This is a genomic window from Palleronia pelagia, assembly GCF_900110115.1.
GTDB lineage: Bacteria > Pseudomonadota > Alphaproteobacteria > Rhodobacterales > Rhodobacteraceae > Palleronia > Palleronia pelagia.
Map to the genome: position 1 here is coordinate 609,813 of NZ_FOCM01000001.1, position 57,671 is coordinate 667,483.

Below are 57,671 nucleotides of genomic sequence, written 5' to 3' on the forward strand. Positions count from 1 at the left end.
GGCAGGGCGCGCACGACCTGCACTCCGCGCGCAGCCAGGTGGACTTCGACCGGCTTGCGTATGCGGTCGCATGCCCTAGGCTGCGCTCAGCCAACACGATGCTGGAAGCCTACGAGATCTGCGGTCAGCCGCTGGCCGATCACGTCGCGCGGACGGCGGAAAGGGAACTGAAGCGGATGATGGAAGACGCTCCCATCGCCATCGACGTGGTCGTGTGCGACCGCGCCGGACGGATTCTGGCGCGGGCCTGACGGCGATGCTTCGACTGCTTTTGCTTGCGGGCACGAACGAGGCGCGTCAATTGGCGGGCGCCCTGGGCGGGCAGGCCACATTGCAGGTGATCGCGTCACTCGCGGGGGCGACCCGGTCGCCGCAGCCGCTGGGCGTGGTGACGCGGATCGGCGGCTTCGGCGGGCGCGAGGGTTTCATCGACTACCTTCAGCGCGAGCGGATCGGCGCGGTGCTGGACGCCACCCACCCGTTCGCCGCGCGCATCAGCCACCGCAGCGCCGAGGTCTGCGCCGAGCTGGACATGCCCTACGCCCAACTCCTGCGTCCCGCCTGGCAACCCAACGACGGCGACGATTGGCATTTCCTGAACGACGAGACCGATGCCGCGCGCCACATCCCCGAAGACGCCATCGTGTTTCTGGCCACGGGGCGGCAGACGCTGCACCTGTTCGACAACCTGAGCGACCGGACGATCTATGCCCGCCAGATCGACAGCGCGCCCGACAGCTTCCCGTTTCCCAGGGGCGGATGGATCGTGGGACGCCCCCCTTTCAGTGTCGAGGACGAGATCATCCTGTTTGCACGGCTTGGCGTCGACTGGTTGGTGGTGAAGAACGCGGGCGGCAGCGCCAGCCGGTCGAAGCTCGACGCCGCGCGGGAGCTGGGCCTGCCGGTCGCGATGATCCGGCGGCCCCTGCAACCCCAATGCGACAAGCTGACATCTGTGGCCGCGGCGCTGAGATGGGCCCGGCGCCTTGCCTGAGCGGGTGATCGAGGGGCCCGCCTGCGTGGCCGAGGGCGCGGCCTGGCTGGCGGAACGCGATCCTGCCTGGGCGCGGGCGCTTGAGCTGTCGGGGCCATGGCCGGACCGGCTGCGCCCCGGGGGCTTTCCGGCGCTGGTGCAGGCCATCGTCAGCCAACAGGTGAGCGTCGCCTCGGCCGCGGCCATCGGCGGCCGGGTCGAGGCGGCCGGCCTGCATGACCCCGATACCGTGCTGGCCGCCGATGACGAGACGCTGAAGGCCTGCGGCCTGTCGCGGCCCAAGCAGCGCTATCTGCGCGCGCTGGCCGAGGCGGGCATCGATTTCGACGCGCTGTCTCGTGCGCCCAGAGACGAGGTCATCGCCACGCTGGTCGCGGTAAAGGGCATCGGTGTCTGGACGGCCGAAATCTATGCGCTGTTCGCGCTTGGCCGGGCCGACGTGTTTCCGGCGGGCGATCTCGCGTTGCAGGAGAGCGCGCGTCTGCTGTTCGAGTTGCCCGAGCGTCCGACCGAACGCGCCCTGCGCGACATGGCCGAGGACTGGTCGCCCTGGCGGGGCGTTGCGGCGCGGGGGCTTTGGGCCTACTACGCGCACGAGAAATCACGCGAGGGCATCCGATGACACGCATCCTGGACAGCAAGCGGCGCGGCTCGAAATCCGGGCAGACCGGGTCGGTCATGGTGTTCCTGCACGGCTACGGGGCGGACGGGGCCGACCTGCTGGGCCTGGCCGAGCCGTTGGCCGAGCACCTGCCCGATACCGTCTTCGTCGCACCCGACGCGCCGGAACGCTCGGCCATGAATCCCATGGGCTACCAGTGGTTCCCGATCCCGTGGCTGGACGGATCCGACCCCGTCGAGGCCGAACAGGCCATGGACGCGGCGGTGGATGACCTGAACGCCTATCTCGACGATCTCATGCGTAACGAGGGGATCGGCGCCGACCAGCTTGTGCTGGTGGGCTTTTCGCAGGGCACGATGATGGCACTGCACGTGGCGCTGCGCCGGGACGCGCCGGTGGCCGCGCTGGTGGGCTTCTCGGGCCGGTTGCTGCGCCCCGAAACGCTCGAGGCCGAGCTGAAATCCAAACCGCCGGTCCTGCTGATCCACGGTGACCAGGACGACGTGGTGCCGCCGCAATCCCTGCCCGAGGCGGCGCAGGCTTTGCAGGACGCGGGGCTCGACGTCTACGCCCACGTGATGGAGGGCACCGCCCACGGCATCGCGCCCGACGGGCTGAGCGTCGCGCTGGCCTTCGTCCGTGACCGGCTGGGGCTCGACAACCCGGCCCGGTGATCGCCGCCCGCCCAAGGCATGGGCAAATGTTGCGGCGATATGACGCCAAGTCGCATTTGCCGGGCTTCGAACTTGAAAGCATGCGCCGACGGGTGCATTCCGTTCGTCGACGCGGTGCGCGTTACCGCAAACAGAATTGTCCCGGACCGCAGCGGTCCTTCAACCAAAGGGGGGTCCCATGCCCACCAAGACCGACCTTCGCGACGACATCCAGCATCACCTGAAATACAGCCTGGGCAAGGATGCCGGGCACGCGCAGATCACCGATTGGCGGCTGGCGCTGAGCTATGCGATCCGCGACCGCATCGTCGATCCGTGGTTCGCCTCGACCCGTGCGACCTATGCCCAGAAGGGCAAGCGCGTCTATTACCTGTCGATGGAATTCCTGATCGGCCGGCTTCTGGAAGACGCGGTGGTCAACCTGGGCCTGATGGACGAGGCCGAGGCCGCCTTCAAGGCCAACGACCTGTCGCTGGACGACGTGCTGGGCGACGAACCCGACGCCGCGCTCGGCAATGGCGGCCTGGGCCGTCTGGCCGCCTGCTTTCTCGAGTCGCTGTCGACCATCGGCTGCCCCGCCTACGGCTATGGCATCCGGTACGAGCACGGCCTGTTCAAGCAGAGCTTCCACGAAGGCCGCCAGATCGAAAGCCCCGAGGATTGGTTGACGCAGCCCCACGCGTGGGAGTTCGAGCGTCCCGAGGCCGCGTTCCGTATCGGCTTCGGCGGTTCGGTCGAGGAGTTGGGCGGCAAGACCGTGTGGACCCCGTCCGAGGCGGTCATCGCCGAGGCGTTCGACACGCCCATCATCGGCTGGGAGGGCCGCTGGGCCAACACGCTGCGGCTGTGGGCGGCGAAGCCCGAGCAGGTCTTCGACCTCGACCGGTTCAACGCGGGTGACTACTACGGCGCGGCCGAGCCGGAGAACCTGGCCCGCACCATCAGCCGCGTGCTCTATCCCGACGACACCACCGACGAGGGCAAGCGCCTGCGCCTGAAGCAGGAGTTTTTCTTCACCGCCGCATCGCTGCGCGACATCCTGCGCCGGTTCGAGTCCGAATGCGACGACCTGGAACTTCTTCCGCAGAAGGTCGCGATCCAGCTGAACGACACGCACCCGGCCATCGCCGGCCCGGAGCTTGTCCGTCTGCTGGCCGACGAGAAGGGGATGCCGGTCGAGAAGGCCATCGAGATCGCGCGCGGCTGCCTCAGCTACACCAACCACACCCTGCTGCCCGAGGCGCTGGAACGCTGGTCCGAGGGGCTGATGCGCGACCTGCTGCCCCGCCACATGCAGCTGATCGAGGAAATCGACGCGGCCCACGCGCGCGAGAATCCGTCGCGCGGTGTGACCATGACCGACGACGGCGACGTGCTGATGGGGCCGCTGGCCTTCGCCATGGCGCACAAGGTCAACGGCGTCTCGGCGCTTCATACCGAGCTGATGAAGGAAACGGTGTTCGAGGAACTGCACCGCCTCCACCCCGACCGGATCGTGAACCAGACCAACGGCGTGACCCCGCGCCGCTGGGTGCTGTCGGCCAACCCGCGGCTGTCCGCGCTCATCACCGAGGCCATCGGCGACGGATGGGTCGACGACCTGGAGCGTTTGAGCAAGCTCGAGCCCATGGCCGACGACAAGACCTTCCGCGACGCCTTCGCCGCGGCCAAGCGCGCCAACAAGGCGGACCTGGCCAACTACCTGGGCGAGCGGGGCGCCAACGTGGACCCCGATGCCATGTTCGACGTGCAGATCAAGCGCATCCACGAATACAAGCGCCAGCACCTCAACATCATCGAGACCATCGCCCACTGGCAGGAAATCAAGGACAACCCCGGCGCCGGCTGGGTGCCACGGGTCAAGATCTTCGGCGGCAAGGCCGCGCCCGGCTATGTCTTCGCGAAGGAGATCATCCACCTCATCAACGCGGTGGCCGAGGTCATCAACACCGATGCCGATACCGGCCACCTGCTGAAGGTTGCCTATCCCGCGAACTACAATGTCACCCTGGCCGAGCGGCTGATCCCGGCGGCCGAGCTTTCGGAACAGATCTCGACGGCGGGCAAGGAAGCATCGGGCACCGGCAACATGAAGTTCGCCCTCAACGGCGCTTTGACGGTCGGCACGCTGGATGGCGCGAACGTCGAGATCCGCGACCTGGTGGGGGCGGACAACTTCTTCCTGTTCGGCATGACCGCCGACGAGGTGGTGAAGCGGCGCGAGGTCGAGGGCCACGCCCAGAAGGCCATCGACGCCGATCCGCGGCTGAAACGTGCGCTGGACGCGATCCGCTCGGGCACTTTCGGGCCGGGCTTCGAGGGCATCGTCGACAACGTGTCGGGGCCCGACTACTTCCTCGTCGCCTCGGACTTCACCGACTTCTACCGCGCCCAGCGCGAGGTCGAGAAAGCCTATGCCGACCAGGATGCCTGGACGCGCATGGCTGTGCTGAATACGGCGCGGTCGGGCTGGTTCAGCTCGGACCGGACCATTCGTGGCTACATGCGCGACGTCTGGTACAGCGAGGCGCTGGCCGCCGAATAAGGCCCGTGGCGGGGGATTGAGTCTGAGGGTGGATGGCCTAACCTATTGGTCATGAGCACCGCAGACACACCCCCCGCCGCCATTTCCCTTGAGGATGCCCGCAAGGTTCAGAACGGTCAGCACCGTGATCCGTTCTCGGTCCTGGGGCCGCATGTCAAAGGTGGGCAGCGCCATGTCACGGCGCTGGACCCCGGCGCCGAAGACCTGTTCGCCGTCGACCAGACCGGCGAACACAAGCTGTCCCGCGTCGACGGAACGGATGTCTTCACCGGCCCCGCGCCAGGCGATGGCCATTACTGGCTGAAGGGCAAGAAGGGCCGCAACGTCTGGGAATACGAAGACGCCTATCGCTATGGCCCGGTCATGGGCGAGATGGACGAATACCTTCTGGGCGAGGGCACGCACCAGAAGATCTGGACCGTCCTGGGCGCCCACGTGATGGAGCACGAGGGCCAGCACGGCACACATTTCGCGGTCTGGGCACCCTCGGCACGGCGCGTCAGCGTGGTCGGAGGCTTCAACCAGTGGGACGGACGCCGCCACGCCATGCGCGCCCGCGGCGCCACTGGCATCTGGGAGATCTTCATCCCCAATATCGCCGAGGGCGAGGCTTACAAGTACGAGATCGTCGGCCCCGAGGGGCATCTTCAGCCGCTGAAGGCCGACCCGGTGGGCTTCGGCAGCCAGCATCCGCCCGAGAACGCGTCGATCGTGCGTGACCTGCGCGGCTACGGCTGGAAGGATGCCGAGTACATGAAGGGCCGCGCCCAGCGAAACGACCGCGCGGCGCCGATTTCGGTCTACGAGGTGCACTTGCCGTCGTGGAAACGGCGCATGGCCGAGGACGGCCGGTCGCTGTCCTATCAGGAGCTCGCGGTGGAGTTGGTGGATTACGCCGCCGACCTGGGCTTCACCCACCTGGAGTTCATGCCGGTCAGCGAATACCCGTTCGACGGCTCGTGGGGCTACCAGCCCGTGGGTCTCTTCGCGCCCACGATCCGCCACGGCACCCCGCACGAGTTCCGCGACCTCGTGGAAGCGGCGCATGAAAAAGGCATGGGCGTCCTGCTGGACTGGGTTCCGGGACACTTCCCGGTCGACCCGCACGGGCTGGCCAAGTTCGACGGTACCGCGCTTTACGAACACGCCGATCCGCGCGAGGGCTTCCACCCCGACTGGAACACCGCGATCTACAATTACGGCCGGATCGAGGTCGCCAACTTCCTGGTGTCGAACGCGCTTTACTGGCTGGACGAATACCACGTCGACGGCCTGCGCGTGGATGCGGTCGCCTCGATGCTTTACCGCGACTACAGCCGCAAGGCGGGCGAATGGATCCCCAACAAGGACGGCGGCAATGAGAATTACGAGGCCATCGCCGTCCTGCAAAAGACCAACATCGCTGCCTACGGCGAACACCCCGGCATCATGACGGTGGCCGAGGAATCCACCAGCTTCCCGGGCGTGTCGCGCCCCGTCGATGGCGGCGGGCTGGGCTTCGGGTTCAAGTGGAACATGGGCTGGATGAACGACACCCTGTCCTACATGCAGAAGGACCCGATCTACCGCCAGCACCACCACCACCAGATGACCTTCGGGATCCACTACGCGTTTTCCGAGAACTTCATCTTGCCGATCAGCCACGACGAGGTCGTGCACGGCAAGGGGTCGATGCTGAAGAAGATGCCGGGCAGCGAATGGGAGAAATTCGCCAACCTGCGGGCCTATTACGGCTTCATGTGGGGTCATCCCGGCAAGAAGCTGCTGTTCATGGGCAACGAACTGGCCATGCCGACCGAGTGGCAGGAGAAGGAGCAGCTGCCCTGGGACCTGCTGAAGGACCGCAAGCATGGCGGCGTTCAGTCGCTGATCCGCGATCTGAACAAGCTCTACCGCGATACGCCCGCGCTGCACGTGAAGGATTGCGACCCCGAGGGGTTCCAGTGGATCGACGCCAACGACGCGGCGCAATCGATCTTCTCGTGGATACGTCGCGGCAACGCGGGCGATGCCGAGGTCGTCGTGGTCTGCAACATGACCCCGGTCGAGCGGCCGTCGCACACGCTGGCCATGCCCGGCGCGGGCCGCTGGCGCGAGGCGCTGAACACCGATGCCGAAGTCTATGGCGGCAGCGGTCGCGGCAACATGGGCGCGATCGAGGCGAAGGACGAACCGCTGCACGGCCAGCCGGCCAGCGCGAGCGTCTACCTGCCGCCGCTGAGCACGCAGATTTTCATCAAGGACAAGGGCTGACCCACGAGACTAAAAAGATAACGATTTCAGGGAGGGGAAAGACATGGAGAAGCCGAACTCGAGACTTTCGAACAGGACGCTGGCCTTCGTGCTGGCGGGAGGACGCGGCTCGCGGTTGAAGGATTTGACCGAAAGCCGCGCCAAGCCCGCCGTCTATTTCGGGGGCAAGACCCGGATCGTCGATTTCGCGCTGTCGAACGCGCTGAACTCGGGCATCCGCAAGATGGCCATCGCCACGCAGTACAAGGCGCACAGCCTGATCCGGCACTGCCAGCGCGGCTGGTCCTTCTTCCGGGCCGAGCGGAACGAGTATCTCGACATCCTTCCCGCGTCCCAACGCGTGGCCGAGGACAAGTGGTATGTCGGCACCGCCGACGCCGTGACCCAGAATATCGACATCATCGACAGCTACGGCATCGAATACATCCTGATCCTGGCCGGCGATCACATCTACAAGATGGATTACGAGATCATGCTGCGCGAGCATGTGGACAGCGGCGCCGATGTGACCGTGGGCTGCCTGACCGTGAGCAAGGAGGAGGCCAAGGCCTTCGGCGTCATGGCCGTGGATGACACCTGGAAGATCACGTCCTTCCTGGAAAAGCCCGCCGATCCGCCCACGATGCCGGGCAGCGACACGGAAACGCTCGCCTCGATGGGGCTCTACGTCTTCAAGTGGAGCTACCTGCGCGAGCTTCTGATCCGCGACGCCGATACCGAGCATTCCAAGCACGATTTCGGTGGCGACATCATCCCCTACATCGTCGAGAACGGCCACGCGCAGGCGCACCGCTTCACCGAAAGCTGCGTACGCCACGCCGCGGGCGCGCCCGCCTACTGGAAGGACGTGGGCACGGTCGACGCCTACTGGCAGGCCAATATCGACCTGACGAATTTCGACCCGGACCTGGACCTGTGGGACACCAACTGGCCGATCTGGACCTATTCGGAATCCATGCCACCCGCCAAGTTCATCCACGACACCGAGGGCCGGCGCGGGCACGCGTTGTCGTCTCTGGTGTCGGGCGGCTGCATCATCTCGGGCACCGAGATCCGCGAGTCGCTTCTGTTCTCCAAGGTCAAGACGAACAGCTACGCCAAGCTGAACCAGGCGGTCATCCTGCCCGACTGCAATATCGGCCGTTCGGCCGAGCTGACGAAATGCGTGGTCGATCGCGGCGTGGATATCCCCGAGGGGTTGAAGATCGGCACCGAGGACGCGCCGGACCACCTGGATCGCGATGGCAAGCCGATCTTTCACACCTCGCCGGGCGGCGTGACACTGGTCACCAAGCCCATGGTCGACAAGTGGCACGAGGTGCATGGATGAAGGTCCTGTCGGTCGCGTCGGAATGTGCCCCCATCATCAAGACCGGTGGCCTTGCCGACGTGGTCGGCGCGCTGCCCGCTGCCCTGAGATCGCAGAACGTCGAGATGCGGGTCCTCCTGCCGGGCTATCCCAAGGTGATGGACCGCGTGGGCAGGGCACCCGCGGTCGCGCGGTTCGATGACCTGTTCGGCGGACCGGCCGAACTGATCGCGGCCGATGTGGGCGGCGTGCCCCTGCTGGTGCTGCGGGCCGACCATCTGTTCGACCGTGGCCACGGGATCTACCTGGATGAAAGCGGACAGGACTGGGAGGACAACCCTCAGCGCTTCGCCGCGCTCAGCCGGGCGGCGGCGCTGATCGCACGGGACGGGGCAGGGGACTGGCGTCCCGATATCGTGCACGGGCACGACTGGCAGGCGGGCTTTGTGCCCTACTACCTGCACCGGATGGAGGTCGGCGTGCCATCGGTCATGACGATCCACAACGTGGCCTTCCCCGGTCCCGCCGCCCCCGAGATGCTGGGAGAACTGAAGCTCGAGCTCGATGATTATCACCCGGGCGGGCTGGAATTCTGGGGTCGAATCTCGGCCCTGAAGGCGGGGCTGGTCTGGTCCGACAAGATCACCACAGTCAGCCCGACCTATGCCCAGGAATTGCAGACCGAGACCTTCGGCATGGGGTTCGACGGCCTTGTCCGCGCGCGGGCCGCCGATTTGCAGGGCATCCTTAACGGTATCGATACCGATGTCTGGAATCCTGCAACGGACCCCGAGATCGCGACCTACAAGACCGCGGCCTCGAAGAAGAAAGCGACCCGTGCGTTGCGCGAGGAATTCGGCCTGCCCGACAGCGATGGCCCGCTGGCCGTTGTCGTCTCGCGCCTGACAGAACAGAAGGGCCTGGATCTGGTGCTAGAGGGACTGCCCGACTTCCTCGCGCGCGGCGGGCAGATGGTGCTTCTGGGCTCGGGCCAGGGGGACCTGGAACGTGCGTGGGAAGTCGCAGGCGCCCGACACGAGGGGCTGGCGGTGCGGATAGGCTATGACGAGGGGCTGAGCCACCGGATGATGGCCGGGGGCCACGCGGTGCTCGTGCCCTCGCGGTTCGAGCCCTGTGGCCTGACCCAGCTCTACGGTCTGCGCTATGGCACCATTCCGGTCGTTGCGCGCACGGGCGGTTTGGCGGATACCGTCATCGACGCCAACGACGCAGGCCTGCGCGCGGGGGTTGCCACCGGGATCGTGCATGACCCCGGCTCGGCCGAGGCGGTGGCGCGGGCGCTGTCACGGCTGGCGGACCTTTACGCGGATCGCGACGTTTGGGCGAAGATGACCCGAAACGCGATGCGCCATCCGGTGGGATGGGACGTATCGGCGGCGGCCTATGCCGACCTCTACCGGAGCTTGATAACCGCATAATGAATAACCCGATCACGATCACCGAGGGCCGCGCGGCCCCCATCGGTGCGACCTTCGACGGCGATGGCGTGAATTTCGCCGTCTTTTCCGAAAATGCCGAACGGATGGTCCTGTGCCTGTTCGATGCCGATGGCACCGAAACGGGCCGGGTGGACCTGCCCGAACGCGACGGCGACGTGTGGCACGGCTACATCTCGGGGCTGCGGCCCGGACAGCATTATGGCTATCGCGCCCACGGCCCCTACGCCCCCGAACAGGGTCACCGGTTCAACCCGAACAAGCTGCTCATGGACCCGTATGCCAAGCGGCTGACGGGGCACCCGACGTGGCACGACACGTTGATGGGCTACAAGGTCGGGACCGCCAAGGACCCGGACCTGGTCATCGACCCGCGCGACAATGCCCGCTTCATGCCCCGCTCGGTCGTCGAGGATCCCGCATTCTCGTGGGGCGAGGACGAACATCCGCGCACGCCGATCCAGCAATCGGTGATCTACGAGGCGCATGTGAAGGGCCTTACCAAGCGCCGCGCCGACGTGCCCGACCCGGGCACGTTCCTGGCGATGTCGTCGGACCCGATGCTGGACTACCTGACCAACCTCGGGATCACGGCGATCGAGCTGCTGCCGGTCCATGCCTACCTGACCGACCATTTCCTGCACGAGAAAGGCCTCACCAACTACTGGGGCTACCAGACCATCGGTTTCTTCGCGCCCGAGCCGAAATACATGGCGCGCGGCCAGATCGACGAGTTCCAGCAGATGGTGGCGCGCTTCCATTCGGCGGGGATCGAGGTGATTCTCGACGTGGTCTACAACCACACCGGCGAGGGGAACGAGCTGGGCCCGACGCTGTCGTTCCGCGGGCTCGACAATGCCAGCTATTACCGGCTGATGCCCGATAATCCGCGCTTCTACGTGAACGACACCGGCACCGGGAACACGGTGAACGTGGATCATCCCATGGTCCTGCGCATGATCATGGACTCGCTGCGCTACTGGGTCGAGGTCATGCATGTGGACGGCTTCCGCTTTGACCTTTGCTCGACGCTGGGCCGTGTGGACGAGGGCGGCTTCGACCGCGGCGCGGCCTTCTTCGACGCGATCCGGCAGGACCCGGTGCTGGGCAACGTGAAGCTGATCGCCGAGCCCTGGGATATCGGGCCGGGCGGCTACCAGCTGGGGGCATTTCCGCCGCCCTTCATGGAATGGAACGACAAGTACCGCGACACCGTGCGCCGCTTCTGGCGCGGCGACGCGGGCGAGGCGCCGGCGCTGGCCGACCGCCTGACCGGCAGCGCGCTGCAATTCGACCACTCCAGTCGGCCGGCGACCTCGTCGGTCAACCTGCTGACGGCCCATGACGGCTTCACGCTGATGGACACGGTCAGCTACGAGGAAAAGCACAACGAGGCCAACGGCGAGGACGGGCGCGACGGCCACGGCGAGAACTATTCCGACAACCTGGGCGTGGAAGGCCCGACCGAGAAGGAAGCGATCAATGCCGCCCGCGCCCGCCGCCGGCGCAACATGATGGCCACGCTGATGCTCAGCCAGGGCACGCCGATGATCCTGGCGGGCGACGAGATGGGCAATTCGCAATCCGGCAACAACAACGCCTATTCGCAGGATAACGAGATCAGCTGGATCGACTGGGGATCCTTCGACGCCGAGTTCCACGATTTCACGCGGTTGATGATCTCGTTCCGCAAGAACCACCCTCTGCTGCGGCAGAAGCTTTTCCTGCATGCCCAGCGGCGCGAGGATGGGCTGGACGACCTGTTCTGGTGGCGTCCCGACGGCCAGCAAATGGAGGATGAAGACTGGCAGGATCCCGAGTTGTCCTGCGTCGCGATGGAGCTTCGGATGGCCTCGGGCACCCCGGATTACGCCGAGACCGAGCAGGCGATCTTCGCCGTGTTCAACGCGGGCGGCGCCGTGGACATGGTCATCCCCGATCCGCCCGAGAACACCCACTGGGTCTGGCGCGTGGATACCGCGCGCGAAGGGCGTCAGACCGACGTCGTGTCGGACCAGGTGAAGATCCCGGGACAGTCGGTGTCTGTCTTCGTCCTGGACATCCACACGTCATGAGCGACCCGCGCGACAGGCTGGCGGCGCGGCTCGGCGTGCTCGAAACCTTCCTCGACACGACCGGTCGCCGCCAGCACCTGGGCGCCGAGACACGCGACGCCATGCTGGCGGCGATGGACGCGCCCACCGATCCGCTGGCGGCCGCGCGGCATCTGGACATGCTCGATGCCGCCGACGCCGCGAGGCCGCTGCCGCGCTGGCTGGTTCTGGACGCCGACGCCGCGCATCGCCTGGAGGCGCTGGACGGGCAGGGCTGGACCCTCGCGCTCGAGGATGGCGAGACGCGCAAGGGGCAGGGGGCCGAGCTGGGCGCGCTGCCCGTGGGCATCCACGATCTGAATGGCGCCGGCTGGGTGACGACGCTGCTGGTCGCTCCGCGTCAGGTGCCGTTGCCCCCGCGCGGGTGGGGTGTGACCCTGCCGCTCTACGGGCTGGGGCAGGACGGTGCCGTCGGCAGCTATGCCGACCTTGCCGCCGCGGTGGCTGCGCTCGGGAAAGCGGGGGCCGATTTCGTGGGCATCAACCCGGTCCACGCCGGTTTCCCGGCCGACCCGCAGGCCTTCAGCCCCTACTCGCCGTCGCACCGGGGGCGGTTGTCGGTCGCCCACATCGCGCCCGAGCGGGCGATCGATGCGCCGGGCGGAGAGCTGCTGGACTGGCCCGCCGACCAGGGCGCGCGGCGCACCGCCCTGCGGGCCGAGTTCGACGCGGGCGCGCCGGGCTTTGCCGACTGGCGCGCGGCCGAGGGCGAGGCGCTGCAGCTGTTCGCCCTGCACCAGGCGCTGTCGGACACTCTGGGGCCTTACTGGACCGACTGGCCCGCGCCCTACCGCGACCCGAACAGCGCCGAGGTGGCCAGCTTCGCCGCCGAGAACACTGACACCATCGCGTTCCATGCGTGGTTGCAGTGGCGGGCCGAGCGCGACCTGACCACGGTGCACAAGGCCGCCGACGCCGCCGGAATGCGCTTCGGCCTCTACGTGGACCTGGCCGTGGGCACGCAACCCATGGGGGCCGAGACCTGGGCCGACCCGACGCTGTTCGCCTCGGGCGTGTCGCTGGGCGCGCCGCCGGATGCGTTCTCGTCCAAGGGGCAATCCTGGGGGCTGGCACCCTTGCGCCCCGACACCTTGGCCGACCGGGGCTTTCGCCCGCTGGCCACGATCCTGCGACAGCAGCTGCGCCATGCGAGGCTGATGCGGATCGACCATATCCTGGGGTTCGAGCGGGCGTTCTGGGTGCCGCAGGACCGCAGCACGCCCGGGGCCTACGTCGCCATGCCGCGCGACGCGCTGCTGGCCGTCGCCCGGATCGAGGCCGCGCGCGTCGGCGCGACCATCGTGGGCGAGGATTTGGGGAACATCCCCGATGGCCTGCAATCGGCGCTGCAAGAGGCGGGGATCCTCGGCTGCCGGGTGGCGCAGTTCCAGCAGGACTGGAACGCCGACACGGCCACCTTCCTGCCCGCCGACACCTACCCCGAAAGCGCCATGACCAGCTTCGGCACCCACGACCTGCCCACATGGGAAGGCTGGAAGCGCGGTCGCGACATCGACTGGCGGCGTGACATCGGCGATATCGACGACGCGGCCCATGCCGAGGCCCACGCCCAGCGGCGCGACGAGGTCGCGGCGCTGACCGGTCTTCTGGGCGGCGACGATGCCGCCGCGCTGCACCGTTTCCTGGCCGAAACGCCCTCGCGCCTCGTCGCCGTGCAGATCGAGGACTTGCTGGGCCGGGTCGAGCAGCCGAACCTGCCGGGCACGGTTCACGAACATCCCAACTGGCGCCGGCCGCTGGGCGTGGCGCCGGATGCGCTGGGTAACCTTGACGCCGTGGCTGAGACCACCAGACTTATGGCGAATGCCGACAGAGGAGGACGCGTGCCATGGAGATCCTGACGATCGACACCCAGCCCATCGAGGGTCAGAAGCCGGGCACCTCGGGCCTTCGCAAGAAGACCCGCACCTTCATGGAGCCGCATTACCTGGAGAATTTCGTCCAGTCGATCTGGGACGGCATCGGCGGCGTCGCGGGCAAGACGCTGGTTCTGGGTGGTGACGGGCGGTATTTCAGCCAGCCCGCGGCACAGGTGATCCTGCGCATGGCCGCCGCCGGCGGTGCCGCGCGGGTGATCGTCGGGCAGGGCGCGCTGATGTCGACGCCGGCGGCCTCGAACCTGATCCGAAGCCGCAAGACCGACGGCGGCGTGATCCTGTCGGCCAGCCACAATCCCGGCGGCATCGACGAGGATTTCGGCGTCAAGTTCAACCAAGCCAACGGTGGTCCCGCCGCCGAGGAGATCACGAACCGGATCTTCGAGGCGACGAAGACGATCACCCATTACCGCATCCTTGAAACCCACGACGTCGACCTGTCGGCGGTGGGCGAAACCAAGCTGGGGGACATGGTCGTCGAGGTCGTCGATCCCGTGGCCGCCTATGTCGACCTGATGGAGCAGCTGTTCGACATGCCCGCGATCGAACGGATGATAACGCGCGGCTTTCGGATCTGCTTCGACGCCATGCACGCCGTGACCGGACCCTACGCCAAGGCCATCTTCGAGGACCGGCTGGGCGCGGCCGAAGGCTCGGTCCTCAACGCCGTGCCAAAGCCCGATTTCGGCGGCGGGCACCCTGACCCCAACCCGATCTGGGCCAAGGAATTGATGGATGTCATGCATGGCGACGATCCGCCCGATTTCGGCGCGGCCAGCGACGGGGACGGGGACCGCAACATGATCATGGGCCCGGGCATGTACGTGAGCCCGTCGGATTCGGTGGCGATGCTGGCGGCGAACGCCCACCTGGCGCCCGCTTATGTCAACGGCCTGGCAGGTGTCGCCCGGTCCATGCCCACCAGCCGGGCGCTGGACGCGGTGGCCGCGAAGAAGGGCCTCGACTGCTACGAGACGCCCACGGGCTGGAAGTTCTTCGGCAACCTGCTCGACGATGGGCGCATCACCATCTGCGGCGAAGAGTCCGCGGGCACCGGCAGCGACCACGTCCGCGAGAAGGACGGGCTGTGGGCGGTCCTGCTGTGGCTGAACATCCTGGCGGCCAAGGACACCGGCATCGTTGATGTCGTCCACGACCACTGGGCCGAGTACGGTCGCAACTTCTACACCCGCCACGACTTCGAAGGGGTCGACGCCGACCGTGCGAACGCCATGTTCGACGACCTGCGCGGCCGGCTCGAAGGCATGGCCGGCACCACCGTCGCCGGGCGCACCGTCGCATCGGCGGACGAGTTCGCCTATACCGACCCGGTGGATGGCTCGGTTGCCGAAAGACAGGGCATCCGTGTGCATTTCGAGGGCGGGGGCCGCGTGGTCTACCGTCTTTCGGGCACCGGAACCGTGGGGGCCACCTTGCGTGTCTATCTCGAGGATGAGAGCGATGCGCTCGACGCCAAGGACCGCGACACGCAGGAGGCGCTGGCCGACATCATCGCCGCCGCCCACGAGATCGCGAAGATCGAACATTACACGGGCCGCACCGATCCGGACGTGCGCGCCTGAGAAAGGGACGATATGCCGCTCAAAGACCGCGTGACCCCCGAGACGGGTGTTGCCGAAGGCCTGGCCTACAAGTGCCGCCAACTGCTCAACCACTCGGAAACGGCCTTCGACGCCCATACCGCCATTGCCCCCATGCTGGGCGGGCAGGTGGACGGCGACGTGGCCACCTTCGGGTTCTGGACGCCCGAGCTGCAGGACCAGCGCGTGCCCGAGGGCGACGTGTTTCTCGAAGTTCTGTCGCCCAAGGGGCCGCTGGACCTGACCCGCGCCCACCAGCAGGTTACGTTCGATCGGATCTACCTGCCCGTCTCGCGCTACGAGGCGCATACGTTCTGCGCCGCACGGGGCATGATGGCGGGCAACCGCGAACAAGGCGGTGATTTCTACTGCCTCGTCTGGCGCGACGCGCAGGACACCTGGCACCGGATCCTCGATCCGCTCGCCATGTCGCTGCCTTTCGGTGCCTTCGCGCCCGCCGAGCTTTACGACGTGAAAGCCATGCTGGACCGACGCGGCGACAAGGCGTACTGGGCGCAATTCGCGGGCGAAACGCCGCACAAGTTCGACCCGCCGGCCAACATCCTCCAGATCCACGTGCCCACCGCCACAGCCGGCGGCACCCTGGCCGCGCTGACCCGCCAGTTCGAACGTATGGGCGAACGGGTTGCCAACGACCTGACGCTCGATCCCCTGGACCAGATCTTCATGGGCTACGACGCCGTGCAGCTTCTGCCGGTCGAGCCGACCACGACCTACGAGACCGGTCCGGCCTTCTGGGAGGAACTGGACGGCGCCACCGCCGAAGAGATCACCGTCGACCTGACACGGCCCGACACAACGAACTGGGGCTACGACATCGTCATCTCCGGCATGGCGACCGTGAACCCGGTGCTGCTGGAATCGGGGCGCCCGGACGAGCTGGTGGATTTTGCCACCGTTCTGCACAACTTCCCGACCAGGCCCAAGAAGCTGATCTTCGACGTGGTGTTCGGCCATTCCGACAACCAGGGACTGGACGCGCTCAACCACCATTTCTTCGCCGGGCCGAACATGTACGGCCAGAACATGGACTACAAGAACCCGGCCGTCCGCGCGATCATGCTGGAGTTGCAGCGCCGCAAGGTGAATTTCGGCGCCGACGGCGTGCGCGTCGACGGCGCGCAGGACTTCAAGTGGTGGGACGCCGGCACGCAGGAGCTGCGCCACGACGACGACTATCTCGACCTGATGTCCGACATGGTGCAGGAGGTCGCGGGCACCAAGTATTACCCCTGGTTCGTGTTCGAGGACGGGCGCCCCTGGCCGCAGGAGGACTGGGAGCTGAGCTCGACCTACCGCGCCGTGATCGAGAACCAGCGCGATGACCCGGACGTGTTCCAGTGGGGGCCGCTGACCTTCGCGCACAACACGCCCTTCATCTACGGCTTCTGGCTTTCGAAGTGGTGGCGCATCAAGGAGGTCCTGTCGGTGGGGGCCAACTGGATCTCGGGCACCGCGAACCACGACACGCTGCGGCGAGGCACGCAGGTGAACCCCAAGCTGAATATCAACACGCGGCTTGGCGATACCCAGATGGAGATCCTGGAAAAGGCATACGACAACCCGGCGGTGTCCATGCTGACCTACGCCGCGCTGCCGGGCGTGCCCATGGACTTTCTCAATGCCACCGCGCGGGCGAACTGGGGCTTCATCCGCAACCAGGATGACAAGTACGGTGTGAAGGTCGTGGCCGAGGAGGCGATCAGCCTGAAATGGCAGGTGGACGAATACCGCTACTCGGTGCCGGGCAATTTCCGCCGCCTGAAAGAGCTGGGATACGAGACGCGGGCCGACCTGGCGCGCTTCTTCGAGTTCCTGCCCGCCCTCGTCGAGGTGACCGATTACGACCTTGACCACATCGCCAAGCTGCTGAACCAGGTCGAGCCGCCGCTGGCCGGGCCCGGCACCTTCACCGTGTCAGACCTGAAGAAGATCGCGCGCGCGTGGATGGACGACATGCACGAATACTGCAACGTGTCGAACTCCATGTCAGCGCTGGACGAGCGGCAGACCCAGTTCATGCTGGATCTGCGCAATTTCCGGCGCGCCAACCGGTGGCTGCGGCAGAATCTCGGCCCCGAGGACTATTTCGACTACGTGCAGCCTGTGGACGGTCGCGTGCTGTTCACCTCGTACCGGAAGCACGAGGGGCGCGAGGTCTATACCATCACGCATATGGAGGGCGGACCGTCCGGCGAATTCGACCCGCTGCGCCTGAAGATCCCAGGGCTGAAGGGCGCGGGCTGGACCTGCGCGCTGCGCACGCCGGGGATCGGGCCGGATTACATCTCGGGGCCGATCGTCCTGCGCGACAGCATGGGGCTGGTCTTCACCCGGGGCATGTGACCGATCACAACGGTTGCAGCGCAGGCGTGCCCCACCCATGATGCCCATATGTCGGGCAATTCGGAAAGGCGGCCGCCATGAAGATGCTGGAAAACTATAGCCGCTTCAGCGCGCTTGCCGCGGCTGCGGCGCTGACGGTGGTGTGTCTAGCCCTGGTGCCGCTGTCCGGCTGGGCCTGGCTCGGTGTCCTGGTGTTCGGCGCTCTCACGGCCGTGGGCGTGCGTGACATGCGCCAGACGCATCACGCGATCCTGCGCAACTATCCGATCCTGGGCCATATCCGGTTCTTCTTCGAGAAGATCCGCCCCGAGATCCGCCAGTATTTCATCGAATCCGACCACGACGAGGAGCCGTTCAGCCGCGAGGATCGGTCGATCGTCTACCAGCGGGCCAAGAACGAAGAGGCCGCGCGCCCCTTCGGTACCAAGCAGAAGGTCTACGAGGGCGGCTATGGCTGGATGACCCACTCCATCGTGCCCACCCACCTGGACCGGCACGATTTCCGCGTCAGCATCGGCGGCCCGGACTGCAAGAAGCCCTACGACGCGTCGCTTTACAACATTTCGGCCATGTCCTTCGGGTCGCTCTCGGCGGCGGCTATCCGGGCGTTAAACATGGGCGCGAAGGCGGGCGGTTTCGCCCATGACACCGGCGAAGGCGGCATCAGCAAGTATCACCGCGAGGGCGGTGGCGACCTGATCTGGGAGATCGGGTCGGGCTATTTCGGGTGCCGCACCCACGAAGGGCGGTTCGACCCCGACAAGTTCGCCGAGAAGGCCGCCGACGACCAGGTCAAGATGATCGAGATCAAGCTGAGCCAGGGCGCGAAGCCCGGCCATGGCGGCATGCTGCCGGCGGCCAAGATCACCGAGGAAATCGCCGAGGCGCGCGACATCCCCATGGGCAAGGACTGCATCTCGCCGGCCGGTCATCCCGAGTTCTCGACCCCGCGCGAGCTGTGCGCCTTCATCGCCAGGCTGCGCGATCTGTCGGGCGGCAAGCCCGTGGGCTTCAAGCTGTGCATCGGCCACCGGCGCGAATTCATGTGCATCGTCAAGGCGATGATCGCCACCGGGATCTACCCGGATTTCATCGTCGTCGACGGCAAGGAGGGCGGCACCGGCGCCGCGCCCCTGGAATTCGCCAACCACGTGGGCATGCCCCTGACGGAAGGCCTGACCTTCGTTCACAACACCCTGCGCGGGGCCAATATCCGCGAACGCATCCGCATCGGGGCCAGTGGCAAGCTGATCCATGCCTTCGACGTCGCACAGGCCTTCGCCATGGGGGCGGACTGGTGCAATTCGGCCCGAGGCTTCATGTTCTCGGTCGGCTGCATCCAGGCGCAGGCCTGCCATACCAACCATTGCCCCACGGGCGTGACCACGACCGACCCGGTGCGCCAGCGCGCGCTGGTGGTGAAGGACAAGGCGCCGCGCGTGGCGAACTTCCACCGCAACACCATGCGGGCGCTGGCCGAGATGGCGGGCGCGGCGGGCCTGGACGATCCGCGCGACTTCCTGCCCCATCACTTCATGAAGCGCGAGGCCGACGGCTCCATGGTCGAGGCCAGCGACGCCTGGCCCTACATGCAGCACAACTACCTGATCGAAAACGAGAATACCGACCGCGAGGACACGTATCTCAAGCGCTGGCGCCGGGCCAGCGCCGAGACCTTCGATCCGCCCGAGCCCTATGGCCGGGCCCTGAAGAAGCGCAAGATGGCCGCCGAATAGGGCGCGCCAAGCGGCTCAGCCGTGGGTGATGCCGGCGGCCATGAGGCCCTCGAGGTGCTGCGCGCAACCCGTAAGCGCGGCGAAGTCATCCTCCACGCCCCAAACGGCGAACTGCATCATGAAGTCCGAGAACCGGCCCTTCGCGCGGAACGCCTCGTCAAAGCCGAAGCGCGCCAGGTGCGGCGTCAGGGCGCGTGCCATGCCCCCGATCAGGTAGATCCCGCCGAAGGGCAGGTGGGTCAGGGCCAGGTCGCCCGTGACGCGCCCCATGGCCTGCACGAACGCCTCGGCCGCGCGGATCGCCACCGGGTCGTCGCCCTGCTCGAGCGCCGCCATGATCTGGGACGAATCCTTGCGCGTGGTCTCGCCGCCCGCCCAGGCATAGGTCCGCTCGAGGCCCCGGCCCGACAGAACGTCCTCGACCCCGGGAAACCCGTGGGCCGTCGACACGAAGCGGGCCAGCGACATGTCGTCCTCGGACAGCACCGGGAAGGTGACGTGGCCGCTTTCGCAGGGGGGCACGTATCGCCCGGTTTCGGTGCGGAAGACGGGCACGGCGTTGAACCCGGTGCCGATGCCCACGACCAGCTTTGCGTTGTGATCGGCGCCCGTCGGCCCCGGCACCAGCTGGCGCAGATTGTCGTCCGATATGTGATCGACCGCGTGGCCCTGGGCTTGCAAATCGTTGAGGATCGCCACCGTTTCAGCGCCCGTGCACGCGGCCAGGTCGGCGCGGGTCATGGTCCAGCCGACATTGGTCAGCCGCCCGACGCCATCCATCACCGGCCCCGCCATGGCGATGCACGCGCCCGCGCAGTCGCCGACTCGCTGCTCCGACAGGAAGGCGCCCAGGATCTCGCCCAGCCCCTCGCGGCCCTGGTTGCGGAACTTGGAAATGGTCTCGGGCTGCACTACCCCGTCCAGCGCAAGCGCGGCACGGGTGTTCGTGCCCCCGACATCAGCGACGACCGTGCGAACGGGTGATGCGGGCATGGTGTGGCCTTCCTTGGGGCGGTTGCGCGGGCCTTCGCGTGATAGGACGGAAATGCGGGGGGCTGCAAGAAAATGCCCCGGCCGATCGCGGGTCATCGCGCTGCGCCCGCGATGCTGCGCTGCGGCGAAAATTGATGAAAATCATGTCACTAAGGAACGTCGCGAGGCCGATCGGTTGACACCCGTCATCCCTTGGGCTTGTCTTGAGCGCAGACGAAAATGGGGGAGCAGGACCGTTGTCCGGCCCCTGCACAACGATGCGCCCCAAGGCGCACGACACAAATTTGGGAGAGATTGCATGAGACATATTCTTCTTGCCAGCGCCGCGACCATGGCCCTTGGTTCCGGCATGGCCGCCGCCCAAGAGCTGGTGTTCCCGGTGGGCGAAGGCGCCTTCAGCTGGGACAGCTACGAGGAATTTGCCGCCAATAACGATTATGGCGGCGAAACCATCGACATCGCAGGTCCGTGGACCGGTGCCGATGCCGAGCTGATGAACTCGGTCGCCGCCTACTTCGCCGAAGCGACCGGCGCGACTGTGAACTATTCCGGCTCGGACAGCTTCGAGCAGGACATCGTCATCTCGACCGAGGCGAACTCGGCCCCGAACCTCGCCGCTTTCCCGCAGCCGGGCCTCGTCGCCGACCTCGCCTCGCGCGGCTCGATCACGCCGCTGGACGAGGATACCGCGACCTTCATCGCCGAGAACTACTCGGCCGGGGAAAGCTGGGTGGACCTGGCGACCTTCGAAGGCCCCGACGGCGAAAGCGCGATGTACGCCTTCCCCTACAAGATCGACGTGAAATCGCTGGTCTGGTACTCGCCCGAGCAGTTCGAGGAAGCGGGCTACGAGATTCCCGAGACCTACGAAGAGCTGAAGGAACTGACCGCCCAGATCGCCGAAGACGGCGTGACGCCCTGGTGCATCGGCCTGGGCTCCGGCGCGGCCACCGGCTGGCCGGCCACGGACTGGGTCGAGGACATCATGCTGCGCACGGCCACGCCCGAGCAGTATGACAACTGGGTCACCAACGACATGCCGTTCGACGATCCGGTGGTCGTCGCCGCGATCGAGGAATACGGCACCTTCCTGCAGGAAGGCTACGTGAACGGGGGCCGCGAAGCCGCCGCCACGACCGACTTCCGCGACAGCCCCGGTGGCCTCTTCCAGTTCCCGCCCGAGTGCTACATGCACAAGCAGGCGACGTTCATCCCGACCTTCTTCCCCGAAGGCACCGTGGTGGGTGAAGATGTCGACTTCTTCTACTTCCCCGCGCCCGAAGGCGGCGAGACGCCCGTTCTGGGCGGCGGCACCATGTTCGCCATCACCGAGGACAGCGAAACCGCCCGCGGTTTCATCGATTTCCTGAAGACGCCGATCGCGCACGAGATCTGGGCAGCCCAGGGCGGCCTGCTGTCGCCGCTGACCTCGATCAACCCCGAGGTGTTCCCGTCCGATCCGGCGCGGGCCACGAACGACATCCTGCTGAACGCGACGACCTTCCGGTTCGACGGGTCTGACCTGATGCCGGGCGAGATCGGCGCGGGCGCCTTCTGGACCCAGATGGTCGAGTTCACCACCGGCACCCAGGACGCCGAGGCGACCGCCACGGCCATCCAGGAGCGCTGGGACAACCTGAAGAACTGATCCGCGGGATCATGTGACGACACGAAACAGGGGGCGTCCGGCATCGTGCCGGGCGCCCTTTTCGGTGCGGCCGGGTGCGACGCAATCCCGCGTGATTCCGCCGAAATTCCGGCACTTGGCGGTTGCTTCATGGGCCCGCTTGCGCGCAGACTATTCCTAAGGGTGGCCGCAGATGCCGCCCACGACACAGGGGGGAGACGAGATGCCAGTCATCTTGCAAGGGATCATCACGATCCTCATCGGCGTCGGCGGATGCGTTGCCTATTTCTATTTCTCCAACCTTCTGCTGGATAAGGTGATCTTTCCGGCCAAGGGCGAGAAGGCGGGCCAGAACATCAACCGCGCGAACCAGGTACGGCCGTGGCTGTTCCTGTTTCCCGCCGTGTTCGTGCTGGGGCTCTATCTGGTCTACCCGGTGATCGGATCGTTCTTCCGCTCGCTCTATGGGCGAAACCCGGACGAGTTCGTGGGCCTTGGAAACTACGCTTCGCTGATCGCGTCCGAGGATTTCCGAATCTCGTTCTTCAACAATTTCCTCTGGGCCATCGTGGTGCCGGCTGGCGCGACCTTCTTCGGTCTGATGGTCGCGCAGCTGACCGACAAGCTCAGCTGGGGCAACCTCGCCAAGTCGCTGATCTTCATGCCCATGGCGATCAGCTTCGTGGGCGCCTCGCTGATCTGGAAATTCGTCTACGCCAACGACGCCGATATCGGATTGATCAACGCGATACGGGCCAGCCTCGGCTTCACCGATCCGGTCGACGTTTTGCAGATCCCGTTCTGGAACAACTTCTTCCTGATGATCATCCTGATCTGGATCCAGACCGGGTTTGCCATGGTCATCCTGTCGGCTGCCCTGCGCGGCATCCCCGAAGAGACGATCGAGGCCGCGATCCTTGACGGTGCGAACCCCTGGCAGCTGTTCTTCCAGATCAAGGTGCCGCAGATCATGGCGACCATCGTCGTGGTCTGGACCACCATCACCATCCTCGTGCTCAAGGTGTTCGACATCGTCTACACCATGACGGGGGGCAACTTCGGGACCGAGATCCTGCCATCCTACATGATGGATTTCATGTTCCGCGACGACGGGCGCGCCACGGCCATTGCCTTCGTCATCATGCTGATCGTGCTGCCGGTGATGATCTGGAACATCGTCCAGGCGCGCAAGGAAATGCGCTGAGCCGGTCCGCGCGAGGGAGGAGCAAGTAAATGGACAATATCGCAGGACAGAAATCGTCCCTGACCTGGGCCACACATATCTCGGTGCTGGTGCTTGTGCTGCTGTGGCTGATCCCGACCATCGGGCTGTTCGTGTCGTCGTTCCGCGACCGCGACCAGATCTCGGCCAGCGGCTGGTGGAACGCGCCCTTCGCGGTGGAGCTGACAGCGCGCGGGCGCACGTCGGCCGAGGCCACGCCCGACGGCGACATGTTCGTGGTGACGGGCAACATCTACGACGACCCCGAGGCGCAGAGCTATTTCCCCGGGGGCGGCGGCGAGGTCGTGGCCTTCGGCACGCGCGGTGCCAACCCGACCGAGTTCGAGGCGGGGACCGAGGCCGACCTGGGTGATGGCGAAACGCTGACGGTGAACGCGGACGGCACCTACCGCTACGTCTCGCCCGAGGATCCGGGCTCGCGCGGGCAACGTGTGTATTTCGCGGCTGCGAGTCCACCGAATTTCACGCTCGACAACTACGAACAGGTGCTGACGGCCGACAACATGGACCAGGCCTTCATCAACACCTTCACGGTGACGATCCCGGCCACCATCATCCCGATTCTCATCGCGGCCTTCGCGGCCTACGCGCTGGCGTGGATGGACTTCCCCGGACGGGGTGTCCTGATCGCGGTGGTCGTTGGTCTGCTCGTCGTGCCCTTGCAGCTTGCGCTGGTGCCGATGCTGAACCTGCACAACAAGCTGGGCATCGGCCAGAGCTTCATGGGCATCTGGTTCGCGCACACGGCGTTCGGCATGCCCTTGGCGGTCTACCTGTTGCGCAACTACATGGTCGGCCTGCCGCGCGACATCATCGAGTCGGCCAAGGTCGACGGCGCCACCGATTTCGAGCTGTTCGTGCGGATCATCCTGCCGCTGTCGCTGCCCGCGCTGGCCGCGTTCAGCATCTTCCAGTTCCTGTGGACCTGGAACGACCTGCTGGTGGCCAAGGTGTTCCTGCCGTCCGATGACGCCAGCAAGGTGATGACCGTGAAGATCGCCGACGACCTTCTGGGCTCACGCGGGGGCGACTGGGGGATCTTGGCGACCGCCGCCTTCGTGTCCATCGCCGTGCCGCTCCTGGTGTTCTTCACCATGCAGCGGTTCCTCGTGCGCGGTCTGCTGGCGGGATCGGTGAAGTAATCCATGAGCTTTCTTTCGGAAATGGCCGATACAGCGCCCCGGCCCGGCGGGCCGGTGGACAAGGACTGGTGGCGCGGCGCGGTGATCTACCAGATCTATCCGCGCAGCTACCAGGACACCGATGGCGACGGGATCGGCGACCTGCCGGGCATCATCCACCGTCTGGACCACATCGCGCGACTGGGGGCGGATGCGATCTGGATCTCGCCCTTCTTCAAATCGCCCATGCTGGATTTCGGCTACGACGTAAGCGATTACTGCGACGTGGACCCGATGTTCGGCTCGATCCGCGATTTCGACGCGCTGATCGACAGGGCCCATGGGCTTGGTCTGAAGGTGCTGATCGACCTTGTCCTCAGCCACACCAGCGACCAGCACCCGTGGTTCCAGGAAAGCCGCGCCAGCCGCGACAACCCGCGCGCCGATTGGTACGTCTGGGCCGAGGCCAAGCCCGATGGCAGCCCGCCCAATAACTGGCTGTCGATCTTCGGGGGCTCGGCCTGGCAGTGGGACGGCGAGCGGATGCAGTACTACCTGCACAACTTCCTGTCCGAGCAGCCGGACCTGAACTTCCACACGCCCGCGGTGCAGGACGCGCTGCTGGACGTGGCGCGGTTCTGGCTGGAGAAGGGCGTGGACGGCTTCCGGCTGGATACCGTGAACTTCTACGTCCACGACAAGCAATTGCGCGACAACCCGCCCCTGAACCCGGAAGAGCGGAACGAGAACACGGCGCCGGCCGTGAACCCCTACAACTTCCAGGACCACCTTTACGACAAGACCCAGCCCGAGAACCTGGATTTCCTGCGCCGCCTGCGCGCGCTGATGGAGGAATACCCGGCGATCACCTCGGTCGGCGAAGTGGGCGAATCCCAGCGGGGGATGGAGACGCAGCGCGACTACACCGCCGGCGACGACTTGCTGCATATGGCCTATGATTTCGACTTCCTGGGCACCGTCTATCCGTCGGGCAGCCGCATCCGCCAGGTGCTGGAACGGTTCGACCGGATCGTCACCGATGGCTGGGCCTGCTGGGCGTTCTCGAACCACGACGTCGTGCGCTACGCGACGCGGTTCAACCTGACTGTCCCGGCCCGCAAGCTCTATGCCGCGCTGCTCATGTGCATGAAGGGGACCGTGTGCCTCTACCAGGGTGAAGAGCTGGGCCTGACCGAGGCCTATGTCCGGTACGAGGATTTGCAGGACCCGTACGGCAAGCGGTTCTGGCCCAAGTTCAAGGGCCGCGACGGTTGCCGCACGCCGATCCCCTGGACCACCGGGCGGAATGGCGGGTTCTCGGACGCGCAGCCCTGGCTGCCCGTGGCGGTCGAGCACCTGGATCACGCCGTGAGCGTTCAGGAAGGCGACGACAGCTCGGTCCTGAACTTCTACCGGGCCATGCTGGCGTTCCGGAAGACCCATTCGAGCCTGGCCAAGGGCGACCTGAAGGTGGTGCGCGCCGACGATGACGTGCTGACGCTGATCCGCGACGACGGGTCCGAGCGGTTGTTCTGCGCCTTCAACCTGACCGACTCGGCCCAGACCGCCGAATTGCCGGACGGCGAATGGCAACTGGACGACGGCGCGCCCTTCGCCTCGGATCGCGCGGACAGAATACTGACATTGCCGCCCTGGAGTGCCGCGTTCGCGGTCGCGGGCCAATAAGAACGGGAGGAACTTCATGGCCGATCTCAAATTGACCGACGTCGCCAAATCCTATGGCAGCGTCCAGGTGCTGAGCGATATCAACCTCGACATCAAGCAGGGCGAGCTGATCGTCTTCGTCGGCCCTTCGGGCTGTGGCAAGTCCACGCTTCTGCGAATGATCGCGGGGCTGGAACGGATCACCGGCGGCGAGCTGAAGATCGACGGGCAGGTGGTGAACAACGTGCCGCCCGCGCAACGCGGCATCGCCATGGTGTTCCAGTCCTACGCGCTCTACCCGCACATGACGGTACGCGACAACATGGCCTTCGCCCTGAAGATCGCCAAGAAGTCGAAGGAAGAGATCGACGCGGCCATCACCAAGGCGGCCCGCATCCTTCAGCTCGAGCCGTTCCTCGACCGCCTGCCCAAGGCCCTGTCGGGCGGCCAGCGCCAGCGCGTGGCCATCGGCCGGTCCATCGTCCGCGACCCCAAGGTGTACCTGTTCGACGAGCCGCTTTCGAACCTCGACGCGGCCCTGCGCGTGGCCACCCGGATCGAGATCGCGCAGCTGAAGGAGAACATGCCGAACTCGACCATGATCTACGTGACCCATGACCAGGTCGAGGCGATGACCCTGGCCAGCCGCATCGTGGTACTGGCGGGCGGCGGCATCGCGCAGGTGGGCACGCCGCTGGAGCTGTACGAGAAGCCCGAGAACGAGTTCGTGGCCCAGTTCATCGGCAGCCCGGCCATGAACCTGCTGCAAGGCAAGATCACCGGCACCGGCGAAAAGACGACCATCGCGATCAACGGCGGCGGCACGGCGGTCTCGGACTACCCGTCCACCGAGGCCGACATGGGCGCCGAGGTGAAAGTCGGCGTGCGGCCCGAGGATTTCGTCGAGGCCCAGGGCGGCGAGTACATCTTCGAGGGCAAGGTCGACATTACCGAGGCGCTTGGCGAGGTGACGCTGCTCTACTTCGAAACCGGCAATGCCGACATGGAAGCGCTGGAAAAGGGCGACGCCGCCGTGATCGCCAAGCTGCAGGGCATCCACAAGGGCCTGCGCGGCAACACGGTCAAGCTGGGCGCCGACCCGTCCAAGGTCCACGTCTTCAAGGATGGCGTGTCGCTGCTCTATCGCGATGGCGGCCTGGCCCGCACGGCGACGATGACGGATTTCAGCATCTCCAAGCACTGAACCGGCCGGGTGGATCGGCGAGGGGGCGGCGCCGGGCGCCGCCCTTTCGCGTTAAGCGGTGATTAATCCAATGCCGTCAAGCTGAGGGCCATGGAGATCACGCGCGACCGTCCGCTGCGCCGCGACTGGGACGCTTTGACCGTGGACGCGGCCTTCGTCCAGGGGTGGGCCTATGGCGCGGTGGCGGAACGGTTGGGCGCCACCGTGCACCGCCTGCGGATCGGAAACGCGTCGTGTCTTGGCGTGACGCAGGTGATCGAACGCGGGATCGGGCCGCTGCGCCTGCTTTGGCTGCCGGGCGGCATCCATTGGCTGCGGGGTGCAGACACGCCGCGCGCGCTGAAGACGATACGGTCGGCCTGGCCCGGTGCTGTTTTCGTCCTGTCGCCCGATGCGGGGCGTGTCCTGCGGCAGGCCCCCCAAAGGGCCGTGCTGGACCTGTCGGGCGACCTGCGTGCCGGCCTGCGAAAGAAATGGCGCAACCGGCTGACCTGCGCCGGACGAGCGGGCCTGTCGGTCACGCGGGAACCGGGTTGCCCCGACTGGCTGCTCGGGCGCGATGCCGAGATGCGCCGCCGCCGCGGTTATCGCGCCTTGCCGCACCGCTGGCTCGCAACGCTCCATCGGGTGTCGCCGGGCACGGTCGAAAGCTGGATCGCCTCGGATCATGACGGCCCGGTCGCCGGGGTCTGCCTGCTGCGCCACGGGCGCGAGGCGGTCTATCACCTCGGCCAGACGACCCGTGTCGGACGCGAAACGTCAGCCCACAACCTGCTTCTCTGGCACGCCATGTGCGCGGCGCGGGTGGAGGGGGGCACGCGCATGGATCTTGGGCTGATCGATCCCGCCCGCCTCCCGGGCCTGACGCATTTCAAGCTGGGCACCGGTGCGCGTGCGATCAACGATCCGCCCACGCGCCTGCTGTGCCCGTGGGATCAGGCCAGTGACGGCAGCCAGAGCACGATGGACGGGAAGGCCACCAGCGTCGCGATGGTCACCGCGTCGGCCAGGAAGAACGGCATCACGCCGCGGAACACGTCCTGAACCGAGATGTCGGGCCGCACGCCCGCCACCACGAAGCAGTTCAACCCGATGGGGGGCGTGATCAGGCAGAACTCGGCCATCTTCACCACCAGGATCCCGAACCAGATCGCGCACATGGTCCCGTTCATGCCGAACGCGCTTTCCTCGGCCGTGACGAACGGTCCGCCGTTCAGCGCCATCACCGCCGGGAACACCACCGGCAGCGTCAGAAGCAGCATGCCGATCGCATCCATGAACATGCCGAGCACCGCGTAGGCGAGAAGGATCATGATCAGCGTCAGCATCGGCGCCTGGTCCAGGGACGTGATCCAGTCGGCGAAGGCGCCGGGCAGGTCGGCGAAGCCCAGGAACCGCACGTAGATCAGAACGCCCCAGATTATGGCGAAGATCATGGTCGACAGCTTGGCCGTCTCGATCAGCGCGTCCTTCAGCTCGGGCCAGCGCATGCCGTGCCAGAGCGCCATCAGGAACACGATGAAGGCGCCCACCGCGCCGCCCTCGGTCGGCGTGCCCCAGGCGTCGCCGCCGAAGGGGTTGTAGACGAAGAAGATGATGATCACGACCACGGCCAGGATCGGCAGCGCGGGCGGCAGCGACTGCATCCGCTGGCGCCAGGTGAAGCCGGTGACGGGCGGGCCGAAGCCCTTGATGGTCAGCGCGAGGATGATGATCAGTCCGGCATAAATGAAGGCCGAGACAACGCCGGGGATGAAGCCTGCCAGCAGGAGCTTGCCCACGTCCTGCTCGACGATGATCGCGTAGATCACGAGGATGGCCGAGGGTGGGATCAGGGAGGCCAGCGTGCCGCCCGCCGCCACCACGCCCGCGGCGAAGCGACGGTCATAGCCCACCTTCAGCATCTCGGGGATGGCGATGCGCGCGAACACCGCGGCCGTGGCCACCGACGCGCCGGACACCGCCGCGAAGCCCGCCGTGGCGAAGACGGTGGACACCGCCAGCCCGCCCGGCACCCAGGCGATCCAGCGCTTGGCGGCTTCGAACAGCGCCTTGGTGAGGCCCGCGTAATAGGCGAGGTAGCCGATCAGGATGAAGGTCGGGATCAGGCTGAGCGCCTGGCTCGCCACCTTGCCGTGGGGCACTTGGCCCGCGGTCTTGATGGCCACCGTCATGGCCCAGCCAAGCTCGGACGCGTCGTAGCCCTTGCGCGACCAGAAGATCCAGATGAGGCCAACGACCCCCGCGAAGGCGGCGGCGAAGGCCACGCGCATGCCCAGGACGACCAGGACCAGCAGGCCGCCCGTGACCCACAGGCCGATTTCGATGCTGTCCATCAGTCGCGATCCTCGATTTGGCGGGCCTCGAGCGCCGCTTGTTCCGCCGCCGACAGGATCAGCGGCACGGCCACCGGCTCGGGGTCGCCCTTCAAGAAGGCCCGGCCGAAGCCCCAGAGCTGCAACGCGAGCCGCAGGGACAGGACGAAGAACGCGACGGGCACGATCAGCTTGGCGGGCCAGATCGGCAGGCCGATGTCGATGGTGCTGTCGCGTGACCAGAGCGGCGAGCCCAGATCGAAGCTGCGCAGGAAATGCGACCAGCTGCCCCAGATCAGCGCCACGATGACGAGGAAGATGGCCAGCGTCGTGATGAACTCGGCGGCCCACAGGACGCGGCCCTTCAGCTGCCCGATGACGATGTCCATGCGGATATGACCGCCCAGGCGTTGCATGTACGAGATGCCCATGAACGCGATCAGCGGCATGGCCAGCTCGATCCAGTCCACGTAGCCGGGCAGGGGGCGGTTGAAGAACTGCCGGCCCGTGACCGATACGACCGCGAGCAGCATCAGGGAGAACACGCCCAGCCCCGCGATCAGCGACATGAAGCGTTCCAGCACCGACAGGCTCCGGTCGAGCCGGCTGATCGTGCTGTCATTCTCGAGAATGGAGGCGGCTCCGGCCATGGCATACCCTTTCCCGTACCGAATTCGCTCGGACGCTGCGGATCAGGGGCCGCGGCGTCGCAAGGGTCAAAGGTGAGACGTGCGCCCGGGACCGTATCCCGGGCGCGTGTCGGTGCATCAGCTGCCCGACTTCGCCTCTTCGAGGGTCGAGTTGACCAGGTCGTAGAGCTCCTGCGCGGGCAGGCCCTGCGCGGACATGGTGTCGATCCATTCCTGGTGGATGGGCGACGCGACCTCGCGGAAGGCGGCAAGCTCGTCCTGCGAGATCATGACCTTGTTCACGCCACGCTCTTCCAGCACCTGGTCCCAACGGGCCAGAAGCTCGCCGTAGTTCTCGAGGTAGTAATCGATCGCCTCGGACACCGAGCTGTCCAGCGCCTCGCGATGCTCATCGCTCAGCGACTCGTAGGCGTCGATGTTCACCACCACGGGGCAGTTCACGGTGCCGGGGTTCAGGTTGGCGGTCCACCAGTCGGCCTCGTTGATGGTGCCGAAGGACAGGTGGGCGTGCTGGGCGAAGGCCACGGTGTCGACGACGCCCGATTCCATCGCCTGGTAGGCTTCGGACGAGGTCACCGAGGTCGGAACGCCGCCCACGGCCGCGAAGGCCTCGCCCAGGCCGCCGGTGGCGCGCACGCGCATGCCCTCGAAATCGGCCAGCTCGTCGCGCGGCTCGCCGGTGCCCACCAGGTTGTACTGGGGCATCGGGCTGGTCATCAGCATCTTGGCGTTCCACTGCGACATTTCCTCGGCCACGGCCGGGTGCGCGTAGACGGCGTTCGACACCGCGACTTCCTGCTCGAGGTTCTCGACACCCAGGAAGGGCAGTTCGAGCACGGTGATCGCGCGGTTCTTGTCACGGTGGTAGCCCGCGCAGAACTGGGCCATCTCAAACGCGCCGATCGAGATCCCGTCCAGGTTCTCGGTGTTCTTCGACAGGCCGCCATAGCTGATGTTGATGGTGAATTCGCCGTCGGTCTTCTCCTCGACCAGCTCGGCGAGTTTCTCGACATGCTCGGTGAAAGCGCGGCGCTGACCCCAAAGCGAGGCATTCCATTCCACCGCCATCGCCTCGGTGGCAAAGGCGGTCGCAAGCGCGGCAAAGGCCACGCGGCCCATCATGTTGGTCATCTCTCTCTCCCTATCAGAGGCGGCTGCCTCGCCGCGTTCAATGATGATCGTATCATGTCGCGCAAAACCACGGGTTCAAGTGGGATTCGGGATACCCGCGAAGTCCGTCCCGCAAGCTGCGGAAAAAAGGTCTTTTTATGGGTGCGGCCAATGGCGCGACCGTCCGTGTCGGCGATTGCGGCTTTACCACGGCGGCGCAAACGGCCTAGCGTCGGGCCGTTGTCACAGTCGCAAGGATCCCGCCATGCCCGCCCCCAAGAACCCGATCAAGGCGGCGCTGGCCCGCGGCGAGGTGCAGATCGGCCTGTGGCTGGCCTCGGCCCATCCGACGGTGGCCGAGATGGCATCCCATTCCGGCTTCGACTGGTGTCTGATCGACGGCGAGCATGCACCGAACGACATTCCCATCATGCACAGCCAGTTGCAGGCCATGGCGGGGGGCAACGCCGCGCCCGCGATCCGGCTGCCGGTGGGCGATGTTCGCATGGTCAAGCAGGCGCTCGACATCGGCTGCCAGACCCTGCTGATCCCCATGGTCAACTCGGCCGAGCAGGCCGCCGAGATGGTCGCCGCGACCCGCTATCCGCCCCAAGGTGTGCGTGGTGTCGGGGCCGCCATGTCGCGGGCCACCCGGTTCGGCGCCAACACCGATTACCTGCCCGGTGCCGGGGACGAGATCTGCCTGCTGGTGCAGGCCGAAACCCGCGCCGCGCTGGACAACCTGGACGCCATCGCCGCGACCGAAGGCGTGGACGGCGTGTTCCTCGGACCCGCCGACCTGGCCGCGTCCCTGGGGCACCTGGGCAACCCCAAGCACCCCGAGGTGCAGGACGCGATCGAGGACGCGGCGCGCCGCATCGCCGCGGCCGGCAAGGCGGTCGGCATGATCACCTTCGATGCCTCGGAAATCGGTCGCCTGCGCGAACTGGGCGGCACGTTCATCGCCGTGGGCGGAGACCTGTCCCTGCTGGCCCGGGCCATGCGCGGGCTTGCGGCGGATGCACGCCGCGCCGTGGATGGATGAGGGCTTTCCTTTCCCCTGGGTCCGTGAAATAGGGACGCGTCAAACGAAGACTCCGATGGAAAGGATTCCCAATGGAGATTCGCGAGGCGCTGACCTTCGATGACGTCCTGCTTCTGCCCGCCGCCAGCACCGTGCTGCCGTCGATGGCGGATACCCGCACCTACGCCACCCGCGACATCCGGATGAACGTGCCGCTGCTGAGCTCGGCCATGGATACGGTGACCGAACAGCGCATGGCCATCGCCATGGCGCAGGCCGGCGGTATCGGCGTGATCCATCGCAACCTCGATGTCGACGAGCAGGCCCAGCAGGTGCGCCGGGTCAAGCGGTTCGAGTCGGGGATCGTCTACAACCCCATCACCCTGACCGCCGACCAGACGCTTGCCGACGCGAAGGCGCTGCAGGAACGCTATCGCGTCACCGGCTTCCCGGTGGTCGACGGATCGGGCCGGAAAGACGGCATCGTCACCAACCGCGACATGCGCTTCGCCAGCGATGACCGCACCCCGGTCAGCGCCATGATGACGTCCGACAAGCTGGCCATCCTGCAGGAGCCGGTCGAGCTGGAAGAGGCCAAGAGCCTCATGAAAGCCCGCCGCATCGAGAAGCTGCTGGTCACCGACGGGCAGGGCAAGCTGACGGGCCTTCTGACCCTCAAGGATACCGAGCAGGCGGTGCTGAACCCGGCGGCCTGCAAGGACAGCCTGGGCCGCCTGCGCGTGGCCGCCGCGTCGACCGTGGGCGACGCGGGTTTCGAGCGGTCCGAGGCGCTGGTCGATGCCGGCGTCGACGTGGTGGTCATCGACACCGCCCACGGCCATTCCGCCGGCGTGGCCGAGGCGGTGAAGCGCGCCAAGACCCTGTCGAACGAGGTCCAGATCATCGCCGGCAACGTCGCCACGGCCGATGGGGCCAAGGCGTTGGTCGATGCGGGCGCAGATGCCATCAAGGTCGGGATCGGGCCGGGCTCCATCTGCACCACGCGTGTCGTCGCGGGCGTGGGCGTGCCGCAACTGACCGCGATCATGGACGCGATGCAGGGGGCCGGCGGCGTGCCCGTCATCGCCGATGGCGGCATCAAGTTCTCGGGCGATTTCGCCAAGGCCATCGCCGCCGGGGCGTCCTGCGCCATGGTGGGCTCGATGCTGGCCGGCACCGACGAAAGCCCGGGCGAGGTGATCCTTTACCAGGGCCGCAGCTTCAAGGCCTATCGCGGCATGGGTTCGCTCGCCGCCATGGCGCGCGGATCGGCCGACCGGTATTTCCAGAAGGATGCCGCGTCGGACAAGCTGGTGCCCGAAGGGGTCGAGGGGCAGGTGCCCTACAAGGGCTCGGCGGGCGCGATCATTCACCAATTGGTGGGCGGTTTGCGTGCCGCCATGGGCTATACCGGCTGCGCGACCGTCGAGGACATGCGCCAGAACTGCCAGTTCGTGCGGGTGACCGGGGCCGGGCTGAAGGAAAGCCATGTCCATGACGTGACCATCACGCGCGAAAGCCCGAACTACCGCGGCGCTTGATATTCCAATGGCTTGCGGCACGAAGGTGATGCAATGACACCGGCCGCGCGCGTGCAGACCGCCATAGAATGTCTCGACCGGATCGCCGCGGGCGACCCGGCCGAGCGTGTCCTGACCCGCTGGGCCCGTGGCGCCCGCCACGCGGGATCCAAGGACCGCGCCGCCGTCCGCGACCTCGTGTTCGACGTGCTGCGTCGCTGGTGGTCCAGCGCGGCCCGGGGCGACGGCGAGACGGGACGCGCGCGCATGGTCGGCTACCTGCACGACACCGGGGCCGACCTGGGGGCGGTCTTCACCGGCGCCGGCTACGGTCCCGCGCCGCTGGAGGCCGGAGAGCGGCCGACGGACGCCCCTATACCCGAACTGGCCTCTTTCGATTGCCCGCCAGCGCTGGCGGACGAACTGAAGTCGAGCCTCGGTCCGGATTTCGCGGCCGTGATGCAGGCCCTCCGTGATCGGGCGCCCGTATTTCTGAGGGTCAACCTGTCCCGCATATCGCGGGAGTCCGCGCGTGCCGCCTTGGGGGCCGAGGACATTGAGACGCTGGATGACGACCTGTCTCCAAGCGCCCTTCGTGTCACGAAAAACGCGCGCAGGGTTCACCTGTCGAAAGCGTTCCGGGACGGTCTGGTCGATCTCCAGGACGGCGCCAGCCAGGCGCTGGTCGACGCGCTTCCGCTCGCTGGCACCACGCGGGTTCTCGACTACTGCGCCGGGGGCGGCGGCAAGACACTGGCCATGGCCGACCGGCACCGGGCCCGATACGTGGCGCATGATGGTCTCCCGGGGCGGATGGCGGACCTGCCGGAGCGTGCGCGGCGGGCGGGGCAATCCATAGAGCTTGTCGACACCAGAGAACTGTCGTCCCAGCCTCCCTTCGACCTAGTCCTCGTCGATGCGCCCTGCACCGGGAGCGGTGCCTGGCGGCGGAGTCCGGAAGGCAAGATTCGCGCAGGGCGGAGCATGCTCGACAACGTGCTGTCGCTCCAGGCCGGGATCCTGCGCGATGCGGCGCACCACGTCGCGCCGGGCGGTACGCTTGCTTACGCGACCTGTTCTCTCCTGGACGAGGAAAATATCCGTCAGGCGGAGGAATTTCTCCTGAATGCGGTTGGTTACAAGATAGACTTCACGCAAACCTGGACTCCGTTGCAAGGCGGCGACGGGTTCTTCCTGGCTGTTCTCACCCGCCGTTAGGGCTTGTGCCGTCGCTTCTGACGGGCACAGTACGATTAAGGGGACGTTAACCCTTTCCATGCCAGCAAGGGGGTTCCGAACAGAAGGCCCGCGTCTTGTCTGATTTCCGTCTCTCGTTCGATCCGCCGTCCGGCCTGCGCCGGGCGGGCTTCGGTGCGGTGATCTTGATCGGGGCCGTGCTTCTGGCCGTCGGCCTGCTCTCGCCGGGCCTGGTCACCGGTGCGGCGCTCATTTCGGCTGCTGCCGCCCTCTTGATGCTGGCCGCCATCATGGCGGCTCTGCTGATCCTGGGCCCTGGAACCGCGGGTCGCCACGACGCCACGCTGCGCGACCTCCTGGCGCATGACGGCACGCCCTCTTTCGTGACCGATGCCGACGGTATTCTCCTTTGGGTCAACACGGCCGCCCGGGACGAAGCAGGTTTGGACGGTCGGTCGGCTGCCGAGCTTTTGGCGCCTCTGACCGGTGCTGCGGCCAATCCCGCCGGAGCCATCGCGAGACTTCTGGGGGATGCGCATGCCCGGGGCACGGCGCAAGAGCGCGTGGGCGCGGCCCGGCTGCGCGCGACGGCGATCGGCAATGAGCGTGTGATCTGGTCCGTTCGCCGAGACACAACGGGCTCGGACGATGAAACTCCGGTCCTTCGATTCGACTCGGACGGGAACATTCTTTGGATGTCGGAGGGCGCGCTGGCCCTTTTCGCCGGACCGCCCGTTCGGTTGAGCGATATCGGTTTCGACGGGCCCTTCGATCGAAGCCTGCCGATACAACTCGAGACTGTCGGGGGCGCCCGGACGTTTATCACGCGATCCCGGGCTATCGGGGACGGTATGGTGGAAGCGACGCTCACGCCATCAGCCGAGATGCCCGACACCGAGGGCGCCGCGGCAGGGCCCGGACGTTACACGCTGGACGATCTTCCGGTGCCCATCCTCGAATTGCACGACGACGGGACTGTCGCCCGGTCGAACGCGCTCGCACGACATTTGCTGGCGCTCGGGCAGAGTGAGCGGGTCGGCCTCTCCACGCTGGTCGAGGGCCTGGGCCGGCAGGTCAACGACTGGCTGGATGACGCCCGCGCCGGCCGCGCCCTTAACCGACCCGAGGTCATGCGCGCGTCCCGCGTGGCGGGTGACCTTTTCGTGCAGGTCACCCTGACCCTTGCCGGACCTAAGAACGACCGCCACATCATCGCGATCCTCCACGATGCGACCGAACTCAAGACTCTCGAAGCGCAGTTCGTGCAGAGCCAGAAGATGCAGGCCATCGGGCAGTTGGCCGGTGGCGTGGCCCATGATTTCAACAACCTCCTCACCGCGATCAGCGGACATTGTGACCTTCTACTGCTGCGTCATGACCCGGGCGATCAGGATTTCGCCGACCTCGAACAGATCAACCAGAACGCCAACCGCGCCGCGTCGCTCGTCGGGCAATTGTTGGCCTTCTCGCGCAAGCAGACCCTCCGGCCCGAGATGCTGGACATGCGGGATACCCTTTCGGATCTCAGCCATCTGCTGAACCGTCTGGTGGGCGAAAAGGTCACGCTGTCGGTACGCAACGATTCGGACCTGAAGATGGTTCGGGCGGACAAGCGTCAGCTCGAGCAGGTCATCATGAACCTCGTGGTGAACGCGCGCGACGCCATGCCGGACGGGGGGACCGTCGATGTCAGGGCGCAGACTGTGCGCCTGGATGCACCCGTCATGCGCGACCGGGTCGAAATGCCGGCCGGGGCCTACGTGGTCGTCGAGGTCGAGGATTCGGGCATTGGTATCCCCGAAGATCAGATACCGAAGATCTTCGAGCCCTTCTTCACCACCAAGCGCACAGGCGAGGGCACTGGGCTAGGGCTGTCGACCGCTTACGGAATCGTCAAACAGACGGGGGCATATATCTTCGTGGATTCCGAGGTGGGACAAGGAACGATGTTCTCGCTCTACTTTCCTGCCCACGAGGGGCGGGCGACACGCGGCTCTTCCACCGGGGCGCAGGTCCGTGCGCAGCCCTCCGACCGCGCGGCGCGGATACTGCTGGTCGAGGACGAAGCTCCGGTGCGCGCATTCGCGGCGCGCGCTCTCAGGCTGCGCGGGCATCATGTGATCGAGGCCGAGAATGCCGAGCGGGCTTTGGATATCGCCGCGGATCCCTCCGAGGAGATCGATATCTTCGTAACCGATATCATCATGCCGGGGCGCGACGGGCCAAGCTGGGTGCGCGAGGCGCTCGAACAGCGCCCGGACACCGGCGTCATCTTCGTCTCCGGTTACGCAGAAGAAAGCTTTTCCGAGAGCCAGGCCAGCATTCCCAATTCGACGTTCCTGCCGAAACCCTTCTCCCTGATCGATCTGACGGCTGCCGTGGAAACGCATCTCGCGGATTGAGATCGCCGCCGGCCGATCCCGCGATACCGCTTTTGACGAGCTGTCGAACCGGCGACCCTGAACTCCGCGTGGCCGCGGTCATCTTGTGGAAACGGTGTCGAATTAGGTTTTGGAAGTTTCCCGCAAGTCCGGGCATCCAGTTCACGATCCGCCAGTCGGACCGTGCGGGTGTGATGGACCGGCGCTCTTTCGGGCCGGGCGTCTTGCGCTATCGTAGTTAACGATTTGTTCACTGTCGCCGCCTACCAAAGATTAAGATTGATTTGTTCCCCTTTTGGCCTCATAAGTCGGGGAACAATAACGGAACACACCATCTCATTGCTGCCCGAGGGCGGACATGGAATAAGGACCGAAATCATGGGCAAGACCGGGCTTCTCGACATGGCTGAAAAGCGCAACACCGACAAACAGAAGGCGCTCGACTCGGCGCTGGCGCAGATCGAACGCCAATTTGGCAAGGGCTCGATCATGAAGCTCGGGGGCGAGAACCAGTTCCCCGACATCGAGGCGACCTCCACCGGCTCGCTCGGTCTGGACATCGCCCTGGGCATCGGGGGGCTTCCAAAGGGCCGCATCATCGAGATCTACGGTCCCGAGAGTTCGGGCAAGACGACTTTGACGCTCCACGCCATCGCCGAGGAGCAGAAGAAGGGCGGCGTCTGCGCCTTCGTGGATGCCGAGCACGCGCTCGATCCGCAATACGCGAGGAAGCTGGGCGTGAACCTGGACGAGCTGCTGATCAGCCAGCCCGATACCGGCGAACAGGCGCTCGAGATCACCGATACGCTGGTCCGCTCGGGGGCCGTGAGCATGGTGGTGGTCGACTCAGTCGCCGCCCTGACTCCCAAGTCCGAGCTGGAAGGTGACATGGGCGACAGCTCGGTCGGGGTGCACGCCCGCCTGATGAGCCAGGCCATGCGCAAGCTGACCGGGTCGATCAGCCGCACCGGCTGCATGGTGGTCTTCATCAACCAGATCCGCATGAAGATCGGCGTCATGTTCGGCAGCCCCGAGACGACGACCGGCGGCAACGCGCTCAAATTCTACAGCTCGGTCCGCCTGGACATTCGCCGCATCGGTTCGATCAAGGATCGCGACGAGGTCGTCGGCAACCAGACCAAGGTCAAGGTCGTGAAGAACAAGGTTGCACCGCCCTTCAAGGTCGTCGAGTTCGATATCATGTATGGCGAAGGCATCTCGAAGACCGGCGAGCTGCTGGACATGGGTGTGAAGGCGGGCATCGTCGACAAGTCCGGCTCGTGGTATTCCTACGGGGACGAGCGCATCGGCCAGGGTCGCGAGAACGCCAAGGCGTTCCTCCGCGAGAACCAGTCCATCGCGCTCGATATCGAGGACAAGATCCGCGGTGCCCACGGGCTGGATTTCCATACCGGCAGCAGTGATGCCGAAGACGACCCGTTGATGGACGACTGAGGCGTCAGCCCGTACGCGATCGCAGTGCCAAGGCGCCCCGCGGGGCGCCTTTTGCATTGCAGCCCGCTTGCCCGCGCGGGGTCACGGCGATAGACCGGCCAAATGCCGCAGCCTGAAGGATCCGCGACCAGAATGCTTAGCCTGAACGACATCCGATCGAGCTTCATCGACTACTTCGTGAAGCACGGACACGCCCATGTCCCGAGCTCTCCGCTGATCCCGCGCAACGATCCCACGCTGATGTTCACCGCGGCGGGCATGGTGCAGTTCAAGAACCTGTTCACGGGCGTCGAGACCCGCGACTATACCCGGGCGACAACTGCGCAGAAATGCGTCCGCGCGGGCGGCAAGCACAATGACCTGGACAATGTCGGCTACACCGCCCGCCACCACACGTTTTTCGAGATGCTGGGGAATTTCAGCTTCGGCGACTATTTCAAGGACGAGGCGATCGCCCTTGCCTGGGGCCTGCTGACCAGGGAATTCGGCATCGACCCCGATCGCCTGCTTGTGACCGTCTTCCACACCGACGAAGAGGCCGTCGCGATCTGGAAGAAGGTGGCGGGCCTGCCGGACGAGCGGATCATCCGCATCGCGACCGACGACAATTTCTGGTCGGCCGGCCCCACCGGCCCCTGCGGCCCCTGCACCGAGATCTTCTTTGACCACGGTCCCGAGGTCTGGGGCGGCCCCCCGGGCTCGCCCGAGGAGGACGGCGATCGGTTCATCGAGATCTGGAACATCGTCTTCATGCAGTACGAACAATTCGAGGACGGCACCCGGACCGAACTGAAGTCGAAATCCATCGACACGGGCATGGGGCTGGAACGGATCGGGGCCCTGCTGCAGGGCAAGCACGACAACTACGACACCGACCTGTTCCGCGCCCTGATCGAAGCCTCGGCGAGTGTGACGGGCACCGACCCGGATGGCGACGGCAACGTGCACCACCGGGTGATCGCCGACCACCTGCGCTCGACCTCGTTCCTGATCGCCGACGGGGTGCTGCCGTCGAGCGAGGGGCGCGGCTATGTCCTGCGCCGGATCATGCGCCGCGCCATGCGTCACGCGCACCTTCTGGGCGCGGCCGATCCAGTCATGCACCGCCTGGTGCCCGCGCTGGTGGGCCAGATGGGCCAGGCCTTTCCCGAACTTGGCCAGAGCCAGGCCATGATCGAGCAGACCCTTCTGGGCGAGGAGACGCGCTTCCGCCAGACGCTCGAGCGGGGCCTGAAGCTGCTGGACGACGCGGTGATCGACCTGCCCGAGGGCGCCGCGCTGCCGGGCGAGACGGCGTTCAAGCTCTACGACACGTTCGGCTTCCCGCTTGACCTGACCCAGGACGCCCTGCGCGAGCGGGGGCGCGGCGTGGATACCGAGGGCTTCGACAGCGCCATGGCGCGCCAGAAAGCGCAGGCCCGCGCCGCCTGGGCCGGGTCGGGCGAAACGGCGGATGCCAGCGTCTGGTTCGACGTGGCCGACAAGCATGGCGTGACCGAGTTCCTGGGCTACGACAGCCTGGAGGCCGAGGGCCAAGTGCTCGCGGTGGTCCGCGACGGCGACGTGGTCGACAGCGCGGGGCAGGGCGACAACGTTCAGGTCGTCACCAACCAGACGCCCTTCTACGCCGAGGCCGGGGGCCAGGTCGGCGATACCGGCACCATCACCGCGCCGGGCCTGCGCCTGCGGGTCACCGACACGCGCAAGGTCGCCGGTGTCTTCATCCATTTCGCGAGCGTGGAGGAGGGCGAGCTTCGCCCCGGCGCGCCCGTGCGCCTGTCGGTGGATGCCGATCGCCGCGCGCGCATCCGGTCCAACCACTCCGCCACCCACCTGCTGCACGAAGCCCTGCGCGACCGGCTAGGCGACCACGTGGCCCAGCGGGGGTCGCTGAACGCACCGGACCGGCTGCGCTTCGATTTCAGCCACAACGCCGCCCTGTCGGCCGAGGACATGGCCGCGGTGCAGGACAGTGTGAACGCCTTCATCCGCCAGAACAGCGCGGTCGAGACCCGGTTGATGACCCCGGACGAGGCGCGCGAGCTGGGCGCCCAGGCGCTTTTCGGCGAGAAATACGGCGACGAGGTGCGCGTGGTCTCCATGGGCCGCGCCGACACGGGCAAGGGCCTGGACGGCCAGGACTGGTCCATCGAGCTTTGCGGCGGCACCCACGTGGCGCGCACCGGCGAGATCGGGCTTTGCGTCCTGACCGCCGACAGCGCGTCCAGCGCGGGCGTGCGGCGGATCGAGGCGGTGACAGGGCAGGCGGCGCTGGATCACCTGATCGGCCGGTCCGAGACACTGTCCCGCATCGCCGGTGACCTGAAATCCGCGATCCCGGATGCCGAAGCCCGCGTGCGCAGCCTGATGGATGAGCGCAAGGCGCTGGCGAACGAGGTGGCGCAGCTGAAGCGGGACCTGGCCATGGGGGGCGGCGGTGGCGGTGGCATCGAGGCGCGGGATGTGGGCGGCATTCCCTTCGCCGCGCAGGTGCTGCAGGGCGTCACCGGCAAGGATCTTCCCGGTCTCATCGACGCGCAGAAGGATCGCCTGAAATCGGCCGCCGTGCTACTGATCGCGGCCGACGGCGGCAAGGCGGCTGTGGCGGCGGGCGTGACCCAGGACTTGACGGACCGGGTGTCGGCCGTGGACATGGTACGCGCCGCGGTGGCCGAGCTGGGCGGCAAGGGCGGCGGCGGCCGGCCCGACATGGCCCAGGGCGGCGGGCGCAGCGCCGAGAACGCGGACGCCGCCATCGCCGCCGTTGAAACCGTGCTGAAGGAGGCCTGAGATGCCCGCACTCTGGATCGCCCACGTGAAGGTCAGCGACGACGCCGCCTATGGTGAGTACGCCAGGCGGGCGACGACCGCCATCGCCGAGCATGGCGGCGTCTTCATCGCCCGTGGGGGCCGCTACGTGCAGCTGGAAGGGCCCGATCGCCCGCGCAACGTGGTCGCCCGCTTCCCCTCGGTCGAGGCGGCCGAGGCGTGCTATCGCTCGGATGCCTACCAGGAGGCCATGTCCTACGCCAAGGGCGCGGCCGAGCGCGAGCTCTCCATCGTCGATATCGACGAATAGGGCGCCGCGCCCAACGCTTCCGCCAGACATGAAAAAGGGGGACGAGATTCAAACGCCTCGTCCCCCTTTCTTGCTTCATCTTTCCCGAAATACCTCGGGGAGCGCGAGGGGCAGCGCCCCTCGCTCCAACCGGCTCAGCCCGCGGCCTTGGCCTGCCGCTTGCGCTCGTGCGGATCAAGGAAGCGCTTGCGCAGTCGGATCGCGTTGGGCGTGACCTCGACCAGTTCGTCATCGTCGATATAGGCGATGGCCTGTTCCAGCGTCAGGGTGACGGGCGTGGTCAGGCGCACCGCCTCGTCGGTGCCCGAGGCGCGGACGTTGGTCAGCTTCTTGCCCTTCAGCGGGTTGATCTCGAGATCGTTCTCGCGATTGTGCTCGCCCAGGATCATGCCCGTGTAGACGTCCTCCTGCGCGCCGATGAAGAAATGGCCGCGATCCTCGAGGTTCCACAGCGCGTAGGCCACCGACTGGCCGTTCTCCATCGAGATCAGCACGCCGGCGCGACGGCCCGGGATCGGGCCCTTGTGCGGCTCCCAGGCGTGGAACACGCGGTTCAGCACGCCGGTGCCGCGCGTGTCGGTCAAGAATTCGCCGTGGTAGCCGATCAGCCCGCGCGACGGCACGCGCGCGACGATCCGGGTCTTGCCCGCGCCGGATTGCTTCATCTCGACAAGCTCGCCCTTGCGGGCGCCCGTCAGCTTTTCGATCACGGCACCGGAATACTCGTCGTCCACGTCGACGGTCGCTTCTTCCACCGGCTCGTGGGTGACGCCGTCGATATCGCGCATGACCACGCGCGGGCGCGAGATCGACAGCTCGAAGCCCTCGCGGCGCATGTTCTCGATGAGCACGCCCATCTGCAATTCGCCCCGGCCCGAGACCTCGAACGCCTCGCCACCGGGTGTATCGGCGACCTTGATGGCGACGTTCTGCTCGGCCTCTTTCATCAGGCGCTCGCGGATCACGCGGCTTTGCACCTTCTTGCCATCACGGCCTGCCAGCGGGCTGTCGTTAATGCCGAAGGTCACGGTGATGGTGGGTGGGTCGATGGGCTGCGCGTCCAGCGGCACGTCAACGGCCAGCGCGCAGAGCGTGTCGGCGACGGTGGCCTTGGCCATGCCCGAAAGGGTGACGATGTCGCCCGCCACGCCTTCGTCGATATCGGTGTAATCCAGCCCGCGGAACGCACGGATGCGGCTGACGCGGAACTGCTCGATCTGCTGGCTTGCCCTCGACAGCGCCTTGATCGTTGCGCCCGCCTTGATGCGGCCAGTCTCGATCCGGCCCGTCAGCAGGCGGCCCAGGAACGGGTCGGCCGACAGGGTGGTGGCAAGCATGGTGAAGTCTTCATCCGCGTGCTTCTGCTGCTTGGGCGGCGGCACGTGGCGCACGACGAGGTTGAACAGGGCGTCGAGGTTCTTGCGCGGCCCGTCTAGCTCGTGGTCGCACCAGCCGCTGCGGCCAGACGCATAGAGATGGGGAAAATCCAATTGATCCTCGTCGGCATCCAGCGCGGCGAAAAGGTCGAACACCTCGTCCAGCGCGCGGTCGGGCTCGGCGTCGGGCTTGTCGACCTTGTTCAGCACCACGATGGGGCGCAGGCCCAGCGCCAGCGCTTTCGAGGTCACGAACTTGGTCTGCGGCATGGGGCCCTCGGCGGCATCGACAAGCAGGACCACGCCATCGACCATCGACAGGATCCGTTCGACCTCGCCGCCGAAATCGGCGTGGCCGGGGGTGTCGACGATGTTGATGCGCGCGCCCTTCCACTCGACCGAGGTGTTCTTGGCCAGGATGGTGATGCCGCGCTCGCGCTCCAGGTCGTTGCTGTCCATGGCGCGCTCGGCCACGGCCTGGTTTTCACGGAAGGCGCCCGATTGCTTGAGCAGCTCGTCCACCAGCGTGGTCTTGCCGTGGTCGACGTGGGCGATGATGGCGATGTTGCGCAGATCCATGGGGATTGCCTTTACGGACAGGTAACAGGGGTTGGCCGCGCCTTACAGCCCGCGCGCGTCCTTGACCAGCACTTCCGCCGCGGCGCGGCGAGGAAACGCGGAATTGCCGGCCAGATAGCGCGAAAAGCTCAGCCCGGCTCGGTCCAGTCGCCGTCCTTCGTCTGTTGCAGGATCGTCAGCGGCTCCTTGAAGGTCAGCGTCTGGTAGGGGAACGGGATCTCGATGCCCGCATCGTCCAGCGCGCGTTTCACCGCGGCGACCACCTTGTCGCGGGACCGGCGGATATCCACGGGCTTGGATCCGGTCCACCACGTGATCTCGAAATTGATCGAACTGTCGGCGAATTCCTGGGCGAAGATCTGCACGTCGCGCACGTCATCGCGGACCGAGTCGACCTCGCGCACCGCCGCCGTGATGACCGTGCGGCAGTGATCCACGTCTTCCCCATAGGCCACGCCGCAGATCACGGTCGTGCGGCGCAGGCCGGTCGAGGTGCGGATGGTGACCGGGTTTTTGAAGAACATGGCGTTGGGCGCCACGACCAGCTGTCCGTCCGTCTGGCGCACATGGGTGTCGCGGATGGTGATGTTCTCCACCTGGCCGTCGATGCCTTCGCATTCGATGTAATCTTCGACCGAGAACGGCTCGCGGATCAGCAGCAGGATGCCGGCGAGGAAATTTTCGAACACGTCCTTGAAGGCGAAACCGATGGCGACACCACCAACTCCGAGCGCCGCCAGCGCACGTCCGGGGGTCACCGTGGGAAAGGCGATGGTGATGGCGATCAGGGCCGTGAACAGCCACAGCCCCACCGTCAGCAGCATGATCACCACGTCGCGCAGGGCGCGGCGCATCCGCGCTTTCTTCAGTGACCGCGGCACGATCCATTGCACCAGCCGGATCACGATCCACATGACCGCCACGAAAACGAGCGCCGCCACCAGCTGCGGCAGGACGCGCCAGAACGCGGTGCCGAACCCCTCGATCTGGTTGCGCATGGGCTCGGGGAAGACCTCCCAGGCCGCGATCATCAGATCCCACATACCGTGCCGCTCTCGTTACCTCAGGTGGCGACGTAGCGGTCCCGGCGGTGATTGACAGCGATGATGAGGTTCAGAACCACGGCGCCCAGCAGCGACAGCGCGACGATGGACAGCGGGAAAAGCAAGGCGGCGACCGAGAACAGCACCGCGTCGAAGATCAGCTGGACATAGCCCGCGCGAAACCCCGTGGTGTCCTGCACGTAAAGCGCCACGACGCCGATCCCGCCCAGGCTGCCGCCGTGGCGGAACATGGCCAGCAGCCCCAGACCGGTCAGCGCGCCGAACAGGACGGCGCCCAGCGCGGGCTGCACATACTCGATCCGGAAGCCCATGGGCATGAGCTCGGTCAGGATGGACAGCACCGTCACCGAGCCCAGGGATTTCAGGGTGAAGGTCCGCCCCAGCCGCTGCCATGCCAGCGCGTAGAAGGGCAGGTTCACCACGAAGAAGACGGCGCCGAAGCTCCAGCCCGTGACGTAGGACAGGATCACGGCCAGCCCGGCGGTCTGACCCGTGACGAGGCCCAGGTGCGTCAGCACGTGAATGCCGACCGAGCACAGGAAGACGCCCAGCCCGAGGCCTTGGGCGTCTTCCAGCGCTGTGTGCTTCAGGTGTTCATCCGACATGGGGGACAGTTTTCCCGGGACGCCGCGGGATCAAGGCCAATCGGCGCGGTTTCGCGGGATGCGGGCGCGATTCCTGTGCGGATGCCTTGGAAACGGGCAGACAAGGCCGTTGGTCGCGCGCGGGGGCGCGTATCGGTGAAGGGGCGCCCGTTGGCCGGGCGCCCCGTGATCGGCTCGATCTCAGCCGATGATCTCGTTCAGCGTGCTCGAGGGCCGCATCACCGCCGCGCGCTTGTCGGCGTCGGGGTGGTAGTAGCCACCGATCTCGGCCGGCTGGCCCTGGGCCGCGGCCAGTTCCGACACGATCTTGTCCTCGTTCTCGGCCAGCGCCGCGGCGATGGGCTTGAACTCGGCGGCCAGGTCGGTGTCGTCGGACTGCGACGCCAGTGCCTCGGCCCAGTACCGCGCGAACCAGTAGTGGCTGTCGCGGTTGTCGGGCTCGCCCACCTTGCGCGAGGGCGACCGGTCGTGGTCGAGGATGCCCTGCGTGGCGGTTTCGACCGCTTCGCCCAGGATGCGGGCGCGGGCGTTGTCGCGGGCCTCGCCGAAGAACTTGAAGCTTTCGGCCAGCGCGCAGAATTCGCCGAGCGAGTCCCAGCGCAGGTGGTTCTGTTCGACCAGCTGCTGCACGTGCTTGGGCGCAGAGCCGCCGGCGCCCGTCTCGAACAGGCCGCCGCCCTGCATCAGCTTGACGATGGACAGCATCTTGGCGCTGGTGGCGAGCTCGAGGATCGGGAACAGGTCCGTCAGGTAGTCACGCAGCACGTTGCCGGTGATGGCGATGGTGCTGTCGCCCTTGGTGATCGTCTCGAGCGAGGCGCGCGTCGCCTCGCGCGGGGCCATGATCTCGAACTTGTCGGCCACGCCCTTGGCTTCGAGGATCGGCTTGACGTAGGCGATCAGCTCGCGGTCGTGGGCGCGGTTCTCGTCCAGCCAGAAGATGGCGCGGTAGCCGGTGGCGCGCTGGCGGTCGATGGCCAGGTTCACCCAGTCCTCGATCGGCGCCTTGCGGGCCGAGGCCGCGCGCCAGATGTCGCCCTTGCCGACGGTGTGGCTGTGCAGGACGGTGCCGTCCTCCAGCACCATCTTCACGGTGCCGGCCTCGGGGATCTCGAACGTTGTCGGGTGCGAGCCGTATTCCTCGGCCTTCTGCGCCATCAGGCCGATATTCTGCACCGTGCCGGCGGTGGCCGGGTCGAGTTTCCCGTTCTCTTTGAAGAACTTGATCGTCTCGTCGTAGACCGGCGCATAGGAGCTGTCGGGGATGACGCAGGTGGTGTCGTGCTGGCCGTTATCCGCGCCCCAGCCCTTGCCGCCGTCCCGGATCAGCGCGGGCATGGACGCGTCGATGATGACGTCCGAGGGCACGTGCAGGTTGGTGATGCCCTTGTCCGAGTTGACCATGTACATGGGCGGACGTTCCGCGCGGACGGCCTCGATATCGGCCATGATCTCGTCGTGGCCCTCGACCTTGGCCAGCAGGGCGCCAAGGCCGCCGTTCGGGTCGACCCCAAGCTCGTCCAGCTTGGCGCCGTGCTTGTCGAAGACCGGCTTCAGCCAGGCCTTCACCGCGTGGCCGAAGATGATCGGGTCCGAGACCTTCATCATCGTGGCCTTCATGTGCAGCGAGAACAGCGTGCCGTCGGCCTTGGTCTTCTCGATCTCGTCCATGAGGAACGCGTCGAGCTTGTCGGCGCTCATGTAGGTGGCGTCGACCACGGTTCCGGCGGGGTAGCTGACGCCGTCCTTCAGCACCGTCTCGCCATTGGCCGTCTCGAGCACGATCTTGGCGGTCGCGGCACCGTCCAGCGTGGCCGATGCCTCGTTCGAGAAGAAGTCGCCGTCCTCCATCGAGGCCACGCGCGTCTTGCTGTCGCTGGACCAGTCGCCCATGCAGTGCGGGTTGTTCTGGGCGAATTTCTTCACGGCCGGGGCCGCGCGGCGGTCGGAGTTGCCTTCGCGCAGGACGGGGTTCACGGCCGAGCCCTTGATCGTGTCGTACTTGGCGCGCGCGGCCTTCTCGGCGTCGGTCTGCGGATCGTAGGGATAGTCGGGGATATCGAACCCCTGGGCCTGCAATTCCTTGATGGCCGCGTCCAGCTGCGGCACCGAGGCCGAGATGTTGGGCAGCTTGATGACGTTCGCCTCGGGCGTCTTCACCCAGTCGCCCAGCCAGGCCAGGTCGTCGGGATGGTCGGTGAAGGCCGCCAGGATCCGCCCGGCGAGCGAGATGTCCTTGGTGTCGATGGAAATGCCCGCGGCCAGCGCGAAACGGCGGACGATGGGCAGAAGGGAGGCCGAGGCCAGTTCGGGCGCCTCGTCGACGGTGGTATAGACGATATCCGGGGTCGTAGACATGGGATCCTCGCTGAAATCTGGATTTGCGCCGGTCTTAGACCAAACGGCGGCGCGCTGAAAGAAAATAATTGTATGCGGATGTATACCGACGCGATCCGGAACGGATCGGCCCGCCACACGTCTTGGCGGGGAAGGAGAGACACATGGATATCATTCGCATCATCATCGCCATCATCCTGCCGCCCCTGGGCGTGTTCCTGCAGGAAGGGCTGGGCAAGCATTTCTGGATCAACATCCTGCTGACGATCCTGGGCTACATCCCCGGCATCGTCCACGCGCTTTGGATCATCATCAAGCGCTAGGGGCCCATCTGCTCACTGTCGCGCCCATTCGCACAGGCGATGTTCATCGGCGAAGGATGACACCGGGCCGGCAGACCCGATCTATGTCGCATGACATCGACCGAGCAGACGGCTCGAACCAAGGAGCATTCCCATGAGCACACCGAAGATCCTGATCCTGTTCTATTCAACCTACGGCACCAACCACACGGTCGCGCAGACCGCCGCCGAGGCCGCGAAAGAGGCGGGCGCCGACGTGCGGCTGCGCCGCTTCGCCGAGACGGCCCCGAAAGAGGTCGTCGAGGGACAAGACGCCTGGAAGGCGCAGCTTGAGAAGATGCAGGACATCCCCGAGGTCTCGCCCGACGACATGGAATGGGCGGACGGCTATTTCGTGTCGGCACCCACCCGGTTCGGCGTGGTGGCCAGCCAGGTGCGCGTGTTTTTCGACACGCTGGGCGGGCTGTGGCAGAAAGGCGCCATGGCAAACAAGACCTTCACCGCCACGACCTCGTCCAACACGCCGAACGGCGGGCAGGAGATGACGCTCCAGTCGCTCTACACCACCGCGATGCACTGGGGCACGATCATCGTCGCGCCGGGCTATACCGACGGTGTGAAATTCGAGGACAACGGCAACCCCTACGGCTTCTCGAAGGCCGCGGGCGAGTTCGAGGACGTGCATCGCCGGTCCGTCTCGTTCCAGGCTCGGCGGCTGGTCGAGATTACCGCCAAGCTGGTGGGCTGATGCCGGCACGGACCGCACGACAGGGCGCGCGGCGATGACGCGCGCCTACCTGTTCCTGATGACCGCCATCGTGCTCGAAGTGATGGCGACCACGGCGCTCGCGCGGTCCAACAGCTTTTCCCGGCTGCTGCCCAGCATTCTCTGCGTGGTCGGGTACGTGGGGTCGTTCTACTGCCTGTCGATCCCGATCCGGGTGATGCCCACCGGGATCATCTACGCGATCTGGGCGGGCGTCGGCATCGTGCTGATCACGCTGGTCGCCTGGATCTGGCAGGGCCAGGTCCTGGACGCCCCCGCCCTGGCGGGGCTCGCCCTGATCCTGGCGGGTGTCGTCGTGATCAACGTGTTTTCCGACACCCTGCACTAACCGGGCCGGGCGGCCCGGCCGTCGATCAGCGCGAGTTCTCGGTCAGCCGCCGCTTCACGTAATCCTGCACCGTGCCGATCATCGGCTCCATGTGCGGATCCTCGAAGAAGTGGCCGGCGCCCTCGACCTCCTCGTGGGTGATCGTGATGCCCTTCTGCTCGTGCAGCTTGCCGACAAGTGTGTGAGTGTCCTTCGGCGGGGCCACGCGGTCGTTCGCGCCGTTGATGATCAGGCCCGAGCTGGGGCAGGGGGCGAGAAAGCTGAAATCGTACATGTTGGCCGGCGGGCTGACGGACACGAAGCCGGTGATTTCGGGCCGCCGCATCAGCAGCTGCATGCCGATCCAAGCCCCGAAGCTGAAGCCCGCGACCCAGCAATGCTTGGCGTTGCTGTTCATGCTCTGAAGATAATCCAGCGCCGCGGCGGCATCCGACAGCTCGCCCACGCCCTGGTCGTATTCGCCCTGGCTGCGGCCCACGCCACGGAAGTTGAAGCGCAGGACCGTGAAGCCGAGGTTCAGGAACGCGTAGTGCAGGTTGTAGACCACCCGGTTGTTCATCGTTCCGCCGAATTGCGGATGCGGGTGCAGCACGATGGCGATGGGCGCGTCGCGGACCTTTTGCGGGTGATAGCGACCTTCCAGGCGACCTTCGGGGCCGGGAAAAATAACCTCGGGCATGGGCGCACGATCTTTCTTGTCTGCGGTGGGCCGGGCTTAGTTGACGGAAAGCGTCTGCCACCTTAGAAACGTTCTAAATTGGCGCCGGGCCGGGCCTGTCGCCAAGTCTGTCAGCAGGTAGAGGGCGTTCGTCAGAACGTCAACTGTCACGGGCGTTTGAGGATCGTATGAAGCTGAGCACCAAGGGGCGTTACGCGATGGTCGCACTGAGCGATCTTGCCTTGCAGGGCGACGGGGCACTGGTGTCGCTGGCCGAACTCAGCCGCCGACAGAAGATCTCGCTGGCCTACATGGAGCAGCTCTTCGTCAAGTTGCGCCGCGCCAAGCTGGTGGAATCGGTGCGCGGGCCCGGCGGCGGCTACAGGCTTGCCCGCCCGGCCTCCGAGATCCGGGTTGCGGACGTTTTGGGCGCCGTGGACGAGACGGTCAGCGCCATGCACCTGGGCGCGGGCGTGTCCGGCGGCACCTCTGGCACGAAGGCGCAATCGCTGAACAACCGGCTGTGGGAAGGGCTGAGCGCCCATGTTTACGTCTTCCTGCACCAGACGCGCCTGTCGGACGTGGTCGACAACAGCCTTGCACCCTGTCCGGCGGTCCCGACCCTGTTCGAGGTCGTGGATGAGACCTGATCGCGCGCCATATGGGGCGCTGCCCCGCCGCTGCGCGGCTCCCCGAGGTATTCGGGGAAAGATGAAGCGGGTGCCGGCGTGAGCGACCGCAGCTATCTCGACTGGAACGCGAGCGCGCCGCTGCGCACCGAGGCGCGGGAGGCGATGGTCGCGGCGCTGGGGCAGGCGGGCAATCCGTCGGCGATTCACGCCGAGGGTCGCGCGGCCCGTGCCATGGTCGAGCGGGCCCGCGCGCAGGTGGCCGAGGCCCTGGGCGCCATGGCGGCCGACGTTGTGTTCACCTCGGGCGCGACCGAGGCGGCGGCGCTAGCCTGCGCGGGGCGCGGCCTGGTTTGTGCGCCGGTCGAGCACGAGGCGGTGCTGGCCTGGTGCGACCCTTCTCTGGCCGTGGATTCTCAGGGCGCGGTGAAGGTGACCGATCCGGCGCGCAGCGCGCTGCAGGCCGCCAATTCCGAAACCGGGATCGTGCAGGACCTGGCCGAGGGGATCGCGGTCGTCGACGCGACGCAGATCTTCGGCAAGCTGCCCTTCGCCTTCGACTGGTCGGGGGCCGACATGGCCTTCGTCTCGGCCCACAAGATCGGCGGGCCAAAGGGAATCGGCGCGCTAGTGCTGCGGCGCGGGCTCGACCTGGCCGCGCAGATCCGCGGCGGCGGGCAGGAGATGGGGCGCCGGTCGGGCACGGAGAACGTGCCGGCCATCGCGGGTTTCGGCGCCGCGGCCGAGGCGACCGCGCGGGACCTGGCCGCGGGTCTCTGGGACGACGTGGCGCGTCGGCGTGACGCGCTGGAATCGGCCTTGGACAATGCGGCCCCGCACACCACATTCGTGGGACAGGGGGCGCAGCGACTGCCCGGCACAACCTGCCTCGTCACTCCCGGCTGGAAGGGCGAGACGCAGGTCATGCAGATGGACCTGGCCGGAATCGCGGTCAGCGCGGGATCGGCCTGTTCCAGCGGAAAGCTGCGCGGCAGCGGGACGCTGGCGGCCATGGGGTTCGATGCGACGGCGGCCGGATCGGCCCTGCGCGTCTCGATCGGGCCGGACACGACAGAGGATGACATGGCGCGCTTCGTCGATGCATGGAGCGCCGCCCACCAGAAATACCGGGCGCGCGCCGCCTGAGAAGGAGAGATCACGATGACCGAGATGACCACGTTGCAGGACAAGGCCAAGGAAGGCGTCGACCAGGAAACGGTCGATGCCGTGGCCCAGCTGTCGGGCACCTACAAGCACGGCTGGAACACCGAGATCGAGATGGATTTCGCGCCCAAGGGCCTGACGGAAGACATCGTGCGCCTGATCTCGGAGCGCAACGAAGAGCCGCAGTGGATGCTGGATTTCCGCCTGGAAGCCTTCGCCCGCTGGCAGAAGATGGAAGAGCCCGACTGGTCGATGCTGCGTTATGCGCCCGTCGACTACCAGGAGCAGTATTACTACGCCAAGCCGGCCTCGATGAAGGAGACGCCCAAGTCGCTGGACGACGTCGACCCCAAGCTGTTGGAAACCTATGAAAAGCTGGGTATCCCGCTGAAGGAGCAGATGGTCCTGGCCGGTGTCGAGGGCGCCGACGAGGCTCCGGCCGAGGCCAAGGACGGCGAGCGCAGGGTCGCCGTCGATGCGGTCTTCGACTCGGTTTCGGTGGGCACGACCTTCAAGAAGGAGCTCGAGAAGGCGGGCGTGATCTTCTGCTCGATTTCGGAGGCCATCCGCGAGCATCCCGAGCTGGTGAAGAAGTACCTGGCCAGCGTCGTGCCGACGCAGGACAACTATTTCGCGACCCTGAACTCGGCCGTCTTCAGCGACGGGTCCTTCGTCTACATCCCGCCGGGCACCCGCTGCCCGATGGAACTGAGCACCTATTTCCGCATCAATGCCGAGAACACGGGCCAGTTCGAGCGGACGCTGATCATCGCCGATGAAGGCAGCTATGTCAGCTACCTGGAAGGCTGCACCGCCCCCATGCGCGACACCAACCAGCTGCACGCGGCCGTGGTGGAGATCGTGGCGCTGGACGATGCCGAGGTGAAGTATTCGACCGTCCAGAACTGGTATCCGGGCGACGAGAACGGCAAGGGCGGCATCTACAACTTCGTCACCAAGCGTGCCGATTGCCGCGGTGCGCGGTCGAAGGTCAGCTGGACCCAGGTGGAAACCGGCTCGGCGCTGACGTGGAAATACCCGTCCTGCATCCTGCGCGGCGACGACAGCCAGGGCGAGTTCTACTCGATCGCCATCACCAACAACTGGCAGCAGGCCGATACCGGCACCAAGATGGTGCACCTGGGCAAGAACACCCGGTCGCGGATCGTCAGCAAGGGGATCAGCGCGGGCCACGCGCAGAACACCTATCGCGGCCTCGTTTCCATGCACCCGAAGGCCAAGAACAGCCGAAATTACACGCAATGCGACAGCTTGCTGATCGGCGGAGATTGTGGCGCGCACACGGTTCCCTATATCGAGGTCAAGAACAACTCGTCCCGGGTCGAGCACGAGGCGACGACGTCGAAGGTCGACGATGACCAGATGTTCTACTGCCAGAGCCGCGGGCTGGACGAGGAAGAGGCCGTGGCCCTGATCGTGAACGGATTCTGCAAGGAGGTCCTACAGGCGCTGCCCATGGAATTTGCCATGGAAGCTCAGCAGCTTGTCGCGATCAGTTTGGAGGGGTCCGTCGGATGATTTCCGTACGGCCGCCATCTTTTCGCCTCAGTCGGGAATCAGTGTCAATCCTGTCTAAAAGGTCAGGGTCGACAGCGAATGAGGGTTCAGGTGGCGACGCGCAACAAGTCTTTCGAAGAACGACTGGCGGTCATCAGGTCCGGTGCTGCGGGTACGATGTCCCGTCAGCTGTCGGCTTTGCCCGAGGGCGGGGCGCAACTCTCTCTTCCGAAAATCGCCGCTGCGGTCACGCCGGTGCGCGTGCTCGTCGGCACGATTATCGGCGCGGTGACGTTGCTTGCGGGCAACGTGCTTGCGGTTCGGATCGACCCGTTCATCGGCAACTTGGATCATCTGCTTGCCTCGAGCCTTCTTTTGCTGGGCGGCGTGGGCTTCGGCGGGATACTGGCAGTGCTCGCCATGATCGCGCTGAAGCTGGACAAGCCGGCGCTTCAGATTGCGATCGCCACTGGCTTCCTCGCGATGCTTATGGGCGAGACCCACTTGGCCCAGGCGGCGCCCGAGCTTTGGACGGCTCTCTACACGCCTGGGGCCGACTTGCCTCTGAAGTTCGACCTGCTGGTCGAAACGGGCACTTACCTGCAAGCCTCTCTCTAATCGTTTCCGGGGCCGCTTCATGAGCGGTCTCGATCGAATCCGCGTCCCCGAATCGAAACGTTGGATCGCGAGCGTCATTATTGGCGTCGCCACCGTCATGGGGCTGTTCCTGTCCGCGTCGTGGTGGATGGCGGGCGGTCTGTCGCGCGTCGTCATCGCCGCCCTCGTGTCGGCAGCTGTCGGCTGGGTCGTGGCCTTCGCCTTCCTGCGCGATCGGCGCCGGCGCTGACATGGCTGCGACGGCGCAACGGCATTTCGACGCGGACCGCGTCGGCGACCTGATCGCCGTCCTGTCGCCTGCGCGGCCGACCCGCGTGGTCGAGGTCGGCGCCAACCCGATCAATGACAATCCCTACGCCAATCTGCGCGACATGGGCGGCTGCCACGTCTGGGGGTTCGAACCGGACCGGACGGCCTTTGCCCGGTTGGAAAGCCGCGAGAACGAGACCTACCTGCCGCACGCCGTCGGCGACGGGGCGCGCCGCACCTTGAAAGTGTGCCGGATGCCGTCGCTGACGTCGCTGCTTGAGCCGGCCGCGAGCACCCACCGCTACCTGCAACGAATGTCGAAACCGGCCACGGTCGAGCAGCGGGTGGATGTCGACACCGTGCGGCTGGACGACTTGGCCGAACCAGACGCGTTCGATCTGCTGAAGATCGACGTGCAGGGCGGTGAGTTGCTTGTGTTCGAGGGCGCGGCCAACCGGCTGCGCGAAACGTCGGTCGTGATCACCGAAGTGGGATTCTTGCCCATCTACGAGGATCAGCCGTTGCTGGACGCGCAGATGGCGGCCCTGCGCGCGGCGGGGCTTATGCTGCACAAATTCCTGCACCTGAAGGCCCTGTCATTGAGGGGCGGCATGAATACCGGCCTTCACAAGCGGCGTCACGGCAACCAGTTGATTGACGGAGATGCCGCATTTGTCCGCGACATCATGGAACCCGACGCGGTGCCGGATGAACAGTTGAAGCACCTGGCGATCCTGTCGGACGCGGTGCTGGAAAGTTTCGACCTTGCCGTGCGCTGCCTCGACCTGCTGGTGGCGCGCGGATCCATCGACGGTAACGCGGCCCAGAGCTACGTGGACCGGTTGCCCGACCAGGCAGCCTGAGAGCCGGGCACAAGATTTCGCGGTGCCTTTCGGCCCGCGCGCGTCCTTGCTAGGACGCCCCCAAGACGCGGGACCCTCGCGGGCCCGCCGGAAAACACCGCGGCGCGAGCGCCGCCGCAGACGAAGGAAGATGATGACGATGCTTGAGATCAAGAACCTGCATGTTGAGCTGGAAGAGGAAAACAAGAAGATCCTCAAGGGCGTGGACCTGACCGTCGAGACGGGCAAGGTGCACGCGATCATGGGTCCGAACGGGTCCGGCAAATCGACGCTCAGCTACGTGCTGTCGGGCCGCGACGGCTACGAGGTGACGGACGGCAGCGCGACCCTGGAAGGCGAGGACATCCTGGACATGGACCCCGAGGAGCGCGCCGCCGCCGGCATGTTCCTGGCGTTCCAGTACCCCGTCGAGATCCCCGGCGTGGGCAACATGACCTTCCTGCGCACGGCCCTGAACGCCCAGCGCAAGGCACGCGGCGAGCCCGAGGTCAGCTCGGCCGATTTCCTGAAGATGGTGCGCGCCAAGGCGAAGGACCTGCAGATCGACGCCGACATGCTGAAACGCCCGGTCAACGTGGGCTTTTCGGGTGGCGAGAAGAAGCGCAACGAGATCCTGCAGATGGCCATGCTCGAGCCCAAGATGTGCATCCTGGACGAGACCGACTCGGGTCTCGACGTGGATGCCATGAAGCTGGTGGCCCAGGGCGTGAACGCGCTGCGGGACGAAGGCCGGGCCTTCCTTGTCATCACCCATTACCAGCGCCTTCTGGACCACATCCAGCCGGACGTCGTGCACATCATGTCCGACGGTCGCATCGTGAAGACCGGCGGGCCCGAGCTTGCTCTGGAAGTCGAGAAGAACGGCTATGGCGACCTGCTGGCGGAGGGTGCGTAATGGCCCTTCCCAAGGCAAAACAGGACGCGACCGACGCACGGCTCGCCGATCTGGAGATCCCCGTCAGCGGCGGCTGGAGCCTGGCGGCGCGCCAGGACGCGGCCGAGCGACTGGTGCAGATGGGCCTGCCGCAGCCCCGTGACGAATACTGGCGCTTCACCCGCCCGAAGGACCTGATCGCCCCCGAGCCCCCGGCGGCGGCGCCCATGGACGAAAGCGACGAAAGCCCCGTCTTCTCGGACAAGGGCGCCTGCACGCTCGTGTTCCGCGATGGCGTGTTCGACGCCGACGCCTCGGACAGCGACCTGCCCGCGGGTGTCTCGATCACGCGCCTGGCCGTGTCGCAGGACAACGACATCGACTGGGCCTCGGGGCTTTACGGCAAGCTGGAGCTTGAAGGACAGACGCCGGTCCAGCGCCCGCTAGCCGCGCTGAATACCGCTTTCGCCACCGATGGCCTGATCATCGACGTGACCGACAAGGTCGAGACGCCGATCCTGATCCGTTATTTGCACGAGCGGGACGACAGCGACCCGGTCCTGCATCACCTGGTGCGTCTGCACGCCGATACCGAACTGACGCTGCTGGAAGTCGGCGCGCCCGGCGCCCGCTGCAACACGGTCATGGAGGTCGACGTGGCCGAGGACGCCACGCTGCACCATGTCCGCGACCAGGGCCGCAACCACGACCGCCGCACCAACACCCATGCCTTCGCCAGGCTGGGCGCGCGGTCGACGTACAAAAGCTTCACCCTGTCGCTGAACGGCGCGCTCAGCCGCAACGAGCAGATCGTCAGCTTCACCGGCGACGACGCCGTGGCCCATGTGGCGGGCGCAGCGATCGGTGACGGCAAGACCGACCCGGTCCACCACGACGACACCGTCTTCGTCACCCATGACGCGCTGCGTTGCGAAAGCCGCCAGGTGTTCAAGAAGGTGCTGAAGAACGGGGCCGTGGGCGTCTTCCAGGGCAAGATCCTGGTTAAGAAGGACGCGCAGAAGACCGACGGCTACCAGATCAGCCAATCGCTGCTGCTGGACGACGACAGCCAGTTCCTGGCCAAGCCCGAGCTCGAGATCTATGCCGACGACGTGGCCTGCTCGCACGGCTCCACCACCGGGGCCATCGACGAGGATGCTCTGTTCTACCTCCGCTCGCGCGGGGTGCCGAAGCCGCGCGCCGAGGATCTTCTCGTCCTGTCCTTCCTGGCCGAGGCCTTGCAGGAGATCGAGGACGAGACGCTGGCCGACGAGCTGAACGAACGTCTCGCCGCCTGGCTGGGCCGGCACGCGGTCTGACCGGGTGGCCCTGACCGGAGACATCCTGGCCAGCTATCGTGGCCCCGGCCCGGTGCTGCGCCGCCGTCTTCACGGCAGTGGCGACGGCCGGGGCGAGGCGCGGGCGCTGGTCACGCTGATGCTGGCCTGTGCCCTGATCTTCGTGGCGCAGTGGCCTCGCCTGTCGCGCGAGGCGCATCTGTCGGGGCAGGAGCTGAACATGCTTCTGGGCGGCGCGCTTCTGGGGTGGCTCTTCATCGCGCCGCTG

The 57,671-nt window shown here is 66.4% G+C and carries 47 protein-coding genes (2 of these 47 cut by a window edge); 38 read left to right on the top strand and 9 right to left on the bottom strand.

The annotated features are described in order from the left end of the window. From BMX96_RS03010 to BMX96_RS03070, 13 genes are all read left to right on the top strand, one after another. Positions 1–251: the end of a cobalt-precorrin-5B (C(1))-methyltransferase gene (locus BMX96_RS03010; RefSeq protein WP_091844115.1), read on the top strand. It extends 799 nt beyond the left edge of the window; only the last 251 of its 1,050 coding nucleotides appear in the window; the start codon falls outside the window, past its left edge; the stop codon is at positions 249–251. A gap of 5 nt (positions 252–256) precedes the next feature. Continuing rightward, positions 257–994: a cobalt-precorrin-6A reductase gene (locus BMX96_RS03015; RefSeq protein WP_091844387.1), complete on the top strand. Its 738-nt coding sequence runs from the start codon at positions 257–259 to the stop codon at positions 992–994. Continuing rightward, on the top strand, positions 987–1,616 hold the full coding sequence (locus BMX96_RS03020; RefSeq protein WP_091844117.1) for a DNA-3-methyladenine glycosylase family protein: 630 nt from the start codon (positions 987–989) through the stop codon (positions 1,614–1,616). The genes BMX96_RS03015 and BMX96_RS03020 overlap by 8 nt, the downstream gene beginning before the upstream one ends. Then, on the top strand, positions 1,613–2,290 hold the full coding sequence (locus BMX96_RS03025) for an alpha/beta hydrolase (protein WP_091844119.1): 678 nt from the start codon (positions 1,613–1,615) through the stop codon (positions 2,288–2,290). Before BMX96_RS03020 ends, BMX96_RS03025 begins: the two co-directional genes overlap by 4 nt. 178 nt (positions 2,291–2,468) lie before the next feature. Continuing rightward, positions 2,469–4,835 (top strand): glycogen/starch/alpha-glucan phosphorylase, encoded by a 2,367-nt coding sequence (locus tag BMX96_RS03030; RefSeq protein WP_091844121.1) that lies wholly within the window; start codon positions 2,469–2,471, stop codon positions 4,833–4,835. A 51-nt stretch (positions 4,836–4,886) separates the two neighbouring features. Next, on the top strand, positions 4,887–7,088 hold the full coding sequence (gene glgB, locus BMX96_RS03035) for a 1,4-alpha-glucan branching protein GlgB (RefSeq protein WP_091844123.1): 2,202 nt from the start codon (positions 4,887–4,889) through the stop codon (positions 7,086–7,088). Between the two features lie 43 nt (positions 7,089–7,131). Next, entirely contained in the window at positions 7,132–8,418 is a 1,287-nt protein-coding gene (gene glgC / locus BMX96_RS03040) for a glucose-1-phosphate adenylyltransferase (protein ID WP_091844125.1), read from the top strand. Next, positions 8,415–9,836 (top strand): glycogen synthase GlgA, encoded by a 1,422-nt coding sequence (gene glgA / locus BMX96_RS03045; protein WP_091844127.1) that lies wholly within the window; start codon positions 8,415–8,417, stop codon positions 9,834–9,836. Before glgC ends, glgA begins: the two co-directional genes overlap by 4 nt. Beyond that, positions 9,836–11,929 (top strand): glycogen debranching protein GlgX, encoded by a 2,094-nt coding sequence (gene glgX / locus BMX96_RS03050; protein WP_091844129.1) that lies wholly within the window; start codon positions 9,836–9,838, stop codon positions 11,927–11,929. The genes glgA and glgX overlap by 1 nt, the downstream gene beginning before the upstream one ends. Then, the gene (gene malQ / locus BMX96_RS03055) at positions 11,926–13,830 is read left to right on the top strand and encodes a 4-alpha-glucanotransferase (protein WP_091844131.1); all 1,905 of its coding nucleotides are present in this window, start codon (positions 11,926–11,928) and stop codon (positions 13,828–13,830) included. Before glgX ends, malQ begins: the two co-directional genes overlap by 4 nt. Then, complete coding sequence (locus tag BMX96_RS03060) at positions 13,818–15,449, top strand: alpha-D-glucose phosphate-specific phosphoglucomutase (RefSeq protein WP_091844134.1); 1,632 nt, start codon at positions 13,818–13,820, stop codon at positions 15,447–15,449. Before malQ ends, BMX96_RS03060 begins: the two co-directional genes overlap by 13 nt. A 12-nt stretch (positions 15,450–15,461) precedes the next feature. After that, positions 15,462–17,834, top strand: a complete 2,373-nt coding sequence (gene gghA / locus BMX96_RS03065) for a glucosylglycerol hydrolase (protein ID WP_091844136.1) — start codon at positions 15,462–15,464, stop codon at positions 17,832–17,834. Between the two features lie 77 nt (positions 17,835–17,911). Continuing rightward, positions 17,912–19,570, top strand: coding sequence for an FMN-binding glutamate synthase family protein (locus tag BMX96_RS03070; protein ID WP_091844138.1), 1,659 nt, complete (start codon positions 17,912–17,914; stop codon positions 19,568–19,570). A gap of 15 nt (positions 19,571–19,585) precedes the next feature. On the opposite strand, the gene BMX96_RS03075 is transcribed toward BMX96_RS03070, so the two are convergent. Beyond that, entirely contained in the window at positions 19,586–20,563 is a 978-nt protein-coding gene (locus tag BMX96_RS03075) for a glucokinase (protein WP_091844140.1), read from the bottom strand. Positions 20,564–20,861: 298 nt separating this feature from the next. On the opposite strand from BMX96_RS03075, the gene BMX96_RS03080 reads away from it, so the two are divergent. The 6 genes from BMX96_RS03080 (at position 20,862) to BMX96_RS03105 (ending at position 28,467) form a co-directional block, all read left to right on the top strand. Next, positions 20,862–22,211, top strand: coding sequence for an ABC transporter substrate-binding protein (locus BMX96_RS03080; protein WP_091844142.1), 1,350 nt, complete (start codon positions 20,862–20,864; stop codon positions 22,209–22,211). Positions 22,212–22,413: 202 nt separating this feature from the next. Beyond that, a complete protein-coding gene (locus BMX96_RS03085) occupies positions 22,414–23,394 on the top strand; it encodes a carbohydrate ABC transporter permease (protein ID WP_091844144.1) in 981 nt (326 codons plus the stop codon). 29 nt (positions 23,395–23,423) lie between these two features. Then, positions 23,424–24,575: a carbohydrate ABC transporter permease gene (locus BMX96_RS03090; protein ID WP_091844146.1), complete on the top strand. Its 1,152-nt coding sequence runs from the start codon at positions 23,424–23,426 to the stop codon at positions 24,573–24,575. Positions 24,576–24,578: 3 nt separating this feature from the next. Then, complete coding sequence (locus BMX96_RS03095; protein WP_236736937.1) at positions 24,579–26,240, top strand: alpha-glucosidase family protein; 1,662 nt, start codon at positions 24,579–24,581, stop codon at positions 26,238–26,240. A 16-nt stretch (positions 26,241–26,256) separates the two neighbouring features. Further along, a complete protein-coding gene (locus BMX96_RS03100; RefSeq protein WP_091844150.1) occupies positions 26,257–27,423 on the top strand; it encodes an ABC transporter ATP-binding protein in 1,167 nt (388 codons plus the stop codon). A 90-nt stretch (positions 27,424–27,513) separates the two neighbouring features. Continuing rightward, complete coding sequence (locus tag BMX96_RS03105; protein WP_091844152.1) at positions 27,514–28,467, top strand: GNAT family N-acetyltransferase; 954 nt, start codon at positions 27,514–27,516, stop codon at positions 28,465–28,467. On the opposite strand, the gene BMX96_RS03110 is transcribed toward BMX96_RS03105, so the two are convergent. From BMX96_RS03110 to BMX96_RS03120, 3 genes are all read right to left on the bottom strand, one after another. Beyond that, positions 28,359–29,759, bottom strand: coding sequence for a TRAP transporter large permease (locus BMX96_RS03110; RefSeq protein ID WP_091844154.1), 1,401 nt, complete (start codon positions 29,757–29,759; stop codon positions 28,359–28,361). The genes BMX96_RS03105 and BMX96_RS03110 overlap by 109 nt on opposite strands. Continuing rightward, positions 29,759–30,388 (bottom strand): TRAP transporter small permease subunit, encoded by a 630-nt coding sequence (locus BMX96_RS03115; RefSeq protein ID WP_091844156.1) that lies wholly within the window; start codon positions 30,386–30,388, stop codon positions 29,759–29,761. The genes BMX96_RS03110 and BMX96_RS03115 overlap by 1 nt, the downstream gene beginning before the upstream one ends. Positions 30,389–30,505: 117 nt before the next feature. Further along, entirely contained in the window at positions 30,506–31,519 is a 1,014-nt protein-coding gene (locus BMX96_RS03120) for a C4-dicarboxylate TRAP transporter substrate-binding protein (protein ID WP_091844158.1), read from the bottom strand. Positions 31,520–31,763: 244 nt separating this feature from the next. Here BMX96_RS03120 and BMX96_RS03125 point away from each other — a divergent pair, with 244 nt between their 5' ends. The 7 genes from BMX96_RS03125 (at position 31,764) to BMX96_RS03155 (ending at position 42,154) form a co-directional block, all read left to right on the top strand. Then, the gene (locus BMX96_RS03125) at positions 31,764–32,543 is read left to right on the top strand and encodes an aldolase/citrate lyase family protein (protein ID WP_091844160.1); all 780 of its coding nucleotides are present in this window, start codon (positions 31,764–31,766) and stop codon (positions 32,541–32,543) included. Positions 32,544–32,614: 71 nt separating this feature from the next. Further along, positions 32,615–34,063 carry an IMP dehydrogenase gene (gene guaB, locus BMX96_RS03130; protein ID WP_091844162.1) on the top strand — a complete coding sequence of 483 codons (1,449 nt, stop codon included), beginning with the start codon at positions 32,615–32,617 and terminating at the stop codon, positions 34,061–34,063. Between the two features lie 33 nt (positions 34,064–34,096). After that, positions 34,097–35,260, top strand: a complete 1,164-nt coding sequence (locus tag BMX96_RS03135; RefSeq protein WP_091844164.1) for an RsmB/NOP family class I SAM-dependent RNA methyltransferase — start codon at positions 34,097–34,099, stop codon at positions 35,258–35,260. 95 nt (positions 35,261–35,355) lie between these two features. Continuing rightward, complete coding sequence (locus BMX96_RS03140) at positions 35,356–37,641, top strand: hybrid sensor histidine kinase/response regulator (RefSeq protein ID WP_091844166.1); 2,286 nt, start codon at positions 35,356–35,358, stop codon at positions 37,639–37,641. Between the two features lie 357 nt (positions 37,642–37,998). Beyond that, entirely contained in the window at positions 37,999–39,075 is a 1,077-nt protein-coding gene (gene recA, locus BMX96_RS03145) for a recombinase RecA (protein WP_330220627.1), read from the top strand. A 132-nt stretch (positions 39,076–39,207) separates the two neighbouring features. Further along, positions 39,208–41,865, top strand: a complete 2,658-nt coding sequence (gene alaS, locus BMX96_RS03150) for an alanine--tRNA ligase (RefSeq protein WP_091844168.1) — start codon at positions 39,208–39,210, stop codon at positions 41,863–41,865. A gap of 1 nt (position 41,866) precedes the next feature. After that, positions 41,867–42,154, top strand: a complete 288-nt coding sequence (locus tag BMX96_RS03155; protein WP_091844170.1) for a DUF1330 domain-containing protein — start codon at positions 41,867–41,869, stop codon at positions 42,152–42,154. A gap of 134 nt (positions 42,155–42,288) precedes the next feature. On the opposite strand, the gene typA is transcribed toward BMX96_RS03155, so the two are convergent. From typA to BMX96_RS03175, 4 genes are all read right to left on the bottom strand, one after another. Beyond that, a complete protein-coding gene (gene typA / locus BMX96_RS03160) occupies positions 42,289–44,109 on the bottom strand; it encodes a translational GTPase TypA (RefSeq protein ID WP_091844172.1) in 1,821 nt (606 codons plus the stop codon). Between the two features lie 128 nt (positions 44,110–44,237). Further along, the gene (locus BMX96_RS03165; protein WP_091844389.1) at positions 44,238–45,107 is read right to left on the bottom strand and encodes a mechanosensitive ion channel family protein; all 870 of its coding nucleotides are present in this window, start codon (positions 45,105–45,107) and stop codon (positions 44,238–44,240) included. A 65-nt stretch (positions 45,108–45,172) separates the two neighbouring features. Next, complete coding sequence (locus BMX96_RS03170) at positions 45,173–45,778, bottom strand: YitT family protein (RefSeq protein WP_091844174.1); 606 nt, start codon at positions 45,776–45,778, stop codon at positions 45,173–45,175. Between the two features lie 180 nt (positions 45,779–45,958). After that, positions 45,959–48,136, bottom strand: a complete 2,178-nt coding sequence (locus tag BMX96_RS03175; RefSeq protein WP_091844176.1) for an NADP-dependent isocitrate dehydrogenase — start codon at positions 48,134–48,136, stop codon at positions 45,959–45,961. A gap of 143 nt (positions 48,137–48,279) precedes the next feature. Between BMX96_RS03175 and BMX96_RS03180 the strand changes: the two genes are divergently transcribed. The 3 genes from BMX96_RS03180 to BMX96_RS03190 all read left to right on the top strand — a co-directional run bounded on the left by BMX96_RS03180 (position 48,280) and on the right by BMX96_RS03190 (position 49,532). Then, on the top strand, positions 48,280–48,438 hold the full coding sequence (locus tag BMX96_RS03180; protein WP_073125833.1) for a YqaE/Pmp3 family membrane protein: 159 nt from the start codon (positions 48,280–48,282) through the stop codon (positions 48,436–48,438). Between the two features lie 133 nt (positions 48,439–48,571). After that, the gene (locus BMX96_RS03185; protein ID WP_091844178.1) at positions 48,572–49,165 is read left to right on the top strand and encodes an NAD(P)H-dependent oxidoreductase; all 594 of its coding nucleotides are present in this window, start codon (positions 48,572–48,574) and stop codon (positions 49,163–49,165) included. Positions 49,166–49,199: 34 nt separating this feature from the next. Next, positions 49,200–49,532, top strand: coding sequence for a DMT family transporter (locus BMX96_RS03190; protein WP_073126497.1), 333 nt, complete (start codon positions 49,200–49,202; stop codon positions 49,530–49,532). A gap of 25 nt (positions 49,533–49,557) precedes the next feature. On the opposite strand, the gene BMX96_RS03195 is transcribed toward BMX96_RS03190, so the two are convergent. Further along, positions 49,558–50,211, bottom strand: coding sequence for an alpha/beta hydrolase (locus BMX96_RS03195; RefSeq protein ID WP_073125837.1), 654 nt, complete (start codon positions 50,209–50,211; stop codon positions 49,558–49,560). A 167-nt stretch (positions 50,212–50,378) separates the two neighbouring features. On the opposite strand from BMX96_RS03195, the gene iscR reads away from it, so the two are divergent. The 9 genes from iscR to BMX96_RS03240 all read left to right on the top strand — a co-directional run. After that, a complete protein-coding gene (gene iscR, locus BMX96_RS03200) occupies positions 50,379–50,840 on the top strand; it encodes a Fe-S cluster assembly transcriptional regulator IscR (RefSeq protein ID WP_091844180.1) in 462 nt (153 codons plus the stop codon). Between the two features lie 78 nt (positions 50,841–50,918). After that, positions 50,919–51,965 carry a cysteine desulfurase family protein gene (locus tag BMX96_RS03205; RefSeq protein WP_091844183.1) on the top strand — a complete coding sequence of 349 codons (1,047 nt, stop codon included), beginning with the start codon at positions 50,919–50,921 and terminating at the stop codon, positions 51,963–51,965. Between the two features lie 24 nt (positions 51,966–51,989). Beyond that, on the top strand, positions 51,990–53,522 hold the full coding sequence (gene sufB / locus BMX96_RS03210) for a Fe-S cluster assembly protein SufB (RefSeq protein ID WP_091844390.1): 1,533 nt from the start codon (positions 51,990–51,992) through the stop codon (positions 53,520–53,522). A gap of 90 nt (positions 53,523–53,612) precedes the next feature. After that, the gene (locus tag BMX96_RS03215) at positions 53,613–54,119 is read left to right on the top strand and encodes a hypothetical protein (protein ID WP_139209936.1); all 507 of its coding nucleotides are present in this window, start codon (positions 53,613–53,615) and stop codon (positions 54,117–54,119) included. A 19-nt stretch (positions 54,120–54,138) separates the two neighbouring features. Next, positions 54,139–54,348 (top strand): hypothetical protein, encoded by a 210-nt coding sequence (locus BMX96_RS03220; protein ID WP_091844188.1) that lies wholly within the window; start codon positions 54,139–54,141, stop codon positions 54,346–54,348. A 1-nt stretch (position 54,349) separates the two neighbouring features. Then, complete coding sequence (locus BMX96_RS03225; protein WP_091844191.1) at positions 54,350–55,231, top strand: FkbM family methyltransferase; 882 nt, start codon at positions 54,350–54,352, stop codon at positions 55,229–55,231. Positions 55,232–55,370: 139 nt separating this feature from the next. Beyond that, the gene (sufC, locus tag BMX96_RS03230; protein WP_091844391.1) at positions 55,371–56,126 is read left to right on the top strand and encodes a Fe-S cluster assembly ATPase SufC; all 756 of its coding nucleotides are present in this window, start codon (positions 55,371–55,373) and stop codon (positions 56,124–56,126) included. Then, on the top strand, positions 56,126–57,424 hold the full coding sequence (locus BMX96_RS03235) for a SufB/SufD family protein (RefSeq protein WP_091844193.1): 1,299 nt from the start codon (positions 56,126–56,128) through the stop codon (positions 57,422–57,424). The genes sufC and BMX96_RS03235 overlap by 1 nt, the downstream gene beginning before the upstream one ends. 4 nt (positions 57,425–57,428) lie before the next feature. Beyond that, positions 57,429–57,671, top strand: partial view of a YIP1 family protein gene (locus tag BMX96_RS03240; RefSeq protein WP_073125853.1) — the start only. The gene runs 255 nt beyond the window's last position; only the first 243 of its 498 coding nucleotides appear in the window; it begins with the start codon at positions 57,429–57,431; its stop codon lies off the right edge, out of view.

Excerpts from the sequence above, each read along its gene's own strand:
- glgX (WP_091844129.1), top strand. The coding sequence starts at position 9,836 with ATGAATAACCCGATCACGATCACCGAGGGCCGCGCGGCCCCCATCGGT.
- BMX96_RS03015 (WP_091844387.1), top strand. The coding sequence starts at position 257 with ATGCTTCGACTGCTTTTGCTTGCGGGCACGAACGAGGCGCGTCAATTG.
- BMX96_RS03075 (WP_091844140.1), bottom strand. The coding sequence starts at position 20,563 with ATGCCCGCATCACCCGTTCGCACGGTCGTCGCTGATGTCGGGGGCACG.
- BMX96_RS03060 (WP_091844134.1), top strand. The coding sequence starts at position 13,818 with ATGGAGATCCTGACGATCGACACCCAGCCCATCGAGGGTCAGAAGCCG.
- BMX96_RS03100 (WP_091844150.1), top strand. The coding sequence starts at position 26,257 with ATGGCCGATCTCAAATTGACCGACGTCGCCAAATCCTATGGCAGCGTC.
- BMX96_RS03175 (WP_091844176.1), bottom strand. The coding sequence starts at position 48,136 with ATGTCTACGACCCCGGATATCGTCTATACCACCGTCGACGAGGCGCCC.
- iscR (WP_091844180.1), top strand. The coding sequence starts at position 50,379 with ATGAAGCTGAGCACCAAGGGGCGTTACGCGATGGTCGCACTGAGCGAT.
- typA (WP_091844172.1), bottom strand. The coding sequence starts at position 44,109 with ATGGATCTGCGCAACATCGCCATCATCGCCCACGTCGACCACGGCAAG.
- BMX96_RS03125 (WP_091844160.1), top strand. The coding sequence starts at position 31,764 with ATGCCCGCCCCCAAGAACCCGATCAAGGCGGCGCTGGCCCGCGGCGAG.
- guaB (WP_091844162.1), top strand. The coding sequence starts at position 32,615 with ATGGAGATTCGCGAGGCGCTGACCTTCGATGACGTCCTGCTTCTGCCC.
- glgA (WP_091844127.1), top strand. The coding sequence starts at position 8,415 with ATGAAGGTCCTGTCGGTCGCGTCGGAATGTGCCCCCATCATCAAGACC.
- sufC (WP_091844391.1), top strand. The coding sequence starts at position 55,371 with ATGCTTGAGATCAAGAACCTGCATGTTGAGCTGGAAGAGGAAAACAAG.
- BMX96_RS03025 (WP_091844119.1), top strand. The coding sequence starts at position 1,613 with ATGACACGCATCCTGGACAGCAAGCGGCGCGGCTCGAAATCCGGGCAG.
- BMX96_RS03180 (WP_073125833.1), top strand. The coding sequence starts at position 48,280 with ATGGATATCATTCGCATCATCATCGCCATCATCCTGCCGCCCCTGGGC.
- gghA (WP_091844136.1), top strand. The coding sequence starts at position 15,462 with ATGCCGCTCAAAGACCGCGTGACCCCCGAGACGGGTGTTGCCGAAGGC.
- glgB (WP_091844123.1), top strand. The coding sequence starts at position 4,887 with ATGAGCACCGCAGACACACCCCCCGCCGCCATTTCCCTTGAGGATGCC.
- BMX96_RS03190 (WP_073126497.1), top strand. The coding sequence starts at position 49,200 with ATGACGCGCGCCTACCTGTTCCTGATGACCGCCATCGTGCTCGAAGTG.
- BMX96_RS03170 (WP_091844174.1), bottom strand. The coding sequence starts at position 45,778 with ATGTCGGATGAACACCTGAAGCACACAGCGCTGGAAGACGCCCAAGGC.
- BMX96_RS03115 (WP_091844156.1), bottom strand. The coding sequence starts at position 30,388 with ATGGCCGGAGCCGCCTCCATTCTCGAGAATGACAGCACGATCAGCCGG.
- BMX96_RS03235 (WP_091844193.1), top strand. The coding sequence starts at position 56,126 with ATGGCCCTTCCCAAGGCAAAACAGGACGCGACCGACGCACGGCTCGCC.
- BMX96_RS03085 (WP_091844144.1), top strand. The coding sequence starts at position 22,414 with ATGCCAGTCATCTTGCAAGGGATCATCACGATCCTCATCGGCGTCGGC.
- sufB (WP_091844390.1), top strand. The coding sequence starts at position 51,990 with ATGACCACGTTGCAGGACAAGGCCAAGGAAGGCGTCGACCAGGAAACG.
- malQ (WP_091844131.1), top strand. The coding sequence starts at position 11,926 with ATGAGCGACCCGCGCGACAGGCTGGCGGCGCGGCTCGGCGTGCTCGAA.
- BMX96_RS03030 (WP_091844121.1), top strand. The coding sequence starts at position 2,469 with ATGCCCACCAAGACCGACCTTCGCGACGACATCCAGCATCACCTGAAA.
- BMX96_RS03225 (WP_091844191.1), top strand. The coding sequence starts at position 54,350 with ATGGCTGCGACGGCGCAACGGCATTTCGACGCGGACCGCGTCGGCGAC.
- BMX96_RS03135 (WP_091844164.1), top strand. The coding sequence starts at position 34,097 with ATGACACCGGCCGCGCGCGTGCAGACCGCCATAGAATGTCTCGACCGG.
- BMX96_RS03080 (WP_091844142.1), top strand. The coding sequence starts at position 20,862 with ATGAGACATATTCTTCTTGCCAGCGCCGCGACCATGGCCCTTGGTTCC.
- BMX96_RS03090 (WP_091844146.1), top strand. The coding sequence starts at position 23,424 with ATGGACAATATCGCAGGACAGAAATCGTCCCTGACCTGGGCCACACAT.
- recA (WP_330220627.1), top strand. The coding sequence starts at position 37,999 with ATGGGCAAGACCGGGCTTCTCGACATGGCTGAAAAGCGCAACACCGAC.
- BMX96_RS03095 (WP_236736937.1), top strand. The coding sequence starts at position 24,579 with ATGAGCTTTCTTTCGGAAATGGCCGATACAGCGCCCCGGCCCGGCGGG.
- BMX96_RS03120 (WP_091844158.1), bottom strand. The coding sequence starts at position 31,519 with ATGACCAACATGATGGGCCGCGTGGCCTTTGCCGCGCTTGCGACCGCC.
- BMX96_RS03220 (WP_091844188.1), top strand. The coding sequence starts at position 54,139 with ATGAGCGGTCTCGATCGAATCCGCGTCCCCGAATCGAAACGTTGGATC.
- BMX96_RS03070 (WP_091844138.1), top strand. The coding sequence starts at position 17,912 with ATGAAGATGCTGGAAAACTATAGCCGCTTCAGCGCGCTTGCCGCGGCT.
- alaS (WP_091844168.1), top strand. The coding sequence starts at position 39,208 with ATGCTTAGCCTGAACGACATCCGATCGAGCTTCATCGACTACTTCGTG.
- BMX96_RS03105 (WP_091844152.1), top strand. The coding sequence starts at position 27,514 with ATGGAGATCACGCGCGACCGTCCGCTGCGCCGCGACTGGGACGCTTTG.
- BMX96_RS03110 (WP_091844154.1), bottom strand. The coding sequence starts at position 29,759 with ATGGACAGCATCGAAATCGGCCTGTGGGTCACGGGCGGCCTGCTGGTC.
- BMX96_RS03165 (WP_091844389.1), bottom strand. The coding sequence starts at position 45,107 with ATGCGCAACCAGATCGAGGGGTTCGGCACCGCGTTCTGGCGCGTCCTG.
- BMX96_RS03155 (WP_091844170.1), top strand. The coding sequence starts at position 41,867 with ATGCCCGCACTCTGGATCGCCCACGTGAAGGTCAGCGACGACGCCGCC.
- glgC (WP_091844125.1), top strand. The coding sequence starts at position 7,132 with ATGGAGAAGCCGAACTCGAGACTTTCGAACAGGACGCTGGCCTTCGTG.
- BMX96_RS03195 (WP_073125837.1), bottom strand. The coding sequence starts at position 50,211 with ATGCCCGAGGTTATTTTTCCCGGCCCCGAAGGTCGCCTGGAAGGTCGC.
- BMX96_RS03185 (WP_091844178.1), top strand. The coding sequence starts at position 48,572 with ATGAGCACACCGAAGATCCTGATCCTGTTCTATTCAACCTACGGCACC.